The 42997-nt window shown below is 36.4% G+C and carries 42 protein-coding genes and 1 tRNA gene; 39 read left to right on the top strand and 4 right to left on the bottom strand.

Annotated features, from left to right (window positions below; translation table 11 throughout):
• The 16 genes from I4N53_RS06070 to I4N53_RS05995 form a co-directional block, all read left to right on the top strand.
• A partial coding sequence (locus I4N53_RS06070; protein WP_214495848.1) for an ABC transporter ATP-binding protein occupies positions 1-518 on the top strand: 518 nt, incomplete at its 5' end.
• Between the two features lie 222 nt (positions 519-740).
• Entirely contained in the window at positions 741-953 is a 213-nt protein-coding gene (locus tag I4N53_RS06065; protein WP_214495847.1) for a hypothetical protein, read from the top strand.
• A gap of 537 nt (positions 954-1490) precedes the next feature.
• Positions 1491-2426 carry a hypothetical protein gene (locus tag I4N53_RS06060; protein WP_214495858.1) on the top strand — a complete coding sequence of 312 codons (936 nt, stop codon included), beginning with the start codon at positions 1491-1493 and terminating at the stop codon, positions 2424-2426.
• A gap of 26 nt (positions 2427-2452) precedes the next feature.
• A complete protein-coding gene (locus I4N53_RS06055; RefSeq protein WP_009052080.1) occupies positions 2453-3823 on the top strand; it encodes a hypothetical protein in 1371 nt (456 codons plus the stop codon).
• Between the two features lie 219 nt (positions 3824-4042).
• On the top strand, positions 4043-5272 hold the full coding sequence (locus I4N53_RS06050; RefSeq protein ID WP_013151035.1) for a uracil-xanthine permease family protein: 1230 nt from the start codon (positions 4043-4045) through the stop codon (positions 5270-5272).
• Between the two features lie 265 nt (positions 5273-5537).
• On the top strand, positions 5538-5861 hold the full coding sequence (gene ahaH, locus I4N53_RS06045) for an ATP synthase archaeal subunit H (protein ID WP_013151034.1): 324 nt from the start codon (positions 5538-5540) through the stop codon (positions 5859-5861).
• Positions 5848-7821 carry a V-type ATP synthase subunit I gene (locus I4N53_RS06040; protein ID WP_013151033.1) on the top strand — a complete coding sequence of 658 codons (1974 nt, stop codon included), beginning with the start codon at positions 5848-5850 and terminating at the stop codon, positions 7819-7821. Before ahaH ends, I4N53_RS06040 begins: the two co-directional genes overlap by 14 nt.
• Positions 7822-8304 (top strand): V-type ATP synthase subunit K, encoded by a 483-nt coding sequence (locus I4N53_RS06035; RefSeq protein WP_012269824.1) that lies wholly within the window; start codon positions 7822-7824, stop codon positions 8302-8304.
• Between the two features lie 12 nt (positions 8305-8316).
• Complete coding sequence (locus I4N53_RS06030; protein ID WP_013151032.1) at positions 8317-8919, top strand: V-type ATP synthase subunit E; 603 nt, start codon at positions 8317-8319, stop codon at positions 8917-8919.
• A 5-nt stretch (positions 8920-8924) separates the two neighbouring features.
• On the top strand, positions 8925-9929 hold the full coding sequence (locus I4N53_RS06025) for a V-type ATP synthase subunit C (protein ID WP_214495846.1): 1005 nt from the start codon (positions 8925-8927) through the stop codon (positions 9927-9929).
• On the top strand, positions 9922-10251 hold the full coding sequence (locus I4N53_RS06020) for a V-type ATP synthase subunit F (RefSeq protein ID WP_013151030.1): 330 nt from the start codon (positions 9922-9924) through the stop codon (positions 10249-10251). The genes I4N53_RS06025 and I4N53_RS06020 overlap by 8 nt, the downstream gene beginning before the upstream one ends.
• Entirely contained in the window at positions 10248-12020 is a 1773-nt protein-coding gene (locus tag I4N53_RS06015) for an ATP synthase subunit A (protein ID WP_214495845.1), read from the top strand. Before I4N53_RS06020 ends, I4N53_RS06015 begins: the two co-directional genes overlap by 4 nt.
• Positions 12013-13392, top strand: a complete 1380-nt coding sequence (locus I4N53_RS06010; RefSeq protein ID WP_012996224.1) for a V-type ATP synthase subunit B — start codon at positions 12013-12015, stop codon at positions 13390-13392. The genes I4N53_RS06015 and I4N53_RS06010 overlap by 8 nt, the downstream gene beginning before the upstream one ends.
• The gene (locus I4N53_RS06005; RefSeq protein WP_198002292.1) at positions 13392-14021 is read left to right on the top strand and encodes a V-type ATP synthase subunit D; all 630 of its coding nucleotides are present in this window, start codon (positions 13392-13394) and stop codon (positions 14019-14021) included. The genes I4N53_RS06010 and I4N53_RS06005 overlap by 1 nt, the downstream gene beginning before the upstream one ends.
• A gap of 208 nt (positions 14022-14229) precedes the next feature.
• Entirely contained in the window at positions 14230-14820 is a 591-nt protein-coding gene (locus I4N53_RS06000) for a chromate transporter (RefSeq protein ID WP_214495857.1), read from the top strand.
• A complete protein-coding gene (locus tag I4N53_RS05995; RefSeq protein ID WP_013151027.1) occupies positions 14817-15335 on the top strand; it encodes a chromate transporter in 519 nt (172 codons plus the stop codon). Before I4N53_RS06000 ends, I4N53_RS05995 begins: the two co-directional genes overlap by 4 nt.
• A gap of 43 nt (positions 15336-15378) precedes the next feature.
• Here the strand turns inward: I4N53_RS05995 and I4N53_RS05990 are convergent, their stop codons facing one another.
• The gene (locus I4N53_RS05990; protein WP_012996220.1) at positions 15379-16074 is read right to left on the bottom strand and encodes a hypothetical protein; all 696 of its coding nucleotides are present in this window, start codon (positions 16072-16074) and stop codon (positions 15379-15381) included.
• A gap of 193 nt (positions 16075-16267) precedes the next feature.
• Between I4N53_RS05990 and I4N53_RS05985 the strand changes: the two genes are divergently transcribed.
• The 12 genes from I4N53_RS05985 to I4N53_RS05930 all read left to right on the top strand — a co-directional run bounded on the left by I4N53_RS05985 (position 16268) and on the right by I4N53_RS05930 (position 29464).
• Positions 16268-17845 (top strand): sodium-dependent transporter, encoded by a 1578-nt coding sequence (locus tag I4N53_RS05985; protein WP_214495844.1) that lies wholly within the window; start codon positions 16268-16270, stop codon positions 17843-17845.
• 15 nt (positions 17846-17860) lie between these two features.
• A complete protein-coding gene (locus tag I4N53_RS05980; protein WP_012996218.1) occupies positions 17861-17962 on the top strand; it encodes a MetS family NSS transporter small subunit in 102 nt (33 codons plus the stop codon).
• 346 nt (positions 17963-18308) lie between these two features.
• Positions 18309-20117 carry an oligoendopeptidase F gene (pepF, locus tag I4N53_RS05975; protein ID WP_214495843.1) on the top strand — a complete coding sequence of 603 codons (1809 nt, stop codon included), beginning with the start codon at positions 18309-18311 and terminating at the stop codon, positions 20115-20117.
• Positions 20118-20435: 318 nt separating this feature from the next.
• Complete coding sequence (locus I4N53_RS05970) at positions 20436-20606, top strand: XapX domain-containing protein (RefSeq protein ID WP_012996216.1); 171 nt, start codon at positions 20436-20438, stop codon at positions 20604-20606.
• Between the two features lie 55 nt (positions 20607-20661).
• Positions 20662-21909 carry a methyl-accepting chemotaxis protein gene (locus I4N53_RS05965; RefSeq protein WP_214495842.1) on the top strand — a complete coding sequence of 416 codons (1248 nt, stop codon included), beginning with the start codon at positions 20662-20664 and terminating at the stop codon, positions 21907-21909.
• 205 nt (positions 21910-22114) lie between these two features.
• Complete coding sequence (locus I4N53_RS05960) at positions 22115-23497, top strand: NAD(P)/FAD-dependent oxidoreductase (RefSeq protein ID WP_009052092.1); 1383 nt, start codon at positions 22115-22117, stop codon at positions 23495-23497.
• A 15-nt stretch (positions 23498-23512) separates the two neighbouring features.
• Complete coding sequence (locus tag I4N53_RS05955; protein ID WP_214495841.1) at positions 23513-24793, top strand: adenylosuccinate synthase; 1281 nt, start codon at positions 23513-23515, stop codon at positions 24791-24793.
• Positions 24794-24902: 109 nt separating this feature from the next.
• Positions 24903-24978 (top strand) — tRNA-Thr (locus I4N53_RS05950).
• A 75-nt stretch (positions 24979-25053) separates the two neighbouring features.
• Positions 25054-25275 (top strand): DUF3006 domain-containing protein, encoded by a 222-nt coding sequence (locus tag I4N53_RS05945; protein ID WP_028992467.1) that lies wholly within the window; start codon positions 25054-25056, stop codon positions 25273-25275.
• A gap of 50 nt (positions 25276-25325) precedes the next feature.
• The gene (locus I4N53_RS05940; RefSeq protein ID WP_214495840.1) at positions 25326-26279 is read left to right on the top strand and encodes a ComEC/Rec2 family competence protein; all 954 of its coding nucleotides are present in this window, start codon (positions 25326-25328) and stop codon (positions 26277-26279) included.
• A gap of 87 nt (positions 26280-26366) precedes the next feature.
• On the top strand, positions 26367-27614 hold the full coding sequence (locus tag I4N53_RS05935) for a DUF1015 domain-containing protein (RefSeq protein ID WP_214495839.1): 1248 nt from the start codon (positions 26367-26369) through the stop codon (positions 27612-27614).
• Between the two features lie 407 nt (positions 27615-28021).
• Positions 28022-29464: a M1 family metallopeptidase gene (locus I4N53_RS05930; RefSeq protein ID WP_214495838.1), complete on the top strand. Its 1443-nt coding sequence runs from the start codon at positions 28022-28024 to the stop codon at positions 29462-29464.
• On the opposite strand, the gene I4N53_RS05925 is transcribed toward I4N53_RS05930, so the two are convergent.
• Together I4N53_RS05925 and I4N53_RS05920 are read right to left on the bottom strand one after the other, a co-directional pair.
• A complete protein-coding gene (locus tag I4N53_RS05925; protein ID WP_214495837.1) occupies positions 29461-30444 on the bottom strand; it encodes an ATP-binding protein in 984 nt (327 codons plus the stop codon). The genes I4N53_RS05930 and I4N53_RS05925 overlap by 4 nt on opposite strands.
• Complete coding sequence (locus I4N53_RS05920) at positions 30437-31411, bottom strand: DnaD domain protein (RefSeq protein WP_012996207.1); 975 nt, start codon at positions 31409-31411, stop codon at positions 30437-30439. The genes I4N53_RS05925 and I4N53_RS05920 overlap by 8 nt, the downstream gene beginning before the upstream one ends.
• A gap of 228 nt (positions 31412-31639) precedes the next feature.
• Here I4N53_RS05920 and I4N53_RS05915 point away from each other — a divergent pair, with 228 nt between their 5' ends.
• From I4N53_RS05915 to rlmH, 11 genes are all read left to right on the top strand, one after another.
• Positions 31640-32995 (top strand): peptidoglycan DD-metalloendopeptidase family protein, encoded by a 1356-nt coding sequence (locus tag I4N53_RS05915; RefSeq protein WP_214495836.1) that lies wholly within the window; start codon positions 31640-31642, stop codon positions 32993-32995.
• Between the two features lie 462 nt (positions 32996-33457).
• Positions 33458-34264: a peptidase MA family metallohydrolase gene (locus I4N53_RS05910; RefSeq protein WP_214495835.1), complete on the top strand. Its 807-nt coding sequence runs from the start codon at positions 33458-33460 to the stop codon at positions 34262-34264.
• 61 nt (positions 34265-34325) lie between these two features.
• Positions 34326-35021 (top strand): response regulator, encoded by a 696-nt coding sequence (locus I4N53_RS05905; RefSeq protein ID WP_012996204.1) that lies wholly within the window; start codon positions 34326-34328, stop codon positions 35019-35021.
• Positions 35005-36711 carry an ATP-binding protein gene (locus I4N53_RS05900; RefSeq protein ID WP_214495856.1) on the top strand — a complete coding sequence of 569 codons (1707 nt, stop codon included), beginning with the start codon at positions 35005-35007 and terminating at the stop codon, positions 36709-36711. Before I4N53_RS05905 ends, I4N53_RS05900 begins: the two co-directional genes overlap by 17 nt.
• Positions 36712-36798: 87 nt before the next feature.
• The gene (locus tag I4N53_RS05895) at positions 36799-37194 is read left to right on the top strand and encodes a hypothetical protein (protein ID WP_214495834.1); all 396 of its coding nucleotides are present in this window, start codon (positions 36799-36801) and stop codon (positions 37192-37194) included.
• A gap of 12 nt (positions 37195-37206) precedes the next feature.
• Positions 37207-38496 (top strand): YycH family regulatory protein, encoded by a 1290-nt coding sequence (locus I4N53_RS05890; protein ID WP_214495833.1) that lies wholly within the window; start codon positions 37207-37209, stop codon positions 38494-38496.
• A 3-nt stretch (positions 38497-38499) separates the two neighbouring features.
• Positions 38500-39330: a two-component system regulatory protein YycI gene (locus I4N53_RS05885; protein ID WP_214495832.1), complete on the top strand. Its 831-nt coding sequence runs from the start codon at positions 38500-38502 to the stop codon at positions 39328-39330.
• Positions 39331-39454: 124 nt separating this feature from the next.
• Complete coding sequence (locus I4N53_RS05880) at positions 39455-40708, top strand: UDP-N-acetylglucosamine 1-carboxyvinyltransferase (RefSeq protein ID WP_214495831.1); 1254 nt, start codon at positions 39455-39457, stop codon at positions 40706-40708.
• Positions 40709-40773: 65 nt separating this feature from the next.
• Positions 40774-41877 (top strand): S1C family serine protease, encoded by a 1104-nt coding sequence (locus I4N53_RS05875; protein WP_214495830.1) that lies wholly within the window; start codon positions 40774-40776, stop codon positions 41875-41877.
• 10 nt (positions 41878-41887) lie between these two features.
• Positions 41888-42055 (top strand): CxxH/CxxC protein, encoded by a 168-nt coding sequence (locus tag I4N53_RS05870; protein ID WP_012996198.1) that lies wholly within the window; start codon positions 41888-41890, stop codon positions 42053-42055.
• 17 nt (positions 42056-42072) lie between these two features.
• Complete coding sequence (gene rlmH / locus I4N53_RS05865) at positions 42073-42528, top strand: 23S rRNA (pseudouridine(1915)-N(3))-methyltransferase RlmH (RefSeq protein ID WP_214495829.1); 456 nt, start codon at positions 42073-42075, stop codon at positions 42526-42528.
• Positions 42529-42530: 2 nt separating this feature from the next.
• Here rlmH and I4N53_RS05860 read toward each other — a convergent pair whose 3' ends face one another.
• Positions 42531-42932, bottom strand: a complete 402-nt coding sequence (locus tag I4N53_RS05860; protein WP_214495828.1) for a 23S rRNA (pseudouridine(1915)-N(3))-methyltransferase RlmH — start codon at positions 42930-42932, stop codon at positions 42531-42533.
• Positions 42933-42997 lie beyond the last annotated feature (65 nt).

Here is a 42997-nt window from a genome sequence, read left to right as displayed (position 1 = left end):
TATTACTTCCCGCAACAGAAGGGGAGGTTTACTTAGCTGGGAAAAGAGCATCAACTTTAAAGGAAAAAGAAAGGGCAAAACTCAGAAATAAATTTTTTGGTTATGTATTCCAGGAATTTCTTTTGGTAGAAGAAGACACGGTATTTCAAAATATAGAAATACCTCTTTTGTACTCTTTGACAAAGAAAACAAAATCGGAGAAAAGAAAAATGGTTGAAGAAGTTTTGGAAAAAGTGGGTTTGGAAGTTAAAATAAACGAAAAGGTCAGGAACTTATCAGGAGGAGAAAGGCAAAGGGTGGCAATAGCAAGAGCTATAATAAATGACCCTGAGGTAATACTTGCAGATGAACCGACAGGTTCGTTAGATGCAGAAAACGGGGAAAAAATCGTGGACATTTTGGAAAGTTTGGTAGATAAGGGTAAAACTTTATTGATTGTAACACATAATGAAGCTATTGCAAAAAGATGTGACAGGATATTCAGAATAAAGGATGGATATGTGGAGATAGAAGAGTAATACAGCTTTGATTATTTTTAACACCCCGTGCCGATTCAAATCGGCTTGAATTTTTTTACCATGTATTATATAATTAAGGAAGAAATATGTAAAGGGAGGGGAGGATAAAAAAGCAACCTAAATAATAATTTTTTGGTGTTTATTATTTTGATGCCCTCATAGTACTTTAACATGGTAAGTAGTGATAAGATAGTACCTGGGGAGAGGATGATTTAACCAGAAATGCAATCAAAAGCTAAGGTAGAAACTTTTACACGAGTAAATGATATTAGTCCTTTAGTAGTAGATCCTGGAACTGGAACAGTAAGATGTGGGACGGGGTATTGCAGTTATACACATGTTAAAGTAAGCCATGTGGGTATGCTTGTGGCTGCAGAATTTTATGCGGATTTTGTAATAGTAAATGGAGGTTATGATTATATCAGTGCTTCTTAAGCTTTTGCTTGAGCGATTCAAAAAATAATTATAAAATTTCGGCCCTGGTAAAGCCTAACTAGCATCCATTACTTAGCCTTGGGTTTATTATGGCAACATATAAGTTGAGTGAAATAAGGGAAGTGAGGATGGAATGAAAAAGAATAGGAGATAGAAAGGTAGTACCATTAGGAGAAGAGGATGCGATAGACTTACATTATGTAATTCTAAGGGGGTGACATAAGCTTACACTGAAATTTAATTTTTAGGGCACAGATAATAAAATAGATAGAATTAGAGATTACAGAGGAGATGTTGTATTAGCATTAAAGGTTATTATTTGAGAAAATATTAGTAAGCAACTTGAATTTAGTGGAAATATGATTGCAAAAGCCTAATTGAACTAAGTCCAAGTTTTTGGTTTCTGAAATAAAAAAACTTGATCATTTCGAAAATACCGAAAGGGAATTGTCATATGAAGAGAAATCGTTGCTTAAAGCTTAGTTCCCCTGGATAAAGTTTTAAAAAATTTAAACGAATAGAGGGGGGAGAAGAGTGATGGTGAATAGTAAAGTGTTTAGAATTATTTCAGTTGTTCTGGTATTTATACTGTTTTTTATCTTCTCTACAACGTGGGCTTATGTAGAATTAGACAAAGGATACCAAAAAGTATATTCAGATTGGCAACACCCAGATGATTGGCTTATAGTAGAAAGTGCAGCGGATAGCGTTGGCGATTCAAGAAATTATGCTGTTGGAACCGAGATGGTTAGACGCGCTCATACCTTTACTTTAACATACGATAGTTATAGACAATCATGGGGAACAACTTTTATGCCCAGTTCTAGATATCACCAAATAAGAACCGAAGTTCCTGACTATCATACAAATCCAAGCACTATAAGATACAGTGACCCTTTTGGTTATGATAATTCCCAAGTTGCTTCCATTCCTCCAATTGTTGATTATGCGCTTGATATTTTATGGAATTATGCTACAGACGTTCTCAAATTACCATTACCCTCACCATGGGGGCTTGTAAAGAAAGATACTGGAATTACTATTACCAGAGATTCGGATTTAATGGGTGTAACATTTAGATATAATAGTGATCCTAAACTTCAGGGTTGCGATTACTTAATATATATTGATAAAGTAAATGGACAAGTACCTAATGGCGATTATTGGATAGATGTTTATGCAAAAGCAGAAGCCGGCCTTTTAGTTTCAACACCATATTCTTATTATACTACTAACTCTATAAAAGAAAATATAAATTCAATAAAATTGCCAAATACGGAAATAGAAAATATACTTATTAATGGTCCTAGAGGTTTGTATAAGCAAGAAAATATCAAGCATATACCTCTTACTCAATATGCAAAAGAACTTAATGCTCAAAAGTCTGATGAGATAAGGACTATGAGTATATCATGGATAAAAGAAGGGGATATAAATATATGGCTTGTAGGAGATTTTAAAATTGGTCAATAAAAAACAGTAACCGGGAGATGAAATTTATGGCAAAGAATTTTCAGAACCCTTATAAGAGATATTTTTCTCTTATAAGCATTTTTTTTATTTTAATATTAATACTGCCAAGTTGTAATATTCACAAAAATAATGATGAGCCAGAAATTGCAAACAGTATAAAAACGAAAATAGGCAATAATCCTCCAAAATTTGATTTTATTAATAAAGTAGTTATGGCTGAAAACAATAGCGATATGATACAAAAAGCAAAAAAAGATTATCTACAAGCATTGAATCTTCTTAAAAGAGTGGGTAATGATAAAAAACTTCTTTATTTAACCGATCAAAATAAAAATTTAGAGCTAGTTGCGCAGAAAATGAAGGATGCTGCAGAAGAAAATGATAACTGGATTGAAACTTGGGAGTATGCAAAAGAAGTGTTGGTTGATGGGTATTATGTCTTGCCATTTAGTTTGTCGGACAATGACTTACCTAGCCTATATGGTGAGGCTTTGGATATTTACAAGACACTCACATATGAAGTAGAAAAGTTGTCTCAAAAAACATTAGAGTATGAAAATAATAACAAAATAAATTTTGAGAGCTGGCTCAATCTATCGTATGTAGAAAATACTATTGAAGATGTTAGAACTAATTTGTTTAAACAGGTAGAACAACTTTTATCAGAATATGTAAAATTAAGTCGAGAAAGTGGTACAGATGAAAAGACACAAGTACAAAGGGCTAGAGCTTTAGGTTCAACGCTTTCGGTTCTTCAAATGGCAAAAAATCAAATTGAATGCAGTCAGATAATTATTGATACCATAAAGATAGGACAACATTCTGAAGAAGATAAAAGAGAAATTTTGGACTTATACAGAGAAAGAGCAGGAAAAGTAGTAGAAGCTATATCGGCCAAAATAAAAAGCAAGTCATGGGGTGAAGAACTTTATAAATATTCTGTAGGAAATTATAACACTGCAAAAAAATTAGAAAAAAATAATTTTTATTCATTGGCTCTTATTAAATACCAACTTGCCTATATATTTGCGACACTTTCAAAAAATTGGATGGAATACCCAGATATAATACATTATGGAGACTTAAAAGCTAATGATGTTTCTGTAGAAAATATAATTAGAAGCTGGAATGATAGCGTAAAAGAATTTGAGGAGATTGATAAAAAACTTGATCAATATGAAAAAGAAGGGAAGGTCTTTTTAAATATAAGACTAGTGACCAACATTTTTTATAAGAGTTGGTTTAATGTTGGCGATGGTTTTCTTAGGAGATTTATAGAAACACAAAGTAACTGGAAGGAAGTAGGTAATATTGCTTATATGAATATAGGACCTGTTCCTTTTGCTTTGAAAATAATTGAAGAGGATTTAGAAAATTTATCAAAAGTGTTTGATTAAGAGGCCATTGACAACTTTCCTTGTTCATGATAATATACTAAAAGAAGCGAAAGTGAATAAAGTTGGCCTTTAAACTGGTCCTGTGAGGCTAGTAAGGCGAAGAGGGAATTACGTAAAGAAGAGAGAAAGCCTTTCTCCGCCTGATGGGAAAGGCTTTTTTGACGAGGAAAAGCCTCTGCTACTCACAGCAGAGGCTTAATTTTTGAGAGGAGGAAAATTATGAAAGAACTTACTGTAGGTACAAAAGAATTGTCAGGTCCAATAAAGAAGGGAGACAAAATTTCACTGCTACAGCTTCTTATTCTAGGATTACAACATACTTTTACGATGTTCGGTGCCACAGTATTGGTACCACTGCTTACTGGGCTTGATGTGGGAGTAGCTCTTTTTACTGCAGGGATTGGGACTCTCTGGTTTCACTTGGTTACAAAAAGAAAAGTTCCTATTTTTCTAGGTTCTTCCTTTGCTTTCATCGCACCAGTGGCACTAGTGGTAAAACAATGGGGAATTCCGGCGGCTCAAGGAGGCATCATAATAGCCGGATTACTTTATGGATTGATGGCGCTGCTAGTTTACTTTTTAGGGCGAGAATTAATAGAAAACCTTCTGCCCCCTATTGTAACTGGTCCGATAATAATGGTTATAGGCCTTAATCTGGCACCAGCAGCAATTAAAAATGCCTCTCAAAACTGGACGGTTGCCTTGATAGTGCTTACGACGGTAATACTTGTTAGCGTGTACGGCAAAGGTTTTTTCAAACTGATACCGGTACTGGTAGGATTAATTGTAGGGTATGTGATGAGTTTGATTTTAGGAATTGTGGATTTGAAACCTGTACAGGAAGCAGCGCTATTTGCCATACCGGCCTTTACAAAACCCGAATTCAACCCAGTGGCGATTGGTCTTATCGCGCCTGTGGCGATGGCTACTATAGTAGAACACGTGGGCGATGTGCTTTCCGTAGGAGCTACTGTACAGAAAGACTTCATAAAAGACCCAGGTCTTCATAGGACATTAATAGGTGATGGTATAGCCACATCTTTAGCGGGCTTATTTGGAGGTCCCGCCAACACTACCTATTCGGAAAACACTGGCGTTTTAGCGTTGACTGGGGTCTGGAAGCCCGAGGTGATGAGGGTGGCAGCAGTCATGGCTATAATACTTTCTACCTGTCAGAAACTTACTGCCCTAATAAGAACAGTGCCGGAACCAGTCATAGGCGGTATATCTATAATCCTGTTTGGCATGATAGCCAGCATTGGTATTAGGACTGTCGTGGAGAATGCTTTAGATTTCAAAAAGTCAAGAAACCTTATAATATCTAGCGCTATTCTAGTCTTTGGCATAGGTGGTGCCGTAGTGAACCTGTGGGGTGGTATTCAGCTGGGTGGTGTAGGTCTGGCTGCTATTATCGGTATAATATTGAACCAGGTATTGCCTAAAGAATAATTTTGAGCGGGGGGAATATATTTCCCTGCTTTTTATTTTTTGGTATGATATAATAAAAATTGATTTCCTATGGGTGTGAAATTACCGTATTATTTTTAAGTATTGATTCATTATTTTGACTTTTTTTTATCAATATTGTATAATACCGTATGTATAAAGGCATAATATTAAAGCAATATGTTACACTTTTAATACAAGCAGGATTTGATATTACATACATCATTGTAAAGAAATAATTTTTTCTTACCATGGAGGTGGCGGATGGGTGAAAGAAATCCTGGAGGATATCAAAGATGCGGAAAACAGCGCCAGGGCAATGGTGGAAGAGGCCGAGCGTGAAGCAAGGTCTATATTGGCTGAAGCCAACCGCGAAGCCGAAGAATTGATTTCACAGGCCCGCAAAAAAGGGGAAGAAACTTTTAAAAATATTATAGAAGATGCAAAAAGGGAAGCGCAAAAAGAAGTTGTGGCTTTGAGGGAACAGTATGAAAACGAAATTGAAAAACTTCGGGAAAAGGCGGAAGGCCGTATCCAAAAAGCTGTAGACTTAATTGTGGAGAGGATAGTGACTTTCCATGGCAATTGTTAAGATGAAAAAAATGTACCTTTTTGGCCTGAACGAGGAGCGAGATAAAATAGTTGGTGCCCTGCAGAAACTAGGAGTAGCTGAAATTGCAGATTTGAGAGAAAAAGATATTGACATAGACATTACAGAACATCAATTTTCGGAACAAGTAAATAGCGAGCTATCGAAGATTGAATTAAAGCTTACTAGGCTGAAATTTGCTATCGATTTTTTGAAGCCTTATGGCAAGAAGTTAAATCCATTAATCTACGGTAGACCCAAGGTCAGCATGAAAAAGTTGCAGGAGCTCCTTAACCGGGAAAGCGAAGTTTTTAATGTCATAGACTCACTTTCTGATCTTGACCAGAAAATTTCAAGGCTTAAGTCGGAAGAATCCAGAATAAAGAACAAGGTTGAATTAATGAAACCATGGGAGCGATTGGATATCCCCGTAGAGGAACTAGGCAATGCCGGCAGCGTGGAAGTAAGGGCTGTGGTAATCCCAAAAAAGAACTTCAAATCCTTCAGGGATAAAATGGCTGAAAAAGAACTACCGGTAGACATAATCCCGGTAGGGGAAGGTCGGGAAGAGGAATTTTTATTAATAGTCTATCATATTTCGGTAAAATCAGATATTCAAGAGTTATTTAAGGAGTTTTCGGTTAATACAGAAGAATTTGAGGGATTTACAGGAACCCCGTTGAAGATAATTGCCGGACTTCAGGAAAGGTTGAAAAACATCGAAACCGAAAGGCAAGAAATAAAGACAGAAATTTCTAGGTTAGCGAACTGGCTACTGGACATAGAGGCTCTTTACGATTACTGGTTTGTAGAAAAAAAGAAAAAAGAGAACTTCATGAAAATGGCAGGTACTGAAAAAGTCTTCCTGATGAAAGCCTGGGTTCCCGAGCCTTCGGTGGGAGCCGTAAAAGAAGCGATTACCTCCGTCACCAGTGCTGCCTACATAGTTTTTACCGAACCGTCGGAAGATGATGACATACCGGTGGTTTTGTCAAACCCGAGGTTAGTGCAGCCTTTTGAGATAATAACCGAGCTCTACAGTCTTCCAAATCCAAGGGAGATAGACCCTAATGTGTTCATGGCGCCTTTCTACTTTGTGTTCTTTGGTATGATGGTTAGTGACGCGGCTTATGGTCTGGTGCTGTCCCTGCTGTCAGGCCTTGCTCTCTGGAAGCTCAAATTGAAAGGGATGGGTAAAAAGCTGGCGGAGCTTTTGTTCCTAGGAGGAATATCGACTTTTATCTGGGGGATGATTTTTGGTAGCTGGTTTGGTGACCTTATTAAGGTCAAGCCGCTCTGGCTGAATCCTCTTGACAATCCGTTGGCTGTTTTGTTTTTGAGTTTTGCTTTTGGTCTGATACAGATATACACTGGTATAATCTTGAGCGCCTATAAAAATATAAAAAAGGGAAGGGTAGCCGATGCTTTCATGGATCAGGGACTGTGGCTGGTGCTACTGACAGGGCTCGTGATGATGGCTTTTCCGAATTTAGCAGGAATAGCAAAATATGTAACTGCCGCCGGCGCAATAGGCCTTGTGCTGACGCAGGGGAGATCTCAGAAAAATATTTTAAAAAAGTTCATGTCGGGGCTTTTAAGCCTTTACAATGTCACTAGTTATTTAAGCGACGTGCTTTCTTACTCCCGTCTGCTGGCGTTGGGCCTTGCAACAGGCGTTATAGCTACTGTCATCAATACCATGGCAAGAATGCTAGGAGTAAATATATTCGGGTATATAGCGATGCTGCTGGTGTTGATAGGAGGTCACCTTTTCAACGTCGCAGTAAATGCCTTGGGCGCTTATGTCCACAGCAGCCGACTGCAGTATATTGAATTTTTCGGTAAGTTCTACGAGGGTGGAGGCAAACCCTTCCAACCTTTGAGGATAGACACGAAATATGTGGATCTAGAAGATATTGGTAGAGTTAATTTAAAAAATCAAACTTTTGAAGGAGGAGTTTAAATGGAAGTTACACTTGGTCAAGTTCTTGCACTGTTAGGAGCTGCTATGGCGGTTTTTCTGCCAGGAATTGGTTCAGCCAAAGGAGTCGGTATGGTGGGTGAGGCTGCCGCGGGAGTAGTTACCGAAGACCCCAGTAAATTTAGCCAGACTCTGATATTACAGGCATTGCCTGGAACTCAAGGAATTTATGGTTTGCTTACAGGTTTTGTGGTGATGCAAAGGATAGGAATCTTGGGAGGAAATTTGTTGCCTCTTACCACCTATCAAGGACTGCTAGTTTTTGCAGCCTGCCTTCCTATAGCTATAGTAGGCTTGCTTTCAGCTATTTCCCAGGCCAGAGCTGCGGCTGCTGGTGTAGGAATAGTAGCCAAAAGACCTGAAGAACTAGCTAAAGGTATAACTTATTCCGCTATGGTGGAAACTTACGCGGTGCTGGCACTGCTCGCTTCGATACTAATGCTCTTCGGTTTAAAGCTGGCATAAGGAGAGCTTATAATGCAGGGTATTGCAAAGATTAAGGAAAAGATTTTTGAAGAAGCCGCAGAGCAAAAAAAACGGATAATTGAAAATGCAAAAAAAGAAGCAACCGAAATCCTAGAGAAAGCGGGGAAACAAGCTGCACAACTAAAAGCCGATGCTGAGGAAAAGGCCAAGAAGGCGGCCGGGGAGGAAAAGAGGAAAATTTTATCTATTGCTGAACTGGAAGAGAGAAAGCGCTACTTGGAAGCGAAACAGGATTTGATAAACGAAGCCTTCGTCAGGGCGGAAAATAAACTTCTAAATCTAGAACCAGAAAAGTACAGGGACTTGGTCTACCGCATGATTTTGGCCGCTACCGTTGACGGTAATGAGGAAATTGTTGTTTCCGAGGATGACAAGGGAAAGATAACTCATGAATTGCTTGCGAAGGTTAACGAAGCCTTGAAAAGGCAGGGCAAGGCAGGCAATATTAGGTTTTCAGGAGAGAAAAGAACTATAAAAGGCGGGTTTATATTAAAATCGGCGACGGTAGAGGTCAATTGTACTTTCGATTACCTGCTTAAGGCCCAGAGGGAAGAATTGGAGACTGAAGTGGCCCGAATACTTTTTGAGGAGTGATAGCGATGGTTATAGAACAGGATTTCCTATACGCATCGGGCAGAATAAGGTCTCTGGAAAACAAGCTGTTGAGCCGGGCCATTGTCGAAAGGATCCTTGAAGCAGAGAACATGGATGCAGTCATGAGGGTCCTCAGTGAGACCGATTATGCTTCAGATTTTGAGGATTTAGAAAATATATATGAGTTTGAAAAGGCTTTAGAAAACAACATGAAAAAAACTTTGGAGATGATAAAAGACTCTTTAAAAGACGATAGAGTTGTAAGGTTTTTTACCTTAAAGTACGACTATCATAATCTGAAAGTTCTTTTAAAAAGTAGAATACTCGGTATTGATGTGCCGAAGAATCTTTCGACCTTGGGAGAAGTCCCTGTCGAAGAGCTTTTAAGGTTGAATAAAGGTGAGAAGGATGTGGCTCTCCCGAAGTTGATGCGGGTCGCTTTTGAGAAGGCTGTAGAAGTTTACGAAGAAACCCTGGACCCGCAACAGGTAGACCTTATATTGGACAGGGCTTTATATGAAGAACTCAATCGTTTGGACCAGAGCATAAGCCACGATTTTCTTAAAAATTATTTGGCTGCGATAGTTGACCTCACCAACATAAAGACTATGGTTAGGTTAAAATATATGGAGTCAGATTTGAGGACTCTGGAGAAATCTCTCCTGCCGGGTGGCAGTATTGAACCCGAGTTTTTCGAGGAAATGTTTCAAGAACCAGTGCCAGTGCTGATCGAGGCACTGGCATCTTCCAAGTATTCTATGGTTGTTAAAGAAGGCTTAGAAAACTGGATGTCAACCAGTAGTCCAGCGGCCTACGAGAAGTTGGCCGACGATTTCCTACTTAATATGCTGAGAAGGGGGCTATATAAGCCTTTTGGATTAGAAACCGTTGTGGGTTATCTTGGGGCCAAAGAGAATGAACTCAAAATATTGAGGATTTTAATTGTGGGAAAAATCAATGGAATTTCTCAAGACATGATAAGGGAAAGGCTGAGGGATGTCTATGTATAAAATAGGAGTAATCGCGGACCACGATACGGTGCTTTCATTTAAGTCAACGGGTATTGATACTTTCCCGGCCATTGACGAGGTGGAAGCAGCGGACACACTCATGAAACTTGCTCGGGAAAATTATGCTGTTATCTTCATAACCGAACATTTAGCAGAAAAGATAAGGGAGAAGATAGATTTTTTCAGGGATAAAATATTGCCCATTATTACGTTGATTCCCAGCAACCGGGGTACGTTGGGAATCGGGATAAATGATGTGAAAAAATCTGTGGAAAAAGCTATTGGAGCAGATATCATTTTTGAAAGAGAGGGAAGGGAATGAGCCAGGGTATAATAACCAAAGTTTCCGGTCCCCTTGTGGTAGCTGAGGGACTTCCTGAAGCCAAGATGTTCGATGTGGTAAAGGTGGGTAATCAAGGGCTTATAGGTGAAATCATAGAAATACGTGGAGAGAGGGTATCAATTCAGGTATACGAAGAAACTTCTGGACTGGGCCCTGGGGACCCTGTAGTGTCGACGGGAGAACCTCTCAGTGTCGAACTGGGACCGGGAATGCTAGAAGGTATTTTTGATGGAATCCAGAGACCTCTTGACGTTATAGAAAAAAAAGTTGGCAGCTTTATTACAAGAGGCATAGACGTTCTTGCATTAAATCGCGAGAAAAAATGGAGATTTACGCCTAAAGTTAAGTCTGGCGATAAGGTTAGTGGAGGCGATATTATTGGCACAGTGCAGGAAACAGTGATAGTTGAACACCGCATAATGGTTCCTCCTGGTATTTCGGGTATTGTCGAAGACATTAGGGAAGGCGAATATACAGTAACCGAACCTGTTGCCAGAATAAAAACCGATTCTGGAGAGATAGTGGAAGTCACGATGATGCAGAAATGGCCGGTTCGAAAGGCTAGGCCATACAAGGAGAAGCTACCTCCCGAAATTCCGATGTCCACTGGACAAAGAGTTATTGACACCCTTTTCCCGGTTACCAAGGGTGGTACAGCGTGCATACCTGGACCTTTTGGCAGCGGCAAAACTGTGGTTCAGCACCAGCTAGCTAAGTGGGCCGATGCTGAAATAGTGGTATATATCGGATGCGGTGAGCGGGGCAACGAGATGACCGACGTACTCCTTGAATTCCCAGAGCTCAAGGACCCCAAGACAGGGGAACCACTCATGAAACGAACGGTGCTTATTGCCAACACTTCCAACATGCCTGTGGCAGCCCGTGAAGCTTCGATATACACCGGTATAACTATAGCTGAATACTTCAGAGACATGGGTTACAGTGTGGCCTTAATGGCTGACTCAACGTCTCGCTGGGCCGAAGCTTTGCGTGAAATGTCCGGAAGGCTTGAAGAAATGCCGGGAGAAGAAGGCTATCCAGCCTACCTTTCAAGGAGGCTTGCCGAGTTTTATGAGAGAGCAGGTAGAGTCATATGCCTTGGTAGTGACAACCGGGAGGGAGCCTTGACGGTGGTAGGTGCTGTATCCCCACCGGGGGGCGATTTGTCAGAGCCGGTTACTCAGGCAACTCTTCGCGTGGTGAAGGTGTTCTGGGCTCTGGATTCGGAGTTGGCCTATGCGCGCCATTTCCCGGCCATTAACTGGTTGACGAGCTATTCTCTGTATTCCGATGTTGTGGAAGATTACATGAACAAAAACGTGAGCAGTGACTGGGGCGAATTGCGCAGCGAGGCTATGAAACTACTACAAGAAGAAGCAAACCTTCAGGAAATCGTAAGATTAGTAGGTATCGATGCTCTTTCTACTAGAGATCGCTTAGTATTAGAAGTTGCCAGATCTATCAGGGAAGATTTCCTACATCAAAATGCTTTTCACGAGGTAGACACTTACTCGTCAATGGAAAAGCAGTATAGAATGCTTAAGCTTATAATGATATTCTATCAAGAAGCGCAGAAAGCTCTTGAAAAAGGTGCCCCGTTCTCGGAAATAGAAAAGCACCCGGTGCGCGAGAAAATTGCCCGTGCTAAATATGTCGAAGAGTCGAAGTTGGCTGTATTCGACGAAATAGAGAAGGAGATAAAGAAGGCTATGCAGGACCTCACTGAAGGAGGTGCAGCCGATGCTTAGGGAGTATAAAACCGTTAGAGAAATTGTCGGCCCGCTAATGCTGGTTGAAAAGGTGGAAGGCGTCAAATACAATGAACTGGTGGAAATTGAGACCGGCTCGGGGGAAATCCGTAGGGGACAGGTACTGGAGGTCAACGGTGATAAAGCACTGGTTCAGCTGTTTGAAGGTTCTACGGGGCTTAACATCAACGACTGCAAAATAAGGTTTGTCGGGAAAAGCATCGAGCTCGGGGTTTCTATCGATATGTTGGGGAGAGTTTTCGATGGTTTGGGCCGTCCGAGGGACAAAGGCCCCATGATCATACCGGAAAAGCGGCTGGATATAAACGGCAACCCCCTCAACCCGACGGCCCGCGATTACCCTTCCGAGTTCATTCAAACAGGAATATCTGCCATCGATGGGCTAAATACTTTGGTAAGGGGGCAGAAACTCCCGATTTTCTCGGCTTCAGGTCTACCTCATGCCCAGCTAGCAGCGCAGATAGCAAGGCAGGCTAAGGTACTTGGTACTGACAGTAAGTTCGCGGTAGTATTTGCGGCAATGGGCATAACATTTGAGGAAGCTGACTACTTTATATCAGATTTTAGGCGTACCGGGGCTATAGATCGCACTGTACTGTTTATCAACCTGGCTAACGACCCGGCTATCGAACGTATAGCTACTCCACGTATGGCCTTGACTTGCGCAGAATTCTTGGCATACGAAAAAGACATGCACGTACTTGTTATCATGACGGACATGACTAATTACTGCGAAGCTTTGCGAGAAGTCTCGGCCGCGAGGAAAGAGGTTCCTGGCCGAAGGGGCTATCCCGGCTACCTATATACCGACCTTGCAACGATATATGAGAGGGCAGGTCGGATTAAGGGAAGGGAAGGTTCGATTACACAGATACCTATTTTGACCATGCCTGAGGACGATAAGACCCACCCGATACCTGACCTCACCGGGTATATTACTGAAGGTCAGATAATTTTAAGTCGCGAACTATACAGGAAGGGTATATATCCGCCGATAGACGTGCTTCCGTCTCTGTCGAGACTTAAGGATAAAGGTATTGGGCATGGCAAGACTCGGGAAGATCACGCCGACCTTATGAACCAGCTGTTTGCCTCCTACGCTCGCGGCAAGCAGGCGAAGGAGCTGGCGGTAATCCTAGGTGAGGGTGCTCTTTCCGATACGGATAAGCTTTATGCAAAATTCGCCGATGAGTTTGAGGCCAGGTATGTGGCCCAGAGGGAAGACGAGGACAGGAGCATTGAAGAGACCCTCACGATAGGTTGGGATCTATTGACAATCCTGCCAAGAGCCGAGCTCAAGAGGGTAAGGGACGAGTATATTGACAAATACCTTCCTGTAAAAGGAGAATAGTGAAGATGATACATGTAAATCCTTCACGAATGGAACTTACCAATTTGAAAAAAAGGCTTGTAACCGCAAAGCGTGGCCACAAGCTTTTGAAAGACAAGCAGGACGAGCTTGTGAAGAAATTTTTGGACATGGTAAAACAGAATAAAGCTTTGCGGGAGGAGGTTGAGGCTGAGCTCATCAGTGCTTTTAGAAGTTTCACCATGGCAAGAAGCCAAATGCCAGCCAACGTGGTGGAAGAGAGTCTCATGATTCCTTCGGCTAAGGTCAGTATAAACGTTAAAAAGGAAAACATCATGAGCGTCAACGTACCCAGGTTAGAGATATCACAGGAGGAGAGTAAAAATCTCTACCCTTATGGTTTTGCGAACACGTCGGCGGAAATGGACGCGGCCATACGTACTTTGTCGACCATGCTGCCGAAGATGTTAAAGCTAGCTGAGATCGAAAAAGCTTGCCAGCTCATGGCCGATGAGATAGAAAAGACTCGCCGCAGGGTAAACGCCCTAGAATATGTCTTAATACCGCAGCTTGAAGACACTATAAAATACATCACGATGAAGTTGGATGAAAATGAACGTTCGAGCCGCACAAGGCTTATGAAGATAAAAGAAATGGTGATGCAAGGATAAAAAACGTTTCTTTGTTAAAAATCAGGGTGGGTAGTTTTTGAATGCCCGCCCTTTATTTTAATTTTATACTTTCCTTAGTTTTCAAATTTTTACATATAACACTTATTCTAATACTCTTTTTTTATATTAAGTTGTCATCTTCAAAAGTTTGGTAAGATGAAAAATCGTCATATAATTGATTAAAAGAGATATTATAAAAAAGGATGTGATGACCTTGAAGGGGAAAATAAAAAAGCTGGAACCAAGAGAACTTTTTCTCATGTTTTGGGCTTTTTTTAAAATTGGCGCCTTTACATTAGGCGGAGGGTTTGCCATGATACCCCTTATGAAAGAAGAAATGGTAGATAAGCAAAAATGGATAAAGGAAGAGGAATTTCTGGATATAATTGCTGTAACTCAGTCGGCCCCCGGGGCAGTGGCTATAAATACTTCCATATACATAGGTTATAAATTGTATGGTCTTGTTGGCTCATTCATAGCTACCTTGGGGACTATACTTCCTTCGTTTCTGATAATAGTCTTCATAGCTTTGTTCTACGACAGCTTCAAATCCAGCATCTATGTAAAAAAGGCCTTCAAGGGGATATACCCAGGCATAGTTGTGCTCATATTGGCATCTGCTTTTAACCTTCGCAAGGCTGCCTTTAAAACTCCTGTTGGCGCCACAATAGCAGCTATTTCTCTCACAGCTCTCCTTATCTTTGACCTTCATCCTATAATAGTGATCCTGACATCGGGAATAGCTGGTATGTTATTACAAAACAGACTTCGGGATCCAGAGGAGCGTGAGGGTAAATGATATATTTAAGCCTTTTTTGGGTGTTTTTTAAAATAGGAGCTTTCAGTTTTGGCGGCGGTTACGCGATGATTCCTCTCATTGAAAAAGAGATTATAGATATCCATCACTGGCTGTCAGTGGACCAGTTCCTGGATATAATAGCCATTTCACAGATGACTCCTGGTCCCATAGCCATAAATGCGGCTACCTTTGTAGGGTATAAAATAGGAGGATTTTGGGGGTCAGTAGCAGCTACTATTGGAGTTACAGCTCCTTCTTTTCTGATTATAATCATTCTCGCACTTTTGATAATGAGGTATCGCCACTTACCTTGGTTAGATGCCTTTTTTAAGGGAGTCAGGCCGGCAGTTATCGCACTCATTATCCAGGCGGCTTATTCCGTAGGAAAGAGCTCCTTTGCCAGCATTAAAGATGTGCTGGTAGCAGTGGTGGTGTTTGTGGGACTGTATCTTTTAAAAATTAATCCTCTCATAATGATAGTTGTAGCTGCGACCCTAGGTATTGCTATGTATTAGAATAGTTTGTAAATCGTAAAATAGTCATATGAGTTTTTTTCATTTAAATAAGCATGTCCCTGGCTCTCGTAAGCTGGTAAATCATGTATCCTGCCGAAAAAAGAAGTAGAAGGGAAAGCACTGGCGGCACCGTTATTAAAAAGCTTGCAATCTGTGGAGATTTTCCTGTTGTTTGTACAGTTTCTGAAAGTACCGCCTGGTAGTCGATTAGTACTCTGTATCCAAAGCGCAGCCACATAATTGACACTGCAAAAGATAGAGGTGTTATTAGCATTGCTATGGTATAACCCAAAGTGTGCCTTTTTTTAAGTGCGTTAAGCCCCAGGAAGATAGGTATCAGAAAGGCCAACGAAAAAGCAGCTCCCAAAAAAGCTGGAGAGAGGGCTATGAACAAAGCGGAAGTCAAAGCATAGAAGCGGATCCCGATATTCAGCGGGGCTAGAGCGCTCATGAAATCAAAATAAGCTGCATTGGTATATCGTAAATAGGAATAGACCTCATCTTTTATTTCGCTTTTTTTGAAGTTTAGCTTTTTCTCTATTTTTTCACCTTTTTTTATAACGGCTTCGTAGACTTTTTTTTGTTCAGTGTTTTTCATTTTGCTGGGATCGAAATTCTCATAACGGACTTTGGCTTTTACAAGCTCTTTGTTAATCTTGGTACGAACGGAGGCTGGGATGTCGGCGGACTTTGCCCATTTTTCGATGGACATCAGCATTTTAAATATTTCGCTTGCCACATTATTACCTCCAGCTTTTGTGAATTTTTCATGGTAATTTATTATATCATATAATAAATTTGTTGGGAAGCTTTTATTACTTTTTTACTAATATGACAATATCATAGAATAATAACAAATGATTATTAATGTATTGACAAAAAAATTTTTTTAATGTATAATGGCTCTAAAAAATTTATAAGGGAGGGTTTTTATGCCAGAAAATAGAGAAAACTGGGGGACTAAAATCGGACTCATTCTTGCTATGGCTGGGAATGCGATAGGTTTAGGTAACTTTTGGAGATTTCCCTACCAGGTTGCCAAAAACGGCGGCGGCGCATTCATGTTACCTTATTTTGCTGCACTTTTACTCCTTGGAATTCCCCTTATCTATGTAGAATGGATGCAGGGCCGCTACGGTGGAAAATATGGTCATGGTACCATTGGTTGCATGACCTACCTGCAGGCTAAAGAAAAACTCGGACATTCTTCTGCAGCAATTATAGGAGCTCTTATCGGTATGCTAGTATTTTCTGTTACAGTTCTTGTAAATGCATATTACACACAAATTACTGGGTGGACCCTTGGTTACAGCTACCTTTCCTTGACTGGTGGTTATATGGGCACTGCGCGGTCTACCGCCGAAGTTTTTGGGAGCTATATCCAGAATCCGAGCCTGTCGATTACTTTCTGGGTAATAACACTTGCTCTCTTGGCGTTTGCCCTCAGTCGTGGTGTCCAGAAGGGTATCGAAGCATGGGCTAAAGTCATGATGCCGCTACTTTATGTATTTGGCTTTATCTTAATCATAAGGACACTGACCCTTGGTTCTCCCGTGAATCCGGACTGGTCGCCTATAAAAGGCCTTGACTACATTTGGAGCCCCAAGTGGAGCGAATTGAATTGGCAATCGGCACTGGCTGCTGCGGGCCAGATATTCTTTACGTTATCTTTAGGAATGGGTATTATCCAGAATTACGCATCCTATCTAAAACCTGATGAAGACATTGTTCTTTCTGCTACTACCACGGTATTCCTAAACGAATTTGCCGAAGTGATCTTGGGGGGTACTATTGCTATTCCGATAGCCTACACCTTCCTCGGTCCCGAAGGCGTAGCAAGCGGTGTTGGACTTTCCTTCATCGCTCTTCCCAATGTGTTCCGAATGATGACAGGTGGCCAATTTTTCGGTGCCTTATGGTTCCTAGTGTTGTTTGTTGCGGGATTTACCTCAGCAATAGCGATGTATAACTACCTTATAACTATTCTTCAAGAAGACCTCAATGTACCGAGGAAAATAGGAGCTGTGGTGGTGTTTGGGTTCTACATTTTTGTAGGCCTGCCGTCTGCTTTAGAACCCATCTTAACCAGGACTAGTGAACTAATTTTCCTTACTGAGCTTGACAACTGGGTGGGTAACTACTTCTTAGTAATTGTGGGGCTCATCGAAGCTGTGGTGGTGGGTTGGCTGTTTGGTGAAAAGAAGGCTAAAGAAGAAATCAATAGGGGCAGTTATTGGAAGGTACCTTCAGGATTTTTCAATGTAATGGTTAAATTCATAACACCGCTATCAATTGCGGTATTGCTTATTTTCTCCACAAAAAGCTATATAGATGATGGCTATTTCAAGTGGATTCCTAGTTTTGTGGAAAAAACTCCTGAGCTCATTCCATGGGTGCAAGGTGCTCGCTTGTTGCTTTTGACAATACTCATCATAGGTTTTGCTGAAACCTACTACACTATCCAAAAAAAATTTGGTAATGCTCGTGTTGAAAAAAGTACGAAAGCTTAAAAGGGGGCGTAAAATATGTCTGGTGGAGCATTGTTTTTCATGGTATTTGCCTGGGTTGTAATACTGGGAGGAGTATATTATACCTTAACAAGTCTTATAAAATACCAGGCAAAATAATAAAAGCTGCGAATTTTCGCAGCTCCTTTTTGAGATAAATAAAGATGTTACTCTGAAAGGCCTTTGCGAATAAATAAAAGACTTAAATTGCAAAGGCTTTAAATTTTCATACAAGTTTTACCTCCATCCATTTTTCAACATTTTACCCCGAATTAAATCGGGTTGAATTTGCTTTCTTTACCATATATTATATTAAGTAAGTAAGTAAAGAATAATTAAAATTGTATGCGATGAAAACTGTTAACATTTTATAGTGCTGTCTCATTGGGAGGCATTATTGCAACATTTTTGTAAGGATATTATAATTTGTTACATGTTTAAAAAATATTAAAAGGGGGAAATTTTGTTGAGTACGCAATTGTTAGAAAGAAAAGATGTAGATGAAAGGTTGACGTGGGATTTGTCGGGAATTTTTAAGACGGAAAAGGAGTATGAGGAGGCAGTAGAGGAGGCTCAAAAACTTGCAAAAGAGTTAGAAGAAAAGTTTAAAGGAAAGCTTAAAACTCCTCAGATGATTAATAGCTGCTTGGATAGCTTGAAAAAGTTGGTTCAACTAATGAATCTTGCAGGTTCTTATGCATATCTTGCTGTTTCAGTTGACCAGGCGAATACAGAAAATTTACAAAGACGGGCAAAATTTTCAAACATAGCCTCTGATATTGAAAGCCGGATAAGTTTTATAGAATCAGAGATTATAAAATTAGATGAAGAAATAATAAATCAAGCTATAGAAGAATCAAAGGAAAATGCAAATTACCTCAGAAAAATAATCAGAAAGAAAAAACATGCTCTTCATCCAGAAGTAGAAAAAGCATTATCTGCTCTTTCAAGTGTTTTAGAAGCACCTTATCACATTTATAACATGGCGAAATTAGCGGATATGGATTTTGGCACCTTTAGAGTTGACGGGAAGGAATACCCCTTAAGTTTTGCATTATTTGAAGGTAAATGGGAATATGAAAATGATACAAAAATTAGAAGGGCGGCTTTTGAGGCTTTTTCTAAGAAATTAAGAGAATATCAGCATACTATAGCTGCGGTTTACCAAGTGCAAGTGCAAAAAGAAAAGACAATAGCGACTTTGAGAAAGTTTGATTCTGTCATTGACAGCCTTTTATTTCCTCAAGAAATAGATAGAGAATTATATGATAGGCAAATCGATTTGATAATGGAACATTTGGCACCTCATATGAGAAAGTTTGCGAAACTTTTACAAAAAATACACGGCTTAGATGAAATGACTTTTGCGGATTTAAAATTAGAAGTAGACCCTGCGTTTGAACCAGAAATAACGATTGAAGAGGCGAAAAAGTACATAGAAGAAGGATTATCAGTTCTTGGAGAAGATTATCGAGAAATGATAAGAAGGGCCTTCGAGGAAAGGTGGATAGATTTTCCTCAAAACAAAGGTAAATCTACAGGTGCCTTTTGTTCTACTCCCTATGGAGCTCATCCTTTTATATTGATTAATTGGACTGATAGGATGAGAGAAGTGTTTGTACTATCTCACGAATTAGGGCATGCAGGGCATTTTTATTTAGCTCATCAGTACCAAAATATATTTGATTCAAGGCCTTCTTTGTACTTTATAGAAGCTCCTTCTACTATGAATGAATTACTTATGGCAAATTATCTAATGAAAAATACACAAGATAAAAGGATGAGAAGATGGGTACTTTCTACTTTGATATCTCGCACCTATTACCATAATTTTGTGACTCACTTGTTAGAAGCGGCCTATCAAAGAGAGGTATACAGAATAATTGACAAAGGTGGCTCTGTTCAAGCTCCTACTTTAAATAAAATAAAAAAAGAGGTATTAGAAAAATTCTGGGGAGACGCAGTAAAAATTAATGAAGGAGCGGAGCTTACTTGGATGAGACAGCCTCATTATTACATGGGCTTATATCCTTACACTTACAGTGCAGGGCTTACTATAGCTACACAAGTAAATAAGCGATTTTTGGAAGAAGGACAAAAAGCATTGGAGAATTGGAAAGAGGTATTGAAAGTAGGCGGAACCAAGACACCAGTTGAACTGGCTAAAATGGCAGGTGTAGACATAACTACAGAAAGACCACTATTGGATACAATTGGGTATATTGGTAGTATAATAGATGAAATAATTAAGTTGACAGATGAATTACAAAAATAAATATATCGTTATTAGTTGTTATTATGATAAAATTTGATTTTGTGACTGATACTCAAAGTCGGGTATCAGTTTTTTTACAAAATTTTACTGGTAATATAGAGAACTTTAGGAATTTTTATAGGACATGTTAGATAAATATGTAAAAGTGTATATTGAAAGAAAGTGATTTAAGCTAAAGAATATCTTTACCTATACAAGGGATCATTTGCAGATAGAAGTAATTAGACGTCTGACAAGTGACAAAAAATTGTGATATAATATAAAATTGGTTAAAGTAAAATAATAAAAATACCGATAAAAATAAAGTGAGGTGTTAATGTGAAAGAAACATTGCTAGCATTGGTTACTGGATTGATTGTTGGATTAGTTTTTTCGTCTTTAAAATTACCACTTCCTGCTCCAAATGTATTACCAGGTGTTGCTGGCATTATAGGAATTTATCTTGGAGGAGTATTGTTTGAATACCTTCTTAAAATAATTGGTAGGTAAAGTGTAAAATAGCAGGGTGGTAGGGTTAAGAGTAATCTATAAAGGGGGAACGCGTATGAAAAGCATGTTGTGGCGGCTTATTATTTCGTTTTTTATAATAGCGGCTATACCGGTGGGGACTATTTATTATTTTGCGATTGATGACAAAGCTATGCATGTTTTTATTACAGTAGCAAGTGTTAGTTTTGCTTTGTCATTAATTTTGTCAGTAATTATTTCATTAAATATTACAAGGCCTATTAAAAAATTGATTGACGAACTTAAAAAAGCGCAGGAGGGCGATTTTACAGTTACGGTAAATTTAAAAAGAAAAGATGAAATTGGTACATTAATAACGACTTTTAATAGGACGATGGAAAAGGTAAGAGCAATTTTACAAGACGTTTCTACTTTTGCCCAAAGCACTAAAGATACAGCGAATACCCTTTTTAAATCGATTGAACAAGGGAATATGACTTTTGAACAAATTTCTCAGGCAGTGGAAGAGATTGCAAATGGAGCTTCTGAACAAGCAAAAGATACTTCTAATGCAGCCGATATGGTGCAGAATATTGGGAATAGTATTGATAATTCCGCTAAATTTTTCAAAGCCGTAGAAGAGTCTACTATAAATGCTGATAAGCTTAGTCAAAATGGCATGCACACAGTAAATTCTTTGAAAGAAAAAACTGATGTTACAAAAGAGTCAATTGATGAAGTTGTTAGTGCGATAAATGAATTGCAAGCAAATTCTCACCATATTGAAAAGATTATAGAAGTGATAACGGGAATTGCAGACCAGACCAATTTGCTTGCCTTAAATGCTGCTATTGAGGCAGCAAGAGCTGGTGAGGCAGGTCGTGGGTTTGCAGTTGTTGCAGAAGAAGTTCGAAATTTAGCAGAACAATCAAGACAAGCTGCAAGTGAAATAGCCAAGATTATAAGTGAAATAGAGCAAAAGACAGACAAGACAGTTGAAAAAGCAAATTTGGTAAAGGAAATTGCGGAGGACCAAGCACATCATGTGGAAACTACATATGCTGCTTTTAATGAGATCAAGAATTCAATAGATACTATTACGGAAAATATACATATGTTAAATAATGCGATGATGGAACTTTCAGGGTATAAAGATGAAATAATAGGATCTATAGCAAATATTACAGCAGTGTCAGAAGAGACTGCTGCGTCCACTGAAGAAGTTGCCGCATCTACAGAAGAGCACATGAAGTTTATAAATGAGATAAAGGAAAGTTCGGAAAATCTATTAAAGTCAGTTACTGCTCTTGAAAATATATTGTCAAAATTTGTTGTCTCATTATAAAAATGAAATTAAGACAGAGCTAAAAAAGCCTGTCTTTTTATTTTTTATTGTTTACAAAATATATAAAAATTTTTGTGGACAAAGGCGAACTTTTAATATAATTTTAAAAATAAAATTCGCATTTTAATTGATTTGTGCTTTTTTTTCTGGTAATATATATTACGGGCTTTTGTTTTTCATATACTAAGTAAAAGGGGTTATCTTTATGAGAGTGTACGACGTCATTATCATTGGAGGAGGTCCTGCGGGACTTTTCACTGCCTTAGAACTAATCGATAAAAAAGATGGATTAAATATATTGCTGTTAGAAAAAGGGAAAGATATACAAAAAAGAATTTGCCCTATTAATGTCTATGGCTCAAAGTGTGCTAATTGTAAACCCTGCGCTATTACTTCTGGAATAGGGGGCGCAGGGGCATTTAGTGATGGGAAACTGACTTTGACATCAGAGTTTGGTGGGGTTTTAGATGAATACATGTCTAAGTCGCAGCTTAACGACCTTATAAATTATGTCGACAGGATATACGTAAAATTTGGAGGGACAACAGAAGTTCACGGTACAGATAGAGAAAAAATCAGAGAAATAGAAAAAAGAGCTCAAGCTGCAGATTTAAAATTGATTCCTGCAGTGATAAAACATTTAGGTACAGAAAAATGCTTTGACATTATAAAAAACATGAGAGATTATATTGGGCAAAAGGTGGAGATTAAAACAGAGACACCTGTTGCTGAGATAATTGTAGAAAATGGCAAGGCAAAAGGGGTAGTTACAGAAAAAGGAGAAAAATATTACGGGGAATATATAGTTGTTGTACCTGGAAGAGAAGGTGCTGAATGGTTCAAAAGAGAAGCTGACAGAATCGGATTGGAAACAAAAAATAACGCTGTTGATATAGGAGTGAGAGTAGAAATTCCTGCTGTTGTCATGGAAGATATAACAAAGGAAATATACGAATCGAAATTTATATATTATTCTAAGTCCTTTGATGACAGGGTAAGGACTTTTTGTATGAATCCTTATGGTAAAGTTGTGATAGAAAATAATAATGGAATTAAAACAGTAAATGGACATAGCTACAAAGATATAAAAACAGACAATACAAATTTTGCAATACTTGTTAGCAAAGAATTTACCCATCCTTTTAATAGACCCATAGAATATGGTCGTTATATAGCAGAACTTGCCAATATGTTAGGAGATGGAGTGATTGTGCAAAGATTAGGGGACTTACTAGCGGGAAGGCGTTCTACTCCAGAAAGGATTAAGAGAGGCCTTGTGGAACCAACTTTAAAAGATGCAACGCCAGGAGATTTAAGCTTGGTGTTACCTTATAGATTTTTGCAGTCAATTATTGAGATGTTGCAAGCTTTGGACAAAGTATCTCCAGGGGTATATTCTAAACATACACTTTTATACGGTGTTGAGGTAAAGTTTTATTCCTCACGAGTAAAGCTTACTGACAAATTTGAAACGCAAATTCAAAATCTATTTGCGGCGGGAGATGGAGCAGGCATTACACGGGGACTGGCACAAGCCTCTGTATCTGGCGTTGTAGTTGCAAGAGAAATATTGGAAAGAGTTAAATAAGGAAGGAGAATAATTATGTCAACATTAGTTATAGTTGGTACCCAATGGGGAGATGAAGGGAAAGGGAAAATTACTGATTATCTTGCGGAAAAGGCAGATGTAGTCGTAAGATACCAAGGAGGGAACAACGCAGGGCATACTGTTGAAAAAGAAGGTGTCCAGTATAAACTTCATTTAATTCCTTCTGGAATATTGTACCCCGAAAAAATTTGCGTAATTGGTAATGGCGTGGTAATTGACCCGGCATCTTTGATTGAGGAAATAGAAAATTTACAAAAACAGGGAATTAGCGTGGATAATTTAAAGATAAGCGATAGAGCCCATATCGTTTTTCCTTATCACATAAAGCAAGATGAACTTGAAGAGATTTCAAAAGGGAAAAACGACTTAGGGACAACAAAAAGAGGAATTGGTCCTTGTTACATGGATAAGTCAGAAAGAATAGGGATAAGGGTTTGTGACCTTCTAAAACCCAAAGTTTTTGAAGAAAAACTTAGAAGAAATGTGGAAAAGAAAAACAAACTTTTTAAGGAGCTATATGGAGCAGAAGGATTTGACTTTGAAGAAATGTACCAAAAATACTTGGAGTATGCTGAAAAAATAAAACCCTTTGTTACTGATACAACAGTGCTTTTATACGATTTAATTAAAAGTGGCAAAAAAGTTTTATTTGAAGGAGCACAGGGGACACTTCTTGATTTAGATTTGGGTACCTATCCTTATGTTACTGCTTCCCATCCTATAGCAGGCGGTGTTACAGTGGGGGCTGGCATAGGACCCACGATGATTGATGAAGTTATGGGAGTTGTGAAGGCGTATACTACGAGGGTTGGAAAAGGCCCATTTCCTACAGAGCTTTTTGATGAAAATGGTGAATTTTTAAGAGAAAAAGGCCATGAATACGGTACTACAACGGGAAGAGCCAGAAGATGTGGCTGGCTGGATGCTGTGATTCTTAGATACTCGGTAAGAGTATCCGGCATAACACATTTTGCTCTCACAAAACTTGATACTCTGACAGGGCTTAAAAAAATAAAAATTTGTACAGGATATAAATTTAATGGCAGAATAATAACAGATTTTCCCGCAAGTCTTGAGGATTTGGCACAATGCGAGCCTGTTTATGAAGAATTTGACGGGTGGGATGAGAATATACAAGGGGCCAAAACTTTTGAGGACCTACCTTATAATGCTCAAAAGTATGTAAAAAGAATAGAAGAGTTAATGGGTATTAAAGCAACAATAATATCTGTAGGACCGGAAAGAAATCAAACAATTATTTTAAAAGATTTTTGAAAAATAAAGTGAAGATGCTTTTCTAGAAAAAATTTATAAAAAAGCTTGACATGTACTGCCGTTCTAAGTATAATATATAAATGTCAGGACAACGAAGGGCTAAAAAGGTGCTGGCGTAGCTCAATTGGCAGAGCAGCTGACTTGTAATCAGCAGGTTGAAGGTTCAAGTCCTTTCGCCAGCTCCATTTTTTTGTCAAAAAGCAAGGTTGATAAGACCTTGTTTTTTTGTTTTAGTGAAATTTTGCATGGGGTGAATGATAATGAGTAAGAAAAATGAAATTTGCATTATAGATAGATTTGAAGGGGATTGGGCAGTCATAGAATGGAAACATAAGACTTTTAATTTACCTCGAGAATTACTTCCTAAGAATGTAAAAGAAGGTGATGTAGTAATATTTAGTGTGGATGTAGATAAAGGGGAAACAGAAAAACGCAAAAGAGCTGTTGAAGATTTAGCAAAAGATTTATTTAAAGACGAATAAAAACAGATAAATCCTAAAATGGAAAACAAGTTGGAGGAGAGGCTCTAGCTATGTACAAAAAGAGATTACTGCTATCTTTTACATTGATATTATTTGCCTTTATATTAGTAGGTTGTACAATATTTGACAATGCGTCTATTCATGAGGCTTCACAGTTTTTACAGGAAGAGATAAAAAGCCAACAAAAGATAGTTAAAGAAGCTGGAAAGGATATTTTAACAGTAAATTATATAGATGTTGGGCAAGGCGATAGCATGTTTATACAAACTTCATCAGGCAAAACGATGTTAATAGATGCAGGAACGCATGAAATGGGCAGTAAAGTTGTAAATTACATAAAAAGCCGCGGAATCAATAAAATTGACATACTTATCGGAACTCACCCTCATAATGACCACATAGGAGGTATAGTGGAAGTTTTAAAAACTTTCAAAATAGGAAAGTTTTACATACCTAAAGTAACGACGACAACAAGGACATTTGAAGAAGTTCTAAAGGCAGCTAAATTGAAGGGACTGTCTATAAATGTTGCAAAAGCAGGAGTAGTAATTGACCTTGGAGATGGTGTAATTGCAAAAATGCTTGCGCCAAATAGTTCCCATTACGAGGACTTAAATAATTACAGTGCGGTAGTAAAAATTACGTATGGTAATACCTCTTTTTTATTTACAGGAGATGCTGGTGAACAATCTGAAAAGGAAATGCTAAGTAAAGGAGATAATTTAAAAGCCGATGTCTTAAAAATTGGACATCATGGCAGTTCCTCAGCTTCCACCTGGGAATTTTTAAAAGCAGTACATCCTAAATATGCTGTTATATCTTGTGGTAAATACAATGACTATGGTCATCCCCACAAAGAAACAATGAAAAAGCTTAAGTTATTAGGAATAATAGTATATAGGACAGATGAATGTGGGACGGTAATTGCAGTAAGTAATGGCAAAACTATAAATTTTAATGTAGAGCCGGGGGATTATTTGTCGGGAAGTGAGATTAAAAGATAAATTTACTTTAATACATTGCATTTATAAAGTGATATGATATAATAAAAGCATTGAAACCAGTTGAAATAAATTTTTAGGAGGATTATTATGGCTACAGTAAAACCCTTTAAGGCAATAAGGCCTGTACCGGGATTGGCAAATAAAATAGCGTCCTTGCCTTATGACGTCGTAAATACCGAAGAAGCGAGGAATTTGGCGAAAGATAATCCTTATTCATTTCTTCATGTGGATAGAGCAGAAATAGATTTAGCTCCCTCTATAAATCCTTACGATGAAATAGTTTATGAAAAAGCGAGAGAAAATTTTTACAGAATGCTTAAAAAAGGACTGTTAATAAAAGATAATGAGGAGAACTATTACATCTATAGAGAAATAATGAACGGCAGGAGTCAAGTGGGATTGGTAGCGACTGTTTCGATTGATGAGTATTTAGAAGGAATAATTAAAAAGCATGAGCTTACTCTGCCGGAGAAAGAACAGGATAGAATAAATCACATGGATTACTGTGATGCTCACACCAGTCCAGTTTTTTTAACATACAAAGCCAATCAAGAGCTTAAAAAGTTGTTAAATAGCTGGATGGAGAGCAAAGAACCTATATATGATTTTGCATTAGAGGATGAAATAAGGCATACAGTGTGGATTATAGATGACAAAACTTTAATAGATAAAATTACTTCTGTTTTTAAGGAAATAGACTATCTTTACATTGCAGATGGACATCATCGGGCTGCTGCTTCTGTAAAAGTAGGCTTAAAGAGGCGAGAACAAAATCCTGATTATAAAGGAGATGAGGAGTTTAACTATTTTTTAGCAGTGTTAGTGCCCCATGATGAAGTTTTTATCATGCCATATAATAGGGTGGTAAAGGATTTAAACGGCTATTCCGAAAGTGAATTTATCGAAAAAATAAAAGAGAAATTTGAAGTAGAGAAATGTAATGAAGGCCAGCCTTTCAATCCTTCGCAGAAGCACACTTTTGGCATGTATCTATCAGGAAATTGGTACAAACTTACTGCCAAAAAAGGTACTTTTAACCCATCGGATCCGATAGAAAGCTTAGATGTGTCCATCTTACAAAAGAATCTGTTAGATCCTATTTTAGGGATAAAAGATCCGAGAACTGATAAAAAGATTGATTTTGTAGGAGGAATTAGAGGCTTAGAAGAATTAGAAAGAAGAGTTAAGGAAGACATGAAAGTGGCTTTTTCTATGCACCCGACAACAGTTGAAGACTTAATTGCTGTTGCCGATGCGGGAATGATAATGCCTCCTAAGTCTACCTGGTTTGAGCCTAAACTAAGAAGCGGATTATTTATTCACGAATTGAGCTAAAAGTACCTTTTCGCTTTTTTAAGGTGCTTCAGACTGTAGACAAACTTTCGTAAAGGAGATATTTTGCATAAGGAGCGACTTGTTACAAAGCGGTAACAAAACTTAGCAAGACCGAGGGTGGAGGCAGGGCCGAAGCCATGGATGGCGAAGGCGGGCACCTTAAGGCATGGATGCCGATTGTGCCCGGTACCCTGCCGGAGCCCGAAGGTCGAGCTTTAGTTTTGTCGCTTTGGAACATCGGAGCGACGATGCAAAATATCTCCTTTTGAATATTTTTTAACTTTGTCAACAAACTGAAGTACCTTTTCGCTTTTTTAAGGTGCTTTTTATTTTTTAAGTGAAAAAGTTCTATTATTTAAAAATTTGTACTAATATATATTGAAGGATAATTTAGGGGAGCTGGTTATATGAAAATAAAACAAAAAACACTACTAGGTTTAGTTATAATTGTAATTATCGGCTTAGTGTTTTATCTTTTGCCTGAGGAGACTCGACTTACATCTTACACAATTGAAGCAAAATATGATGACCAAAATAAAATAATTTATGCTACTCAAACAGTTAAATATATAAATACTAATGATATTCCTTTAAAAGAAATATACTTTCATTTATATCCAAATGCTTTCAAGACACAAGAGAATTTGCCTTTTACGAAGGAAGAGCTCCCTTTTGCATATCCTAATGGTTTTAAGGCAGGATTTATAGAGATTGAAAAAGTTACTTTTGACAAAGACATTCCAGCTACTTACGAATTAGAAGAACCTAATGAGGAAATTTTAAAAATAAAATTGCCTAAAGAATTAAAAAAAGGAGAAACAATACAAATCAATATGACCTACAAAGTACAAATTCCACCTTGCAGAAGTAGATTTGGCTATGGGAACAATACCGTACAGATAGGAAATTGGTATCCTATACTCTCTGTATATGATAAAAATGGCTGGAATAATGACCCCTACTATATTTTTGGAGATCCTTTTTATAGTAATATAGCAAATTACAAAGTAAAATTGTCAGTACCTAAAAACATGATAGTTGCCTCCACTGGAGAAATGAAAGAAGAGAAAAACTATGGAGATTCCAAAGAATTAATTATTGAAGCAAAAAGAGTAAGGGATTTTGCTATGGTTTTAAGCAAAAAATTTAAAATATCAGAGAAGCATGTAGATGGCATAAAAGTTAAATCCTATTATTTTACAGAAGAATATGGAAATAAAGCTCTTAAATTTGCTGTAGATGCAATCAAGTTTTACAATGATTATATTGGCAAGTATCCTTATAAACAATATTCTGTTGTACAGACTGATTTTTACATGGGAGGCATGGAATATCCTAATCTTGTAATGATATCAAAGGATTTGTATACAAAAGCTAATTTGTTTCATTTAGAATATGTAATTGCTCACGAAACTGCTCATCAGTGGTGGTATGGTGTTGTGGGAAATAATCAAATAAAGGAGTCTTGGCTGGATGAAGGATTGACAGAGTATACTACAATTATGTATATAGAAAGGTATTACGGTAAGGCAACAGCTGATGAGGTTTATAGACTTGTTGTAGAGGGGGAATTCAATAAATTTCTAAACACCAATTCAGATGTTTCCTTTGCTAAGACTTTGGCAGATTTTAAAGAGTGGAAGGAGTACACTAATATAGCTTATAATAAAGGAGCAATGGTTTTTTATAATCTGAGGAATCTGATAGGTGACGAAGAATTCAAAAAGGTTCTTCAGAGTTATTACGAAAAATACAAATATAAAATTGCCACTACGCAAGATTTAATTGACGTAGTGGACAATATTACAGGCAAAGATACAGGTGGATTTTTCCAAGAATGGTTTTATTAAATTATCATTTTCCGTTTTAGTCTTATATCCTCGCCGTAAAAATTAAGCAATTTAAAATGGCCGAAAATTCGCGAATAAATTCTCTCGGGATAAATTGCCATTATTTCTGATAGAGGTAAATTTGTGGAGATAATAAATTTTTTGCCAAGCAATAGTCTTGCATTTAAAATATTAAAAAATTCTTGCAAACTAAAAGCAGTTATGGACTCTGTTCCCAAATCGTCGATTATAAGGAGGTCACATTCTTTTAACAATTCCAAATAATCATTGTAACTGTTGCCATCAGCATTAAGCTTATTTATTCTCAAGCCCTCAATTAAATCTGGAGCTGTGCGATATATCACACTTTTACCTCTATCTAATAATTCCTTTGCTATACAATTAGCGAGGAAGGTTTTACCAAGCCCTGAATCGCCGTAGAAAAAAAGACTTTCAGCGGTAGTGTCAAAATTTTTTATAAAGTTGAGAGAAAACTCTACAATATTTTTCATGTTGCTTCTTGGAGAAGGCTTATCACCGAAGGGTATGTCTGAATAATATTCAAAACTGAAATTGGAGAAATTTTCTTTTTTGAGTATTTCGGCTATACTTGATTGCTTATAGTAGATATTTATAAGTTTTTGGTCAAAGCATTTACATCTTTTTCCATTTACATATCCTGTGTCTTTGCATACGTTGCATTCGTATTTAGGTTCTAGATAGTCTTCAGGATATCCATTAGATTTCAGTAGATTAGCTTTTTTCTTTTTTAAATTATTTAACTTCTCTTTTAAAAGATTTAAAAGGTCTCTTCCCTTTTCAGGTTCTTTAAAAATTGATTGAGTTATTTGGATTCCCACCTTCTTAATCTCTTCTTCAATTTTTTCAAGTTCGGGAATTTCCTTGTAAAGCTTGTTTTTACGATTGAGGGCATCTTTTAAAGCCCTATCTCTTTTCATTTCATATTCTTTAAGGATTTCATAAATGATATTTTCATTCATTAAATTCACTCCTTGAATGGGCTAAAAGCTTTTTCTCTAAATCTTCTATGTCGTAGCTTCTCTGAGAGTAGCTGTTGAAATAGTTTTTCGGAGCTTTGAAACCTGAGGTAACAGGGGTTTTCTTTTTTGTAGAGGACTTTTTATTTTCTAAATCTTCCACTGTTCGTATTCCTTCATTAAACCAGTTGATTAGTATTTTGTTTATATAAGGGAAACTAGGTTCATTCAATTTAAGGGTACATTCATTGCAGGCTTTTATTATCACATCTACATCAAAACCTAAATCCTCCATCCAGCGGTCCATCATCTCTTTGTGAGATTCCATTATTTCATCCTCTTTAAGGCCCAAAGCATTTAAAATCCTTCTATAATTTTGCCATTTTTTGTTTTCTGCTTTTAAGTATTCTTCTACATCCAGTGCAGTCTTAAGACCTGCATCATACCAAGCTATTGCTACCTTTTCCATATATCTTAAAGAAGTTTTGTTTTTAGAAGCGCAATAACTCACTAACATTGTTATTATTTCCAAGGAAAAACCGTATTCATCTATCCAACTTAAATATGTTTCCATTTCTGTTGGGGTTAAAGGTCTTCCTAAGGTCATTTCAATTGCTTCAAACATTTGTTTTACTTGAGGGTCTTGCAAAGACAGAGTGTGGTTTGAGGTTGACTGCGGAATAACTGGGAGATATTCAACTGTGTATTCCCCATCTATGTATTTTAATTTAATTAAACCAGATTTTTCCCAGTACTTCAAAGCTTTGTCAATTTCTATATCTGACATAAATAATTTATCTGCTAAAGTTTTCAAAGGTATTTCATTGCCATAATAGCAATATTTTAATCCTAAGATATATACTTTGACATATTCACCTGGGGCATCTAGCATGAAATGATTTATAAAATAATTGCTAACAGGAGTACTTCCCCAATCGTCATTTTCGTTTAAAAGTCTAAAAATGCTCATCCTCCCCACCTCGAATATATTATAACACAGCGAAATAGCCTCTTCAATTGAAAAGAATTTAACTTAATTATCGGAATATTTGAGTGTATTTTTAAAATAAATATATATAGGAATATTACCTTAAAATATAACATATAATATGAAAGATGCTAGAAAATCAATTAAAATTTGTTTTCACAAAAAAGTATGGTATAATTAAAAAGGATTTACAAAAGAAAGGAGAATACTATGGGGAAGGCGAGGGATAAAAGCTATAAGTTTTTTCTTGTTTTATTAAAGACTTACAAGGACAATCTTATAGCTTTTGTTGTAGCACTAGCCATAGGGCTATCTTTTATTGCATATGAAGAAGGTTTTGCCTACAAGATAATAGTAGATGGTGAAACTATTGGAATTACCAAGAATATAAATGAGGTAAAAAATTTTATAGAAGAATTGCATAAAAGAGAAAAGCAGAAGACAGGAACGGATATAGTTTTAAACCAACAAATAAAATTTGAAAGGGTAAGAGTAGGTAAAAAAGATCTGACAGATTTACATAAAATTTATGCTAATTTGGAAAATGCTATGAGTTTTAGTTATAAAGCTGCTGTCATAATAGTGGATGGCAAATTTGTGACTGCGTTAAAAAATGAAAAAGAAGCAAATAAGGTTCTTGAAATGTTAAAGAATAAATACGCAAAAGATTCTGATAGAACGTATTTTAAAGAGGATGTCAAAATTGAAGAAAAGTACATACCTCCAAAATATTTAGCAAGCCGAGAAGAGGCGTTAAAAATATTGCAACAACCTGTAAAAAAAGCTGTTACATACACTGTAAAAGAAAACGATAGTTTGTGGTCTATTGCAAGAGACCATGATATGTACATTGATGATATTTTAAAATTAAATCCTGGCCTTACAGAAAATTTAAAACCAGGACAGGTAATATATTTATCCCCTGCTGTACCTAATGTTACGGTTGTTACTGAAAAGAGAATAGTTTACAAAGAGGAAATACCTTTTGAGACAAAATATACTCAAGATGACAAACTGTATACTAATCAGTCTAAAGTGTTGGTAGAAGGTAAAAAAGGCTTAAAAGAGGTAACTGCTGTTGTTGTAAGTTACAATGGCATTGAGATTTCTAAAAAAATAGAGAATGAAAATGTCCTTAAAAATCCTGTTAACAAAATAGTTGCAGTAGGTTCGAAAAGAATATCTTATATTGCTACAGGGTTCTTTAATTATCCTGCGAGAGGTACTATCACTTCAAGATTTGGACAAAGATGGGGGAGACTTCACACAGGAGTTGATATAGCGGCACCACAAGGTTCTCCTATTTATGCTGCAGATGGAGGTACTGTTATATTTTCAGGTTGGGAAAGTGGCTATGGATATTTAGTGAAAATTGACCATCACAATGGTTATGTTACTTATTATGGACATGCTAGTAAACTCCTTGTTAAAAAAGGCGATAAAGTGGCGAAAGGACAAAAAATTGCTTTGGTAGGCTCTACTGGTCATGCGACAGGACCCCATGTGCACTTTGAAGTGAGAAAAAATGGGGTTCCAGTTAATCCTTTGCCCTATTTAAATAGATGAAATTATGACAAGCCCTATACAGGGCTTCAGACTGATGACAAACTTTCATAAAGTAGATATTTTACATAAGTTGCGACTTGTGACAAAGCGCTAACAAAGCTTAGCAAGACTGAGGATGGAGGCGGGGCCGAAGCCAGGAGGGCGGAGGCGGGCACCTAAGACAGGACGTCGAATGTGCCCGGTACTCCGCCGCAATCCGAAAGTCGCGCTTTAGCTTTGTCGCTTTGGAACTTCGGAGCAACGATGTAAAATATCTACTTTAAATAATTTTTGGTTCTTTGTCAACAAACTGGAAGCCCTATACAGGGCTTTTTATTTTTGTGGGGTTGCTACAAGTATTTATGAATGTTATAATACAGTTGTAATTATATTTGTCAAAAAGACCTGTATTGCTTCATACATATAAATGCATTTACATATAAATTACATACAGGGTTTTGATTGTGTGTGAGGTGATACAGGTTGAAAAAGAAAATTATTGTTTTTTCTATTGCACTTATTTTATTAATTTCTCTTTATTATGCTAACAAAATTATGGTGGTTTCTTATCCTTATGTAAGAGAAATAAAAGAGGACAATTTAACAGATAATGTAAAAGATTACAAAACAGCACAAAGTGAACACTTTATTGTACGATATACACCGCCAGATGAAAAATACGTTCCTCTTGTTTTAAAAATTGCAGAAAAACATTATGACAGTATTACCAAAGATTTAGGTCACAAACCAATTGGTAAAATTGTCATTATAATGTACCATGACCCTGAAAAAATGAACAGGGACTTTTCACTTGCAAAAGGGGACACTGCTATGGGGATTTATTTAAATGGAATTATAAGCATAGCATCCCCCGAGCTGTGGATTAGTCCTACAAAAGACCTGGAAAAAGTTTTTGAGCATGAGGGGCCAATTGTACACGAATTTGCTCATCTTATTGTAGATGACGTTGCAAAAGGCAATTACCCTGTGTGGTTTACAGAAGGTATAGCTCTTCTGGAAGAATATCGAGAAAACGGTTTTGTCTGGGGTGAATATATAACAACTGATAAGCCATATTCTCTTAAAGAGTTGACTTATAATTTTAACCAATTAGACGAAACATTAGCTTATAAAAGGTCTTTTGAAATAGTAAAAGCCATAACTGACAAATATGGGATGCAAAGCATAAGAGAGATTTTAAAATATTTGGGGGAAGGATTAAATTTAAGTGAGAGCTTTTACAAAGTCACGGGGCAAAATTTAGAGAAATTTGTGGATTCAGTGAAATAAAGCAAGAAGAGCAATGTTCTTCTTGCTTTAACCTTATGAAAAGGATAAGGGGGGAACAAAAATGACTCATAGAATACTTATAGTTGATGATGAAAAGCCAATAGTTGAGATAATCAAATACAACCTGGAAAAAGAAGGATACATAACGTATGAAGCTTATGATGGAGAAGAGGCTTTAAAAATAGCAAAAGAACAAAATCCAGATTTAATAATACTTGATGTGATGTTGCCTAAATTAGATGGTTTTTCAGTTCTAAGAACTTTAAGGCAATCAATGACCATACCTATTTTGATGCTAACGGCCAAAGAGGAAGAAGTAGACAAAGTGCTGGGGTTGGAGTTGGGAGCCGATGATTACATAACAAAACCTTTTTCTATAAGAGAACTTATAGCAAGAGTAAAGGCTAATTTAAGGAGAATTAGTTTAAACGGAAATGAGTCTGGTAATGTCCTTTGCGTAAAAAATTTAAAAATTGATATGTCAAAGTATAAAGTAGAAAAAAACAATAAAGAAGTGGAACTCACCTCTAGAGAATTTGAACTTTTAAAATTTCTCGTTTTAAACAAAGGACTTATTTTTTCTCGTGAAATGCTATTGGAAAAAGTATGGGGTTATGAATATCTGGGTGATATTAGAACTGTAGATGTCACCATAAGAAGACTGAGAGAAAAAATAGAAGATGACCCCAGTAACCCCAAGCTTATTCACACAAAAAGAGGGGTTGGTTACTATTTTAGCGATGAAAGGCAGATTTAAAAGTATCCAATGGAAAATAATTCTCATATATAGTTTGTTAATACTTGTAGCAATGGAAATCATATGGGTATATCTCTATAAATCTCTTGAAAATTACCATATGAATAATTTTGACAATTACCTTGAAGCGCAAGTACGCGGTATTTCTTTTACCCTTAAAGACAACATGGATGCAAAAAGTTTAAAGAATATAATAAATATGTACATGGGTCCTAATTCAAATGTAAAGTATGTATATATTTTAGACAATGAAGGAAATATATTGGCCAGTTCAACGGGAGACAAAGGAAAGATGGTGACTCCCGCTATTGTTAAAGCCCTATCAGGGCAAATCGGAAGTGAAGTTACTGATGACTATAATTCTAGTGGAAAAATAAAAAGTTTTGCCATGCCAGTTTACAATAGTGATGGTAAAATAAATGGTGTTGTGTATATAAGCGGTTCTTTAAGTGGAATATATCAGACTTTAGCTGATGTCAATTTGATTCTTTTAAGTGCTACTCTTTTTGCTGTTGCAATTACTATGGTACTTGGGTATATTTTGGCCAAAACTATAACAGACCCAATAAAGGAAGTAACAAAATATGCACAAAAAATGGCAGATGGCGATTTTGATGTGAGGATAAGGATAAAATCTAATGATGAAATAGGAAAGTTAGGTGAAATGTTTAATTTTTTGTCTTTACGGTTAAAGCAGACTTTAAATGGCATTCAAGGCGAAAAAAACAAAATAGAAGCTATCATACGCTTTATGACAGATGGTGTTGTTGCAACGGATGCCAAAGGTAGAATAATACACTTTAATGAGGCTGCTGAAAAAATGTTAAATGCAAATTTGGAATTAGGGATGCCAATAGAGGGAATACTAAATTTAAAAAAAGAAGATGTAGTGGCGACAATGAATTGTGGAAACAAGGTTTTAACAGTTAACATAGCTCCGCTAAAAGGCAATCAACAAATAGAAGGATATGTATATGTGCTTCACGATATCACGGAGCAACATAAATTGGACACCATGAGGAAAGAGTTTGTGGCAAATGTCTCCCATGAGCTTAGAACTCCTATTGCTACTATAAAAAGCTATGTTGAGACTCTTCTTTACAGCGATGTAGATGCTGAGTATTCTAAAAAGTTTCTAAAAATAATAGATTCAGAAACTGACAGAATGACACGCCTAGTAAAAGATTTACTTCTTTTATCTAAAATGGATTCTGAAGATAACAACCTCAAATTTGAGCAAAAAAATTTAAATGACATAGTGGTGGAGGCAATAAACAGGCTTTCTATTGAAGCTCATAAGAAAAATCAAAAACTCATCGTAGACCTTCAAGAAACGCCGAGATATGTATATATTGACAGAGATAAAATGGAACAAGTTATAGTTAACTTGGTAACTAATGCTATAAAGTATACTCCAGAAAACGGGATGATAAAAATAATGACGGAATACGATGAAAGTTTTGCAAGTTTAATTGTGGAGGACAATGGCATAGGAATTCCTAAAGAAGACCTGCCTCGAATTTTTGAAAGATTTTATAGAGTAGATAAGGCTAGATCCAGAGAGCTTGGAGGTACAGGATTAGGACATTCTATTGTAAAACAGATTGTGGAACTTCACAAAGGAGAGGTAAACATAGAAAGCGAAGTGGGAAAAGGCACCATAGTCAGGGTTAAACTACCATACCAGTAAATTCGTAATAATAGTTTAATATTACTGTAACAATACTGTAATAATAGTAGGGTATAATGAAGACATAAAAGAGAAGGAGGGATATCCTTGAAAAAAATAATTGCTCTATTTGTAGCAGTGGTTATGTTTATGACCCTTTTTATGTCATATGGTTATGCAAAAGACCTAATAACAGTTAAAACAGATATAGATGATGTAAAAACGGATAATAAATATTTTATAATTTCTGGAAGTGGACAACCTAATACTGTCGTAGAGCTTATTTTAAACGACAATTTAAGCCATAAATGGGTTATAGATGACACGATGCTTTTTGCAAAATTATTAACTTTAAGCTATGGAGATAATTACATTGTCATAAAAGCTTATAAAGGAGACCAGCTCCAAATATTGAAAGGGCATGTGATACTCACAAAAAAGGACGGGGTTTTAAGAATAACAATAACTGCTATTGAAGACATAATAAAATCCCTTTTAAGATAGAGGGCTTGAGTGATGAAGGAAAAAATTAAATCACTGTTATTGCTTTTTCTTGTTATAACAAGTATGTATTTAACTTACAAATTATGGATATCCTTTCTTCAAAATGAATTTTTATTCATTGACAAAAAGTCCACAAATACAAAAGTGGACATTTTTCGTATAATTAGACCAGAATACACTTTTGTTAGTATTCAAGGTAAAGTATATTTGGTGTCAAATGCGGATTTTTCTTTTTCTTTATGGGAAAAAACAGTAGATTTTATTAATTCAACTAAAGAAGAGAAAATAAGTGAATCCGATGATAATAGCTGGGAATATGCACAAAAAGATACATTTATACGATTTTTACTAGGAAAAAATATAAATGCTGACTTATTAAAAGATAATTTTAGTAACAGAGATAGCTGGTTTAGAAAAATAAATAGCAGTATATATGTAAGAGAAATTGTTGTTAATATAGAAAAAAATCAAATTTTTTTAAGAGATGCGGCTAATAAAAAATTTTACAGCTTAAATTATTCAAAAATGGGAGATTTAAAAAACATTATAAAGACTTTGCCTAAAGAGGATGTCACTGTGTGTGATTCTGTTTATGAAGAAGGCAAGGATTATTTTGAAAAAAATGTGTACATACCCTCACTTACCTTTTCTATTAATAAAATATCCAATAAAATGACAAGTTTTAAAGCTGACAACCACTTTTTAAAGAAGTTTTTTACAAATATTTCTATTGTAAGAAAAATTACTGAAAATGACGGCTGTACTGTTTATACCGACGGTTTAAGAAGTTTACGACTATATCAAAATGGATTTATGGAGTTTTACAATACCATTTCTGAAGCGTCTTCAACTGATAAAATTTTTGCATTGAATAAGTCTATTGCTTTTTTAGAGGAAATAGGGATAAAAGCGGACAATATTTATCTGGTGGATTTCAAGCAAGAAAAAGGGGAGTATACTTTTTATTTTAATTATATATTTGATTATCCTCTTCGAATTTTCCAAAAAGAAATGTCGAATTTTCCTATTGAAATACATATTTCAAATGGCAATATCCAATATGCGCGAGTTTTGTATTTAGATTTGACAAGTAATGGAAACTATTTAATTTCCCATACAAAATTGAAACAATCCCTTTTAATGAGTTTAAAAAACATAAACTGGCAACAGACAATTTCTGATTTAAAAATAGGTTATTTATATTATGAAGGACAATTTATCCCTGTTTGGATAGGAGAGGGTAAGGATAAAGAGTTTTTTATAAACATATTTAATGGGAAGTTGATTTACAATGGGGTATAGATTATGAACTGGTCTAAAGCAAAAACAGTGAGGATAATCACTTTTGCGATTTTGAATGTTCTTTTATATCTAACTATTGCTAAAATGAATAAGCCAGAACCTCATCTTTTATCTGAAAGTGATTTGCATTCTTTAAAGAAGGTTTTGTCACAAAATAACATAATTTTGGAAACTACAATTCCACAAAAGAAAGAGCCAATGCCTCTTATTAAAGTAACGAGAGAAATATTTGATGAAGATTTTGTTTTAGAGAATTTTATTAAAGGGCAAGAATATGGAAAGTACAAAGAAAATAAATATACAATTTTTAAATTTGGAAATAAGATTATCAAAGTAGACGGCATCAGTTTTTATTATTTTGAAGAAAGTGATAAATTTAAAGATATGTCTTCTTCTCAAAAGGAAGAGTATATACAGGATTTTATAAATAGTTATCAACTTAAAGAAATAGATGGCCAAGTTAAAAAAATTACTCAAGGGAAGAAGGTGGAGGTAAACTATTTTCAAACCTATAAGGATTACTTTATAGATGGTGGTTGGATGGAAGGGAAAATAGATGAGAAAAGTTTTGAATTTTCAAAATCATGGTTTGATTCTGTTGAAATGGAAAGGGTTAAAAAAGATGTGATAGATGCGGCTTATGCGCTTTTAAAACTTGTGGAGATTAAGACGGATACAAAACCTATGGTGATAAAGGAAATAAAATTAGGCTATTATTTTAATTGGAGTAATGCCACAAAAGGAGAAGCGGTCCCTGTTTGGAGAATAACTACAGAAAAAGGGGATAAGTATTACGTAAACGCTTATACAGGAAATTTTGAAGAAGGCAAATAATTCCGCCTTCTTCTTTTTCTTTTTCTTCTTTAAATACTTGTAAAATATATTAAATTGTATTAAAGTATATATTGTGAGATATGTGTCTTTTTAATTTAATTTGACTTGAAGGGAAGATTAAAAAATGGAAAAATTCGTAATCAAAGGAGGAAAACCTCTTACAGGAAGTGTACAGATAAGTGGTGCCAAAAATTCTGCTGTTGCAATTCTTCCCGCAGCGCTATTGGCTGATACTCCGAGTGTGATAGATAATTTACCTGATATAAATGATATAAAATTGTTAACACAGATGATACGTCATCTAGGAGGAAAAGTAGAGGAGAAAAAACACGAAATAATGATTGACCCAACAGGCTTAAATTCCTTTTGCCCTCCTCGAGATTTAGCGAGCAAAATGAGGGCATCGTATTATCTTGTTGGAGCACTTTTAAGCAAGTTTAATGAAGCAGTAATTGCGATGCCGGGCGGGTGTAATATTGGTGTCAGGCCTATTGACCAGCATATCAAGGGTTTTGAAGCTTTAGGAGCAAAAACTACTATAGAAGGTGGACTTATAAGGATTAAAGCAGACAAGTTAGTAGGTAATCATATATATTTTGATGTAGTAAGCGTGGGTGCTACTATAAATTTGATGTTGGCATCGGTTAAAGCTGAGGGAGTAACAATATTAGAAAACTGTGCAAAAGAGCCCCATGTAGTTGATGTAGCAAACTTTTTAAATGCAATGGGAGCAAATATCAAGGGCGCTGGTACAGATACTATCAAGATAACAGGGGTAGACAGACTTCACGGATGTCACTATACCATTATTCCTGACCAAATAGAAGCAGGAACTTACATGGTGGCAGCTGCTGCGACAAAAGGTGATGTGTATATAAAAGGAGTAATTCCAAATCACTTAGAGGCAATTATTGCAAAACTGACAGAAATGGGAGTTATTGTTGAAGAACATGACGATGTGGTAAGAATAAAAAGAGAAGGGCCTTTGAAGCATGTTGATATAAGGACTTTACCTTATCCTGGTTTTCCAACAGATATGCAACAGCCTTTTGCGGTGCTTTTGGCTTTGGCTGAAGGCATAAGTGTCATTACTGAAAATATCTATGAAAATAGATTTAAATATTTAAATGAATTAGAGAAAATGGGAGCAAAAGTAAGGATAGAAGGAAGGAATGCAATATTTCAAGGTGTAGAGAAATTGACAGGTGCACCTCTTTATGCGACAGACTTAAGAGGAGGTGCGGCAATGGTTATAGCAGGGCTTGCTGCAGAAGGTATGACAGAGGTTATGGAGGTTTATCATATAGATAGAGGTTATGAAGCAATGGAAGTAAAGCTTCAACAATTAGGTGCTGATATAGTAAGGGTAAAGGAATAAAAAGCTATAAAATTTTGAGTATAATGCGCTGCATAATATCTCATCCTATTTAATGAGGTGATATTATGCAGCGTCAATTAAAGAGTTTTTTTGCTGTTGCAATTATAACTGCTTTGGTTAGCTCTTTAGTATTTGTATATATTGCACCAAAATATTTATGGGGTAAAGTTATCCCTATACCTTATCCTCCTTCTTCAGGAATGAAAACAGAAATAGTGATACCAACAAAAGAATCTCCTACAATAGCGGAAATAGTGGCAAAAAAAGACACTCCTGCTGTTGTGGGGATTACTACTGTAGAATTTCGAAGAGAATTTTATTTTATAGAAAAAGCTGTAGAAGGTGTAGGTTCTGGTTTTATTGTTGATCCAAATGGCTATATTATAACAAACAATCATGTAGCTAATGAAAAATCCAAAAATATAAAGGTATATTTAAGCAATGGCAGTATACTTCCAGGTAAAGTTTTATGGAGTGACTCTGTTTTAGACCTTTCAATTTTAAAAATTGGTGCAAAAGACCTGCCAGTTATACCCTTAGGAGATTCTGACAAGATATCGGTAGGGCAAACTGCAATAGCAATTGGAAATCCTTTAGGACTTAGATTTCAAAGGACGGTTACTTCGGGAATAATAAGTGCTTTAAATAGGAGCCTTCCTATTACTGAGGGTGGAAAACCGCGAATTATGGAAGACCTTATACAGACAGATGCTTCTATAAATCCAGGAAATAGCGGAGGACCTTTAGTGGATTCTCGAGGTTATGCAATTGGAATAAATACTGCAAAGGTGACAACCGCTGAAGGATTGGGCTTTGCTATACCTATAAATATTGTAAAGCCTATACTTAAGAAAGTGATAGAAACTGGTACATTTAAAGCACCTTATGTTGGCATAGTTGCCTATGATAAAGAGATTGCCAGTTACATTTCCACAGATGTCTACATATATGAGGGCATATATGTGGCAGATATTGACCCTACAGGTCCTGCTTATAAAGCTGGTATTAGGAAAGGCTATATTATTTTGCAGGTAGATGGAAAACCTGTAAATACTATGACAAGTTTAAAATGTATTATTTATGAAAAAAATCCAGGAGACAAAATAAAAGTCAAGTACAAAACCGTAACAGGGAAGACAGGATATACTACTATAACTCTCGGAGAATAGGAGAGGTTTTATGTTTGTTGTGTGTGAAAAGCATTTAGAGGATGCTATTGAAGAATTTGTTGAAGTGTATGAGCAGCCACCAGATATCTATAAATTAGATGAAGTTTCTTTTACTGATTGGCTGGTACCTCATAAATGCGATTTTTGTGATGAGCTACCTAAATATCTTGTAGTTTAAAAATGAGGGGCTTAATAATGAAGATATATATAATAGCTGTTGGGAAAATAAAGCAGAACTATATAAATGATGGGATAGATTTTTATTTAAAAAAATTGCGTCCTTATTGTGAAATAGAAATTAAAGAAATAGAAGAAGAAAAAGTTCCTCAAAATTTAAATGAAAAAGAAAAAGAGGAGATTTTGCGCAAAGAAGGTGAAAGAATTCTTTCTAAAATAAAAAAGGGAAGCTTTGTTGTTTCTCTTGCTATAGAAGGAAAAGAAGTGGATTCATATGAGTTTTCCAAGTTTTTAAAGGCTACTTTTCAATCTGGTTATAGAGAAATGACTTTTGTAATAGGGAGCTCGCTAGGATTGTGGGAAAATATAAAAAAGCAATCTCACGCAAATCTTTCTTTTTCTAAGATGACTTTTCCTCACCAATTGATGAGACTCATACTTTTAGAGCAAATTTATCTAGCTTTAAGTAAATAAAATTACTTATGATAAGGTTCATTGTTTAAAATTTTATATGCCCTATATAACTGTTCAAAGAAAATAGTGGAAGTCAAACCTAAACTCATTTTCATGCTACTTATGCTTATGGTCTCATTACAATGAATTTTTTCATTTCCTATGATCATTAATATATCTGTTATTCCAGTAAGTTCAAACTCTTTTATTTTTTCTGCTAATTCCTCTGAAGATAAGGATTTACCTGCAGGTGATATTACTATTTTGTAATATTTATCCGTATCTTGAAAAGGTAATTTTTGAGAATTTTTGTAGCTTGAAAAAGTGATATTGCAAAATTTACTTAGCCTCTTTTGATATTCTTTTATTGCATCAGAATAGAACTTTTCTACCTTATTACCTATAGCATAGACTTTGTAATTCATATTACCACATCTTGATAGTGTAAAATTTCAGTAGGTGATGAAGCAGGAAAATGGGGTATGGATGT

The sequence above is a fragment of the Thermoanaerobacter sp. CM-CNRG TB177 genome, assembly GCF_018588165.1.
In the GTDB taxonomy this organism is placed as follows: domain Bacteria; phylum Bacillota; class Thermoanaerobacteria; order Thermoanaerobacterales; family Thermoanaerobacteraceae; genus Thermoanaerobacter; species Thermoanaerobacter thermocopriae.
This window is presented reverse-complemented; position numbering and strand designations above follow the sequence as displayed.

Excerpts from the sequence above, each read along its gene's own strand:
- I4N53_RS05885 (WP_214495832.1), top strand. The coding sequence starts at position 38,500 with ATGAACTGGTCTAAAGCAAAAACAGTGAGGATAATCACTTTTGCGATT.
- I4N53_RS05925 (WP_214495837.1), bottom strand. The coding sequence starts at position 30,444 with ATGAATGAAAATATCATTTATGAAATCCTTAAAGAATATGAAATGAAA.
- I4N53_RS05940 (WP_214495840.1), top strand. The coding sequence starts at position 25,326 with ATGTACAAAAAGAGATTACTGCTATCTTTTACATTGATATTATTTGCC.
- I4N53_RS06020 (WP_013151030.1), top strand. The coding sequence starts at position 9,922 with ATGTATAAAATAGGAGTAATCGCGGACCACGATACGGTGCTTTCATTT.
- I4N53_RS06030 (WP_013151032.1), top strand. The coding sequence starts at position 8,317 with ATGCAGGGTATTGCAAAGATTAAGGAAAAGATTTTTGAAGAAGCCGCA.
- I4N53_RS05880 (WP_214495831.1), top strand. The coding sequence starts at position 39,455 with ATGGAAAAATTCGTAATCAAAGGAGGAAAACCTCTTACAGGAAGTGTA.
- I4N53_RS06000 (WP_214495857.1), top strand. The coding sequence starts at position 14,230 with ATGACCTTGAAGGGGAAAATAAAAAAGCTGGAACCAAGAGAACTTTTT.
- I4N53_RS05875 (WP_214495830.1), top strand. The coding sequence starts at position 40,774 with ATGCAGCGTCAATTAAAGAGTTTTTTTGCTGTTGCAATTATAACTGCT.
- I4N53_RS05870 (WP_012996198.1), top strand. The coding sequence starts at position 41,888 with ATGTTTGTTGTGTGTGAAAAGCATTTAGAGGATGCTATTGAAGAATTT.
- I4N53_RS05915 (WP_214495836.1), top strand. The coding sequence starts at position 31,640 with ATGGGGAAGGCGAGGGATAAAAGCTATAAGTTTTTTCTTGTTTTATTA.
- I4N53_RS06010 (WP_012996224.1), top strand. The coding sequence starts at position 12,013 with ATGCTTAGGGAGTATAAAACCGTTAGAGAAATTGTCGGCCCGCTAATG.
- I4N53_RS05995 (WP_013151027.1), top strand. The coding sequence starts at position 14,817 with ATGATATATTTAAGCCTTTTTTGGGTGTTTTTTAAAATAGGAGCTTTC.
- I4N53_RS05935 (WP_214495839.1), top strand. The coding sequence starts at position 26,367 with ATGGCTACAGTAAAACCCTTTAAGGCAATAAGGCCTGTACCGGGATTG.
- I4N53_RS05960 (WP_009052092.1), top strand. The coding sequence starts at position 22,115 with ATGAGAGTGTACGACGTCATTATCATTGGAGGAGGTCCTGCGGGACTT.
- I4N53_RS05905 (WP_012996204.1), top strand. The coding sequence starts at position 34,326 with ATGACTCATAGAATACTTATAGTTGATGATGAAAAGCCAATAGTTGAG.
- I4N53_RS06065 (WP_214495847.1), top strand. The coding sequence starts at position 741 with ATGCAATCAAAAGCTAAGGTAGAAACTTTTACACGAGTAAATGATATT.
- I4N53_RS05860 (WP_214495828.1), bottom strand. The coding sequence starts at position 42,932 with ATGAATTACAAAGTCTATGCTATAGGTAATAAGGTAGAAAAGTTCTAT.
- I4N53_RS05985 (WP_214495844.1), top strand. The coding sequence starts at position 16,268 with ATGCCAGAAAATAGAGAAAACTGGGGGACTAAAATCGGACTCATTCTT.
- I4N53_RS05965 (WP_214495842.1), top strand. The coding sequence starts at position 20,662 with ATGAAAAGCATGTTGTGGCGGCTTATTATTTCGTTTTTTATAATAGCG.
- I4N53_RS05955 (WP_214495841.1), top strand. The coding sequence starts at position 23,513 with ATGTCAACATTAGTTATAGTTGGTACCCAATGGGGAGATGAAGGGAAA.
- I4N53_RS05930 (WP_214495838.1), top strand. The coding sequence starts at position 28,022 with ATGAAAATAAAACAAAAAACACTACTAGGTTTAGTTATAATTGTAATT.
- I4N53_RS05980 (WP_012996218.1), top strand. The coding sequence starts at position 17,861 with ATGTCTGGTGGAGCATTGTTTTTCATGGTATTTGCCTGGGTTGTAATA.
- I4N53_RS06025 (WP_214495846.1), top strand. The coding sequence starts at position 8,925 with ATGGTTATAGAACAGGATTTCCTATACGCATCGGGCAGAATAAGGTCT.
- I4N53_RS05900 (WP_214495856.1), top strand. The coding sequence starts at position 35,005 with ATGAAAGGCAGATTTAAAAGTATCCAATGGAAAATAATTCTCATATAT.
- I4N53_RS06050 (WP_013151035.1), top strand. The coding sequence starts at position 4,043 with ATGAAAGAACTTACTGTAGGTACAAAAGAATTGTCAGGTCCAATAAAG.
- I4N53_RS06060 (WP_214495858.1), top strand. The coding sequence starts at position 1,491 with ATGGTGAATAGTAAAGTGTTTAGAATTATTTCAGTTGTTCTGGTATTT.
- I4N53_RS06015 (WP_214495845.1), top strand. The coding sequence starts at position 10,248 with ATGAGCCAGGGTATAATAACCAAAGTTTCCGGTCCCCTTGTGGTAGCT.
- I4N53_RS06040 (WP_013151033.1), top strand. The coding sequence starts at position 5,848 with ATGGCAATTGTTAAGATGAAAAAAATGTACCTTTTTGGCCTGAACGAG.
- I4N53_RS05920 (WP_012996207.1), bottom strand. The coding sequence starts at position 31,411 with ATGAGCATTTTTAGACTTTTAAACGAAAATGACGATTGGGGAAGTACT.
- I4N53_RS06035 (WP_012269824.1), top strand. The coding sequence starts at position 7,822 with ATGGAAGTTACACTTGGTCAAGTTCTTGCACTGTTAGGAGCTGCTATG.
- I4N53_RS05890 (WP_214495833.1), top strand. The coding sequence starts at position 37,207 with ATGAAGGAAAAAATTAAATCACTGTTATTGCTTTTTCTTGTTATAACA.
- I4N53_RS05945 (WP_028992467.1), top strand. The coding sequence starts at position 25,054 with ATGAGTAAGAAAAATGAAATTTGCATTATAGATAGATTTGAAGGGGAT.
- rlmH (WP_214495829.1), top strand. The coding sequence starts at position 42,073 with ATGAAGATATATATAATAGCTGTTGGGAAAATAAAGCAGAACTATATA.
- I4N53_RS06055 (WP_009052080.1), top strand. The coding sequence starts at position 2,453 with ATGGCAAAGAATTTTCAGAACCCTTATAAGAGATATTTTTCTCTTATA.